This window comes from Escherichia sp. WS1265, assembly GCF_046487585.1.
GTDB lineage: Bacteria > Pseudomonadota > Gammaproteobacteria > Enterobacterales > Enterobacteriaceae > Escherichia > Escherichia coli.
The window spans coordinates 56,756-114,426 of the sequence record NZ_JBJQJE010000003.1; the positions used below are offsets into that span (position 1 = coordinate 56,756).

At 47.4% G+C, this 57,671-nt stretch carries 42 protein-coding genes, 1 tRNA gene and 3 pseudogenes (2 of these 46 running past the window's edge); 15 read left to right on the top strand and 31 right to left on the bottom strand.

From position 1 onward, the window contains the following. The 6 genes from phnF to ACJHX3_RS04225 all read right to left on the bottom strand — a co-directional run. A protein-coding gene (phnF, locus tag ACJHX3_RS04200) for a phosphonate metabolism transcriptional regulator PhnF (protein ID WP_001295387.1) crosses the window boundary here: on the bottom strand, positions 1-206 show its 5' portion. The gene continues 520 nt to the left of window position 1, outside the view; 206 of the gene's 726 nt are visible here — the first part of the coding sequence; it begins with the start codon at positions 204-206; the stop codon falls past the left edge of the window. A gap of 20 nt (positions 207-226) precedes the next feature. Further along, entirely contained in the window at positions 227-1,006 is a 780-nt protein-coding gene (gene phnE / locus ACJHX3_RS04205) for a phosphonate ABC transporter, permease protein PhnE (RefSeq protein WP_094321805.1), read from the bottom strand. Positions 1,007-1,111: 105 nt separating this feature from the next. Continuing rightward, on the bottom strand, positions 1,112-2,128 hold the full coding sequence (gene phnD / locus ACJHX3_RS04210) for a phosphonate ABC transporter substrate-binding protein (RefSeq protein WP_000992000.1): 1,017 nt from the start codon (positions 2,126-2,128) through the stop codon (positions 1,112-1,114). Between the two features lie 24 nt (positions 2,129-2,152). Continuing rightward, positions 2,153-2,941 carry a phosphonate ABC transporter ATP-binding protein gene (phnC, locus tag ACJHX3_RS04215; RefSeq protein WP_001193398.1) on the bottom strand — a complete coding sequence of 263 codons (789 nt, stop codon included), beginning with the start codon at positions 2,939-2,941 and terminating at the stop codon, positions 2,153-2,155. A 132-nt stretch (positions 2,942-3,073) separates the two neighbouring features. Continuing rightward, the gene (yjdN, locus tag ACJHX3_RS04220) at positions 3,074-3,517 is read right to left on the bottom strand and encodes a VOC family metalloprotein YjdN (protein ID WP_001131339.1); all 444 of its coding nucleotides are present in this window, start codon (positions 3,515-3,517) and stop codon (positions 3,074-3,076) included. Between the two features lie 159 nt (positions 3,518-3,676). Then, on the bottom strand, positions 3,677-4,012 hold the full coding sequence (locus ACJHX3_RS04225; RefSeq protein WP_001300891.1) for a zinc ribbon domain-containing protein YjdM: 336 nt from the start codon (positions 4,010-4,012) through the stop codon (positions 3,677-3,679). 401 nt (positions 4,013-4,413) lie between these two features. Between ACJHX3_RS04225 and crfC the strand changes: the two genes are divergently transcribed. From crfC to pmrR, 4 genes are all read left to right on the top strand, one after another. Then, positions 4,414-6,642 carry a clamp-binding protein CrfC gene (gene crfC, locus ACJHX3_RS04230; RefSeq protein ID WP_000288559.1) on the top strand — a complete coding sequence of 743 codons (2,229 nt, stop codon included), beginning with the start codon at positions 4,414-4,416 and terminating at the stop codon, positions 6,640-6,642. Beyond that, entirely contained in the window at positions 6,639-7,517 is an 879-nt protein-coding gene (locus ACJHX3_RS04235) for a YjcZ-like family protein (protein WP_024042036.1), read from the top strand. Before crfC ends, ACJHX3_RS04235 begins: the two co-directional genes overlap by 4 nt. Positions 7,518-7,780: 263 nt before the next feature. Continuing rightward, on the top strand, positions 7,781-9,283 hold the full coding sequence (gene proP, locus ACJHX3_RS04240) for a glycine betaine/L-proline transporter ProP (RefSeq protein WP_001305708.1): 1,503 nt from the start codon (positions 7,781-7,783) through the stop codon (positions 9,281-9,283). Positions 9,284-9,394: 111 nt separating this feature from the next. Next, positions 9,395-9,484, top strand: a complete 90-nt coding sequence (gene pmrR, locus ACJHX3_RS04245) for an LpxT activity modulator PmrR (RefSeq protein WP_000797657.1) — start codon at positions 9,395-9,397, stop codon at positions 9,482-9,484. On the opposite strand, the gene pmrB is transcribed toward pmrR, so the two are convergent. The 7 genes from pmrB to melR all read right to left on the bottom strand — a co-directional run bounded on the left by pmrB (position 9,460) and on the right by melR (position 18,907). Next, complete coding sequence (gene pmrB / locus ACJHX3_RS04250; protein WP_162535779.1) at positions 9,460-10,560, bottom strand: two-component system sensor histidine kinase PmrB; 1,101 nt, start codon at positions 10,558-10,560, stop codon at positions 9,460-9,462. The genes pmrR and pmrB overlap by 25 nt on opposite strands. Beyond that, positions 10,561-11,229: a two-component system response regulator BasR gene (gene basR / locus ACJHX3_RS04255; protein WP_000697915.1), complete on the bottom strand. Its 669-nt coding sequence runs from the start codon at positions 11,227-11,229 to the stop codon at positions 10,561-10,563. Next, positions 11,226-12,869: a phosphoethanolamine transferase EptA gene (eptA, locus tag ACJHX3_RS04260; RefSeq protein ID WP_001560281.1), complete on the bottom strand. Its 1,644-nt coding sequence runs from the start codon at positions 12,867-12,869 to the stop codon at positions 11,226-11,228. Before eptA ends, basR begins: the two co-directional genes overlap by 4 nt. A 103-nt stretch (positions 12,870-12,972) precedes the next feature. Continuing rightward, positions 12,973-14,310, bottom strand: a complete 1,338-nt coding sequence (gene adiC / locus ACJHX3_RS04265; protein WP_000093154.1) for an arginine/agmatine antiporter — start codon at positions 14,308-14,310, stop codon at positions 12,973-12,975. 136 nt (positions 14,311-14,446) lie between these two features. Continuing rightward, positions 14,447-15,208 carry a DNA-binding transcriptional activator AdiY gene (adiY, locus tag ACJHX3_RS04270; protein WP_001217059.1) on the bottom strand — a complete coding sequence of 254 codons (762 nt, stop codon included), beginning with the start codon at positions 15,206-15,208 and terminating at the stop codon, positions 14,447-14,449. A gap of 324 nt (positions 15,209-15,532) precedes the next feature. Continuing rightward, positions 15,533-17,800 (bottom strand): arginine decarboxylase, encoded by a 2,268-nt coding sequence (adiA, locus tag ACJHX3_RS04275; RefSeq protein ID WP_001308282.1) that lies wholly within the window; start codon positions 17,798-17,800, stop codon positions 15,533-15,535. A gap of 198 nt (positions 17,801-17,998) precedes the next feature. Beyond that, a complete protein-coding gene (gene melR, locus ACJHX3_RS04280) occupies positions 17,999-18,907 on the bottom strand; it encodes a transcriptional regulator MelR (protein WP_001090771.1) in 909 nt (302 codons plus the stop codon). A 282-nt stretch (positions 18,908-19,189) separates the two neighbouring features. Here melR and melA point away from each other — a divergent pair, with 282 nt between their 5' ends. Further along, entirely contained in the window at positions 19,190-20,545 is a 1,356-nt protein-coding gene (gene melA, locus ACJHX3_RS04285) for an alpha-galactosidase (RefSeq protein ID WP_024216240.1), read from the top strand. A gap of 102 nt (positions 20,546-20,647) precedes the next feature. After that, positions 20,648-22,069, top strand: coding sequence for a melibiose:sodium transporter MelB (gene melB / locus ACJHX3_RS04290; RefSeq protein WP_033560716.1), 1,422 nt, complete (start codon positions 20,648-20,650; stop codon positions 22,067-22,069). 138 nt (positions 22,070-22,207) lie between these two features. Here the strand turns inward: melB and ACJHX3_RS04295 are convergent, their stop codons facing one another. The 5 genes from ACJHX3_RS04295 to ACJHX3_RS04315 form a co-directional block, all read right to left on the bottom strand. Further along, positions 22,208-22,837: a DUF2238 domain-containing protein gene (locus tag ACJHX3_RS04295; protein ID WP_000198740.1), complete on the bottom strand. Its 630-nt coding sequence runs from the start codon at positions 22,835-22,837 to the stop codon at positions 22,208-22,210. Positions 22,838-22,959: 122 nt separating this feature from the next. Then, positions 22,960-24,606 (bottom strand): class I fumarate hydratase, encoded by a 1,647-nt coding sequence (gene fumB, locus ACJHX3_RS04300; RefSeq protein WP_000066681.1) that lies wholly within the window; start codon positions 24,604-24,606, stop codon positions 22,960-22,962. A gap of 77 nt (positions 24,607-24,683) precedes the next feature. Next, entirely contained in the window at positions 24,684-26,024 is a 1,341-nt protein-coding gene (gene dcuB, locus ACJHX3_RS04305) for an anaerobic C4-dicarboxylate transporter DcuB (protein WP_000899522.1), read from the bottom strand. Positions 26,025-26,594: 570 nt separating this feature from the next. Continuing rightward, the gene (dcuR, locus tag ACJHX3_RS04310; RefSeq protein WP_000611288.1) at positions 26,595-27,314 is read right to left on the bottom strand and encodes a two-component system response regulator DcuR; all 720 of its coding nucleotides are present in this window, start codon (positions 27,312-27,314) and stop codon (positions 26,595-26,597) included. Further along, complete coding sequence (locus ACJHX3_RS04315) at positions 27,311-28,942, bottom strand: sensor histidine kinase (RefSeq protein ID WP_001216471.1); 1,632 nt, start codon at positions 28,940-28,942, stop codon at positions 27,311-27,313. The genes dcuR and ACJHX3_RS04315 overlap by 4 nt, the downstream gene beginning before the upstream one ends. 180 nt (positions 28,943-29,122) lie before the next feature. On the opposite strand from ACJHX3_RS04315, the gene yjdI reads away from it, so the two are divergent. Beyond that, positions 29,123-29,353, top strand: coding sequence for a 4Fe-4S mono-cluster protein YjdI (yjdI, locus tag ACJHX3_RS04320; RefSeq protein ID WP_000373291.1), 231 nt, complete (start codon positions 29,123-29,125; stop codon positions 29,351-29,353). Positions 29,354-29,364: 11 nt separating this feature from the next. Continuing rightward, positions 29,365-29,637 carry a GNAT family N-acetyltransferase gene (locus ACJHX3_RS04325; protein ID WP_000405647.1) on the top strand — a complete coding sequence of 91 codons (273 nt, stop codon included), beginning with the start codon at positions 29,365-29,367 and terminating at the stop codon, positions 29,635-29,637. 109 nt (positions 29,638-29,746) lie between these two features. On the opposite strand, the gene ACJHX3_RS04330 is transcribed toward ACJHX3_RS04325, so the two are convergent. The 3 genes from ACJHX3_RS04330 to ACJHX3_RS04340 are packed head-to-tail and all read right to left on the bottom strand — an operon-like array spanning position 29,747 to position 33,638. Beyond that, the gene (locus tag ACJHX3_RS04330; protein WP_001376257.1) at positions 29,747-32,284 is read right to left on the bottom strand and encodes a fimbria/pilus outer membrane usher protein; all 2,538 of its coding nucleotides are present in this window, start codon (positions 32,282-32,284) and stop codon (positions 29,747-29,749) included. 32 nt (positions 32,285-32,316) lie between these two features. Beyond that, entirely contained in the window at positions 32,317-33,018 is a 702-nt protein-coding gene (locus ACJHX3_RS04335; protein WP_000875622.1) for a molecular chaperone, read from the bottom strand. A 50-nt stretch (positions 33,019-33,068) separates the two neighbouring features. Continuing rightward, on the bottom strand, positions 33,069-33,638 hold the full coding sequence (locus tag ACJHX3_RS04340; protein ID WP_000749169.1) for an oxidoreductase: 570 nt from the start codon (positions 33,636-33,638) through the stop codon (positions 33,069-33,071). A gap of 478 nt (positions 33,639-34,116) precedes the next feature. On the opposite strand from ACJHX3_RS04340, the gene ACJHX3_RS04345 reads away from it, so the two are divergent. Next, positions 34,117-37,959: a S6 family peptidase gene (locus ACJHX3_RS04345; RefSeq protein WP_024046191.1), complete on the top strand. Its 3,843-nt coding sequence runs from the start codon at positions 34,117-34,119 to the stop codon at positions 37,957-37,959. Between the two features lie 906 nt (positions 37,960-38,865). Continuing rightward, positions 38,866-39,695, top strand: a pseudogene (locus ACJHX3_RS04350) (helix-turn-helix transcriptional regulator). 142 nt (positions 39,696-39,837) lie between these two features. Here the strand turns inward: ACJHX3_RS04350 and ACJHX3_RS04355 are convergent. Beyond that, positions 39,838-39,990, bottom strand: a complete 153-nt coding sequence (locus ACJHX3_RS04355; protein WP_024046189.1) for a hypothetical protein — start codon at positions 39,988-39,990, stop codon at positions 39,838-39,840. 860 nt (positions 39,991-40,850) lie between these two features. Between ACJHX3_RS04355 and ACJHX3_RS04360 the strand changes: the two genes are divergently transcribed. From ACJHX3_RS04360 to ghoT, 5 genes and pseudogenes are all read left to right on the top strand, one after another. Beyond that, positions 40,851-44,780, top strand: a complete 3,930-nt coding sequence (locus tag ACJHX3_RS04360) for an autotransporter outer membrane beta-barrel domain-containing protein (RefSeq protein WP_024046188.1) — start codon at positions 40,851-40,853, stop codon at positions 44,778-44,780. Between the two features lie 102 nt (positions 44,781-44,882). Continuing rightward, positions 44,883-44,981 (top strand): annotated as a pseudogene (locus ACJHX3_RS04365) (hypothetical protein); the annotation flags it as partial. 11 nt (positions 44,982-44,992) lie between these two features. Continuing rightward, a complete protein-coding gene (locus ACJHX3_RS04370) occupies positions 44,993-45,265 on the top strand; it encodes a GNAT family N-acetyltransferase (RefSeq protein WP_000405647.1) in 273 nt (90 codons plus the stop codon). Between the two features lie 228 nt (positions 45,266-45,493). Further along, positions 45,494-45,790, top strand: a complete 297-nt coding sequence (gene ghoS, locus ACJHX3_RS04375; protein ID WP_001560287.1) for a type V toxin-antitoxin system endoribonuclease antitoxin GhoS — start codon at positions 45,494-45,496, stop codon at positions 45,788-45,790. Between the two features lie 27 nt (positions 45,791-45,817). Continuing rightward, positions 45,818-45,991: a type V toxin-antitoxin system toxin GhoT gene (ghoT, locus tag ACJHX3_RS04380; RefSeq protein ID WP_001173343.1), complete on the top strand. Its 174-nt coding sequence runs from the start codon at positions 45,818-45,820 to the stop codon at positions 45,989-45,991. Between the two features lie 118 nt (positions 45,992-46,109). Here ghoT and lysS read toward each other — a convergent pair whose 3' ends face one another. The 9 genes and pseudogenes from lysS to dsbD form a co-directional block, all read right to left on the bottom strand. Next, entirely contained in the window at positions 46,110-47,627 is a 1,518-nt protein-coding gene (lysS, locus tag ACJHX3_RS04385) for a lysine--tRNA ligase (protein ID WP_000003806.1), read from the bottom strand. 236 nt (positions 47,628-47,863) lie between these two features. Continuing rightward, positions 47,864-49,321, bottom strand: coding sequence for a dipeptide/tripeptide permease DtpC (dtpC, locus tag ACJHX3_RS04390; protein WP_024045128.1), 1,458 nt, complete (start codon positions 49,319-49,321; stop codon positions 47,864-47,866). A 58-nt stretch (positions 49,322-49,379) separates the two neighbouring features. After that, positions 49,380-51,527 (bottom strand): lysine decarboxylase CadA, encoded by a 2,148-nt coding sequence (gene cadA / locus ACJHX3_RS04395; RefSeq protein WP_001295383.1) that lies wholly within the window; start codon positions 51,525-51,527, stop codon positions 49,380-49,382. 79 nt (positions 51,528-51,606) lie between these two features. Continuing rightward, positions 51,607-52,941, bottom strand: a complete 1,335-nt coding sequence (cadB, locus tag ACJHX3_RS04400; protein WP_000092909.1) for a cadaverine/lysine antiporter — start codon at positions 52,939-52,941, stop codon at positions 51,607-51,609. Positions 52,942-53,306: 365 nt separating this feature from the next. Further along, positions 53,307-54,845 carry a lysine decarboxylation/transport transcriptional activator CadC gene (cadC, locus tag ACJHX3_RS04405; protein WP_001187195.1) on the bottom strand — a complete coding sequence of 513 codons (1,539 nt, stop codon included), beginning with the start codon at positions 54,843-54,845 and terminating at the stop codon, positions 53,307-53,309. A gap of 259 nt (positions 54,846-55,104) precedes the next feature. Further along, a pseudogene (locus tag ACJHX3_RS04410) lies at positions 55,105-55,264 on the bottom strand (integrase); the annotation flags it as partial. Between the two features lie 197 nt (positions 55,265-55,461). Beyond that, positions 55,462-55,537: transfer RNA gene (locus tag ACJHX3_RS04415), tRNA-Phe, on the bottom strand. Between the two features lie 106 nt (positions 55,538-55,643). Then, positions 55,644-56,219 carry a transcriptional regulator gene (locus tag ACJHX3_RS04420; RefSeq protein ID WP_001188520.1) on the bottom strand — a complete coding sequence of 192 codons (576 nt, stop codon included), beginning with the start codon at positions 56,217-56,219 and terminating at the stop codon, positions 55,644-55,646. Positions 56,220-56,255: 36 nt separating this feature from the next. Further along, positions 56,256-57,671, bottom strand: the 3' portion of a protein-coding gene (dsbD, locus tag ACJHX3_RS04425) for a protein-disulfide reductase DsbD (RefSeq protein WP_094308592.1). It continues 282 nt past the right edge of the window; only the last 1,416 of its 1,698 coding nucleotides appear in the window; its start codon lies off the right edge, out of view; its stop codon occupies positions 56,256-56,258.

The following is a 57,671-nucleotide window of genomic DNA, read 5'->3' on the forward strand; positions in this document are numbered from 1 at the left end:
TGACGGCGCTGTACCCAGCCTTTTTCCACCAGTTGGTCGATGGCGCGGCGCAGGGTGTGGCGGTTCACCTCAAAGCGCGCCGCCAGTTGCTGCTCGGCGGGAAGATAGTCGCCGCAGCGGTAGTGTTGACGAAGCTCCTGCTCAAGTTTTGCGGCTATCTCCTGATAGCGTGTTGGGTAGCTGGTCGGATGTGTAGACAAGTGCATAGATATCAATGCCTCGCTTATCAGATAAAGTGCTTACGCAACCATTGAGAGAGGAAATCCAGCAGGCTGACCGTGACGATAATCAGCACCATCAGGGCGCAGGTTTGCTGGAACTGGAAACCGCGAATCGCTTCCCACAGGGTGACGCCGATCCCGCCAGCGCCGACCATGCCAACAACGGTGGCCGAACGGACGTTGGATTCGAAGCGATAGAGGGAGTAGGAGATCAGCAGCGGCATCACCTGCGGCAGCACGCCGTAGAGGATCTCTTCGAGCTTGTTGGCACCAGTGGCGCGAATACCTTCCACCGGACCGGGTTCAATTGCTTCTACCGCTTCGGAAAGCAGTTTGGAGAGCACGCCGGTGGTGTGGATAAACAGCGCCAGTACGCCAGCGAACGGACCGAGACCGACGGCGACCACGAACAGCATGGCGAAGACCATCTCGTTAATGGCGCGGCAGGCGTCCATCAGGCGGCGAACGGGCTGGTAAACCCACCACGGCACCAGGTTTTCGGCGCTCATCAGGCCGAAGGGGATGGAGAGAACCACCGCCAGCGCGGTGCCCCAGACGGCGATTTGCAGCGTGACGGCCATTTCGGTGAGGTAATCCTGCCACTGGCTGAAATCGGGCGGGAAGAAGTCGGCAGCGAACGTCGCCATGTTGCCGCCGTCTTTAATCAGCGTGAGCGGGGCCATTTCCGCGCCCTGCCACGAGACGACCAGCACGGCGAGTACAATGGCCCAGCTCAGAAGCGAGAACCAGCTGCGCTTGGGTGGGGCGATGGTGATGGTTTGCATGTTTGGCTCCGGTCTGTAGGCCGGATAAGGTGCTTGCACCGCATCCGGCATCAACGTCTGCACATTGTCGGATGCGACGCCGTGGCGTCTTATCCGACTTACGATTTACTGCACCGCTTTACTCACCGAACTCATCGCGCTTAACGCGTTGTTCAGGCGGTCCAGGTCATCCAGCTGCGCCTGAATCGCGGTGGTTTTCGCCAGCTTGTCCTGCTCATTCAGCCCTTTATTGCTTTTCACGCCCTGCATCTCTTTAAACAGTGCTAGCTGGCGAATCGGCACCAGTTGCAGGTCGCTGGAGGCGCGGAACGGGGCCCAGCCCAGGCGTTCCAGCACCGCTTTCTCTTCCGGGGTTTTGCCGTAATTCATAAAGAAGTCGTAGATCTTGTCTTTGGTGGTTTCGGACAGATTTTTGCGCCAGACGATCGGATCGCCTGGGATCAGCGGCGATTTCCAGATCACTTTCAGCTCTTTGAGCTTCTCCGGTGCGGAGGTTTTCAGCTTGTCGAGGTTCTCGGTGTTGTTGGTCGCCACATCCACCTGCTTGTTGGCGACGGCCAGCGCGTTGGTTTCATGCCCGGCATTGACGGTGCGCTTGAAGTCGCTGGCGGAGATATTGTTTTTGGCGAAGACGTAGTAACCGGGGACGAGGAAGCCAGAGGTGGAGTTAGGATCGCCATTACCGAAGGTGAGATCTTTCCGCTTCGCCAGCAGATCGTTCAGGTTGTTGATCGGGCTGTCTTTGTTGACGATCAACACGCTCCAGTAACCTGGCGATCCATCCGCCGCGACCGTCTGGGCGAAGACCTGACCGTTGGCGCGATCCACCGCTTCCATCGCCGACAGATTGCCGTACCAGGCGATATCCACTTTATTGAAGCGCATCCCCTGGATAATGCCCGCGTAGTCCGGGGCAAAGAAGGCGTTGACCTTTACGCCCAGCTTCTTCTCCATATCCTGCAAGAACGGCGTCCATTGCGGTTTCAGGTTTTGCTGTGATTCCGTTGAAATAATGCCGAAATTCAGCGCCTTTTCCTGCTCTTCGGCGTGCGCCGGGCTTAACAGGGTGCTGAGGCTGAACATGCTGGTGAAGGCCAGCGAGGCAATTATCTTAGCGTTCATTCGTTTTCCTCAATGATGGGGATGTCAGGCAGCTTTCGCGTTTTCTTCGACGCGGTTGATGCTGCGGTAGAGATGGTCAAAACGTTCGTTATCAAACTGTTGGCTGCTGCCGTCGTAGAAGACGTGCCCCTGGCGCAGGGCGACGATGCGTTCGCAGTAGCGCAGGGCGTAATCCACCTGATGCAGCGTGACGACCACGGTAATGCCGTCGTTCTGGTTAATGTCGCGCAGGGTGTCCATCACGATGCGCGCCGATTCCGGGTCCAGCGAGGCGATGGGTTCATCGGCCAGAATCACCTTCGCCTGCTGCATCAGCGCACGGGCAATTGCCACACGCTGCTGCTGTCCGCCGGAGAGGGTGGAAACGCGCTGATGGGCAAAGTGCACCATGCCAACACGGGTCAGCGCCTGTAACGCGCGCTGTTTCTGCTCGCGGGTGAACCAACTAAAACAGGTGCGCCAGAATGGCGTGCTGCCGAGCGCGCCAATCAGCACGTTCTCCAGTACGCTCAGGCGATTCACCAGGTTGAATTGTTGGAAGATGTAGCCGGTGTTGGCGCGGCTTTTGCGGATATCGCGGGCCAGGCGGCCTTCGCGCTGGACTGTGCGGCCCAGCAGCTCGATATGGCTACCGGCAGATTTATCGCCGGTAATCAAACCGCTTAAATGACGTAAAAGGGTGGATTTGCCGGAACCGGACGGCCCAAGCAGAGCCACCATTTCACCGTGATGAATGTTCAGATCAACCGCATGCAGCGCCTGATGCTGATTGAAGGTTTTGGCGAGCTTCTCGACACGGATAATCGTTTGCATGATGCAGCCTCCCTAAAAAAGTGGCTCCATCGTGGCGGATTATCGTGACGATTTTGTTAACTAAAAGTGACTAACAGATGAAGAGTTAACGGGAATTCGATGACAGTGCGGGAGGGCGGGCCTCCCGGCGGGTTATTGCGTTGGTTGTTGTTTGACGACATTAATCATCCACGGTACGCCAAATTTATCGGTGACTTTGCCAAAGCCATGCGCCCAGAAAGTTTCCTGCCAGGCCATTTCGATTTTTCCGTTAGCTGCAAGGTTATCAAACCAGCGTTTTCCTTCTTCGACCTGTTGCGAATCGAGCACCAGCGTAAAGCCGGAGTAGCTGGCTTTTCCTGACGGCATGGCATCGCTCATCATGATGTCGCTTCCGGCAATGCGCACATTGGCATGAGCGATGGCGGTATCGGGAAATTGCATTCCGGAAGGGCAGTTCTCGGCGCTGTCCTGCGCTGATTTCGGCATTTCGCCGAAGCTGATTTTATAGAGCAGTTCCGCGCCCAACGTACGTTGATAATAGGCAATCGCGTCGGAACAGTTACCGGCAAAAGAGAGGTAGGGACTTAACGGCATGATGGTGACCTCAGTTAAGAGAAGCCAGTTAAGTGTAGTTCGAAATTTATACAGATGAGAGGGAAGCCTGATAAGACGCGGTCAGCGTCGCATCAGGCTGTCGGCATCGTTGCCGGATGCGGCGCGAGCGCCTTATCCGGCTTACCGATCACAATACAATCAGTTCTTTTTCACAAACTCAGATTTCAGTTTCATCGGACCAAAACCGTCGATTTTGCAATCGATGTTATGGTCGCCTTCAACCAGGCGGATGTTTTTCACTTTGGTGCCAATTTTCAGCATCGAAGAGCTACCTTTCACCTTCAGATCTTTAATGATGGTAACGCTGTCGCCGTCAGCCAGCAGATTGCCGTTAGCATCTTTAACGATCAGCTCGTCGCTTTCCTGTGCAGGTTCTGCGTCGTTCCATTCGTAGGCACATTCCGGGCAGATGTACATGCCGTTATCTTCGTAGGTGTATTCGGAGTTGCATTTTGGGCAGTGTGGTAATGACATGTGGATTTCCTCAAAAGTCAGCAGGGCAAAAGCGCCAAAAAACGGCAGATTGCCGAAAAAGGCCGCAATTATACACAAAATCCCTGAGTTTGTCGGGGGTACTGCTGATTTTAGACGACGATCGTTTTCATTTGAAAGGAAACGCAAAAAGAAAATAATCTTTTTGCCTCCATTTATTATTTAAGATAAGGTTAATGCTCTACTTGTTCTTTTTTTAATTCAAATGATATTTTTATCTTTCTGACGTTTTAAACGTATCGGAAGACGTTATTTATTCTAATAAAAAACAACGCTCTAAATATAAAATTATTTCTTGCAGTAATTATAAAAGCCGAAAACAGAACTCAAAAACAATCTGGCTAAATAAAAGTAACAAAATTTGCTTTAAGGAAGAATTTTCTATGTACACACAGACCCTGTATGAGTTAAGTCAGGAGGCTGAACGCCTGTTACAGCTTTCTCGCCAACAGTTGCAGTTACTGGAAAAAATGCCTCTCTCTGTCCCCGGAGACGATGCGCCACAACTGGCTTTACCCTGGAGTCAGCCTAATATCGCCGAACGTCACGCGATGCTGAATAATGAGTTGCGTAAAATTTCCCGACTGGAAATGGTGCTGGCGATTGTCGGTACCATGAAAGCAGGGAAATCAACCACCATTAATGCCATTGTTGGTACGGAGGTTTTGCCTAATCGTAATCGCCCAATGACTGCGCTGCCGACGCTTATTCGCCATACGCCCGGGCAAAAGGAACCGGTACTGCATTTTTCACATGTCGCGCCAATCGATTGTTTAATTCAAAAATTACAACAGCGCCTGTGTGATTGCGATATTAAGCATCTGACCGATGTGCTGGAAATAGATAAAGATATGCGTGCGCTTATGCAGCGGATCGAAAATGGCGTCGCTTTCGAAAAATATTATCTGGGTGCCCAGCCTATTTTTCATTGTCTGAAAAGTTTGAATGATTTGGTGCGACTGGCGAAGGCGCTGGACGTCGATTTTCCTTTTTCTGCTTACGCCGCCATTGAGTATATTCCCGTGATTGAAGTGGAGTTTGTCCATCTGGCGGGGCTGGAGAGTTATCCCGGTCAATTGACGTTACTGGATACCCCCGGGCCAAATGAAGCCGGGCAACCGCATCTGCAAAAAATGCTTAACCAGCAGCTGGCACGCGCCTCGGCGGTACTGGCGGTGCTGGATTATACGCAACTGAAATCGATCTCCGATGAAGAGGTCCGTGAGGCGATTTTGGCGGTGGGGCAATCGGTGCCGCTGTATGTGCTGGTCAATAAGTTCGATCAACAGGATCGTAACAGTGACGACGCCGACCAGGTGCGGGCACTGATTTCCGGGACGCTGATGAAAGGCTGTATTACGCCACAGCAGATATTTCCGGTGTCGTCGATGTGGGGCTACCTGGCGAATCGGGCGCGCCATGAGTTAGCCAACAACGGTAAGTTACCACCGCCAGAGCAACAACGCTGGGTGGAAGATTTTGCCCATGCCGCGCTCGGCAGGCGCTGGCGTCATGCCGATCTGGCTGACCTCGAACATATTCGTCATGCTGCCGATCAGTTGTGGGAAGATTCGCTGTTCGCCCAGCCAATTCAGGCGTTGCTTCATGCCGCTTACGCTAACGCCTCGTTGTATGCTCTGCGATCTGCCGCGCATAAACTGTTGAATTACGCGCAGCAGGCGCGGGAATACCTGGATTTTCGTGCGCACGGGTTAAACGTCGCTTGTGAACAATTGCGGCAAAATATCCATCAGATCGAAGAAAGTTTGCAGCTATTGCAACTCAATCAGGCGCAGGTGAGCGGCGAGATTAAACATGAAATCGAGCTGGCCCTGACCTCCGCCAACCACTTTCTGCGTCAACAGCAAGATGCGCTGAATGCGCAGTTAGCCGCCTTGTTTCAGGATGATTCGGAGCCGTTAAGCGAGATTCGTACCCGCTGTGAGACACTGTTACAGACGGCGCAGAACACCATTAGTCGCGACTTTACGCTGCGTTTTGCCGAGCTGGAATCCACCCTTTGCCGGGTGTTAACCGATGTTATTCGCCCCATTGAGCAACAAATCAAAATGGAATTGAGCGAGTCAGGGTTTCGTCCTGGGTTTCATTTTCCTGTTTTTCACGGCGCAGTTCCCCACTTCAACACTCGCCAGCTGTTCAGTGAAGTCATTTCGCGCCAGGAAGCAACGGACGAGCAGAGCACGCGTTTAGGCGTTGTGCGTGAGACTTTTTCGCGCTGGTTGAATCAGCCCGACTGGGGACGGGGAAATGAGAAATCCCCGACAGAGACGGTTGATTACAGTGTGTTGCAACGAGCATTAAGCGCAGAAGTCGATCTTTATTGCCAACAAATGGCTAAAGTTCTGGCAGAGCAGGTCGATGAATCTGTTACGGCAGGCATGAATACTTTTTTCGCTGAGTTCGCTTCATGTTTGACGGAATTACAGACGCGTTTACGCGAAAGCCTGGCTCTGCGTCAACAAAATGAATCGGTGGTCAGGCTGATGCAGCAGCAATTGCAGCAGGCTGTGATGACTCACAGCTGGATTTACACCGACGCTCAGCTGTTACGCGATGATATTCAAACACTTTTCACGGCAGAACGATATTGACCAAGACGTTACTGGACGGCCCCGGTCGCGTGCTGGAGTCGGTTCATCCGCGCTTTTTAGTGGATCTGGCGCAGGGCGATGATGCCCGCCATCCACAAGCCCATCAGCAGCAGTTTCGTGAACGACTGATGCAGGAACTTCTTGCGCGTGTGCAGCTTCAGGCATGGACGAACGGCGGGATGTTAAATGCGCCGCTTAGCCTGCGTCTGACATTGGTGGAAAAACTGGCGTCGATGCTGGATCCCGGTCATCTGGCGCTGACGCAGATCGCGCAGCATCTGGCGCTGCTGCAAAAAATGGATCACCGCCAGCACTCTGCTTTCCCGGAGCTCCCCCAGCAAATTGCCGCCTTGTATGAGTGGTTTTCAGCCCGTTGTCGCTGGAAGGAAAAGGCGTTAACGCAACGAGGCCTACTGGTGCAGGCGGGTGATCAGAGCGAGCAAATTTTTACCCGCTGGCGTGCTGGGGCGTATAACGCCTGGTCGTTGCCTGGGCGCTGCTTTATCGTTCTGGAGGAGTTGCGCTGGGGTGCATTTGGCGATGCCTGCCGTCTGGGAAGCCCGCAAGCGGTGGCGTTGTTGCTGGGTGATTTGCGCGAGAAAGCGACACAACATCTGGCAGAGAGTATCAATGCGGCACCGACCACGCGTCACTATTACCATCAGTGGTTTGCCTCTTCGACCATTCCGACGGGCGGGGAGCATGCTGATTTTTTAAGTTGGCTGGGAAAGTGGACCACGGCAGATAAACAACCCGTTTGCTGGTCAGTGACCCAACGCTGGCAAACTGTCGCGCTGGGGATGCCACGACTCTGTTCAGCGCAGCGTCTGGCGGGGGCAATGGTCGAGGAAATCTTCTCTGTAAATTTGGTGTAAATAATCAGTTACATCAATGAGTCATAAACGAAATCCATGTGTGAAGTTGATCACAAATTTAAACACTGGTAGGGTAAAAAGGTCATTAACTGCCCAATTCAGGCGTCAACTGGTTTGATTGTACATTCCTTAACCGGAGGGTGTAAGCAAACCCGCTACGCTTGTTACAGAGATTGCATCCTGCAATTCCCGCTCCCCTTTTGCGGCCGTCGCGCTGATTTTTCTGGCGTTTGCGGAAATGGGCCAACTCTGCGAGGAAAGCTATGCTGAAAAGGAAAAAAGTAAAACCGATTACCCTTCGTGATGTCACCATTATTGATGACGGTAAACTGCGTAAAGCCATTACCGCAGCATCACTGGGTAATGCAATGGAATGGTTCGATTTTGGTGTTTATGGTTTTGTTGCTTACGCATTAGGTAAAGTTTTTTTCCCGGGGGCTGACCCCAGCGTGCAGATGGTTGCTGCACTTGCCACTTTCTCCGTTCCCTTTCTGATTCGACCGCTTGGCGGACTCTTCTTTGGTATGTTGGGCGATAAATATGGTCGCCAGAAGATCCTCGCTATCACTATTGTGATTATGTCGATCAGTACGTTCTGTATTGGCTTAATACCGTCCTACGACACGATTGGTATTTGGGCACCGATTCTGCTGTTGATCTGTAAGATGGCACAAGGTTTCTCGGTTGGTGGTGAATATACCGGGGCGTCGATATTTGTTGCGGAATACTCACCTGACCGTAAACGTGGCTTTATGGGCAGCTGGCTGGACTTCGGTTCTATTGCCGGGTTTGTGCTGGGTGCGGGCGTGGTGGTGTTAATTTCGACCATTGTCGGCGAAGCGAACTTCCTCGACTGGGGCTGGCGTATTCCGTTCTTTATTGCTCTGCCGTTAGGGATTATCGGGCTTTACCTGCGCCATGCGCTGGAAGAGACTCCGGCGTTCCAGCAGCATGTTGATAAACTGGAACAGGGCGACCGCGAAGGTTTGCAGGATGGCCCGAAAGTCTCGTTTAAAGAGATTGCCACCAAACACTGGCGCAGCCTGTTGACGTGTATTGGTCTGGTAATTGCCACCAACGTGACTTACTACATGTTGCTGACCTATATGCCGAGTTATTTGTCGCATAACCTGCATTACTCCGAAGACCACGGGGTGCTGATTATTATCGCCATTATGATCGGTATGCTGTTTGTCCAGCCGGTGATGGGCTTGCTGAGTGACCGTTTTGGCCGTCGTCCGTTTGTGCTACTTGGTAGTGTTGCACTGTTTGTGTTGGCGATCCCGGCGTTTATTCTGATTAACAGTAACGTCATCGGCCTGATTTTTGCCGGGTTACTGATGCTGGCGGTGATCCTTAACTGCTTTACGGGCGTTATGGCTTCTACCTTGCCAGCGATGTTCCCGACGCATATCCGATACAGCGCGCTGGCGGCGGCATTTAATATTTCGGTGCTGGTTGCCGGTCTGACGCCAACACTGGCGGCCTGGCTGGTCGAAAGCTCGCAGAATCTGATGATGCCTGCCTATTACCTGATGGTAGTGGCGGTGGTTGGTTTAATCACCGGCGTAACCATGAAAGAGACGGCAAATCGTCCGTTGAAAGGTGCGACACCGGCGGCGTCAGATATACAGGAGGCGAAGGAAATTCTCGTCGAGCATTACGATAATATCGAGCAGAAAATCGATGATATTGACCACGAGATTGCCGATTTGCAGGCGAAACGTACCCGCCTGGTGCAGCAACATCCGCGAATTGATGAATAAGCTGAAACGGATGGCCTGATGTGACGCTGTCTTATCAGGCCAATTGAAGTCTTAAGGTTCACTTAATCTCTGACGCGCATACTCTCCTCCAGGTTAACGGAGGAGAGTGCAATGAAAAACCGTGTTTATGAAAGTTTAACTACCGTGTTCAGCGTGCTGGTGGTCAGCAGCTTTCTTTATATCTGGTTTGCCACGTACTGATCTTTCTTCAGCCGTACCCAGGCCCGCGTGCCGGAAGTCTCTTGCCGGTTTTGCAGGAAAAACTGCCCGTGATGCAACTGTGTAATGCGGCTGACAATACTTAACCCCAGACCAATCCCGCCATAACGGCTGTCCATACGTACAAACGCTTTACTCAACTCCCCGCATTTACTCTCATCAATACCCGGTCCTTCATCTTCAACGGCCATGACCGCTCCGCCATCTTCTTGCAGCTTAATCATAATGTTGCTGCCTTGCGGGCTGTAACGATGGGCGTTTTCTACCAGGTTTCGCAATAACATCCGCAGCAGGGTTGCATCACCCTGAACGGTGATGTCGGCGGCGCTCTCTGGCAATAGCAGGGTTTGCTGTCGCTGGTCGAGCATGGTACTGAGTTCGTCATACGAGGGGAGAATGACATCTTCCAGCAGTTTTACATGTTGATAATTCCCGGAAGAAAATGACTGTCCGGCACGCGCCAGTTGCAGCAGCTGGGAGACGCTCTCCATCATCTGATCAAGCCGTGCCACTAACGGTGCTACATCAATGTGATGCGTTTTCGCCAGCAGTTCCAGATGCAAACGCACCCCCGCCAGTGGCGTTCGCAGTTCGTGCGCGACGTCAGCGGTAAACAACCTTTCGTTATCCAGCGTGCTGGTCAGGCGACTGACCAGATCGTTCAACGCCGAAACCACCGCTTCGATTTCGAGGGTGGCGCTGTGAATGGCAATAGGCGTTAAGTTGTCGGCGGTGCGCGCTTCCAGCTCTTTTTGCAGCTCCGCCAGCGGGCGGGTGATGCGGCGTACCGCCTGATAGCAGATAAATAGCGTCAGGCTGACCATAAAGACGCCGGGGACGATCAGGCTGGCGACCGCCTCGCGGATCTCACGCATGATGTGGCGATCGTTGTTGCGATTGTCGCGTAGCGCCTGCTCAAACAGCTGAATCTGCTCGGTACTTTCATGCCATAGCCAGAAGACGCTGATCAGCTCAAACACCAACAAAATGGTCCCAATGGTCAATATCAGCCGTTGGCGCAGCGATATTGGTCGGCGCAGAAAACGCATCAGATTCAATTAGTTTTCCTCATTCGCGACCAGCATATAGCCAAAGCCGCGCACGGTGCGGATACGGGCTTTGCCCACTTTGTCGCGCAGATTGTGGATATGCACTTCCAGGGTGTTGGTCGAGGGTTCATTGTCCCAGTTATAGATGTCGTTGTAGAGAATTTCCCGATGCACCGGACTGCCTGCTTTGAGCATTAACCGTGACAGCAGAGCATATTCTTTGGGCGTCAGAATCAACTCTTCACCGCCCATCCATACCTGACGGCGACCCATATTCAGCGTCAGATTGCCAACAATCAGCTCACTTTCGCCCTGATTATTATGGCGTCGTAGCAGGGCGCGGATACGGGCGTGTAACTCTTCCAGCGCAAAAGGCTTCACCAGATAGTCATCGGCACCGACATCCAGCCCGGCGATTTTGTCGGTCAGCGTATCGCGAGCGGTGAGGATCAGTACCGGCAGGGTGTATTTTTTCTGCCGGATACGGGCGAGAAAATGCAGTCCATCTTCGTCGGGTAACCCTAAATCCAGTACCACCAGGCTGTAATGACCGGCCTCAAGGCTTTGTTCCGCCATCCGCGCGGTTGTCACGCCATCGCACGCGTAGCCTTCGGTTTGTGCCGCCAGAATCAATCCCTGCAATAACAGCGTATCGTCTTCAACAATCAGAATTTTCATTCACTCACTCTCCTGCAAGTTTGCAGAATATCATCCGCAGCCTGGTAATACTTCGTCTCAACGCCAGTTAATCCCAATAGCGTGGAGAATAAATTATCTTGTGAATAGTGTTGCGTTTGCGCCTGTTTTTGCAGGCAGTTCTGGTCAACCTGATACCGTTTTTGATAATCCTCCGACAGCCACAGCAGCATTGGCACCTGTTTTTGGCTATCCGGGGCGATGGCATAAGGCAGACCGTGCAGATAGATGCCATTTTCACCTAACGACTCACCGTGGTCAGAAAGATAAACCAGGCTGGTGGTAAATTTATCCTGATGTTCTTTCAGCAGATTAATCGCTTTATCAACAATATAGTCGACGTAAACCAGCGTGTTGTCGTAAGTGTTCACCAGTTGCTCTTTGGTACAGGTCTGGATCTCGTTAGTGTCGCAGGTTGGGGTAAATTTCCTGAACTGCGGCGGATAGCGGTTGTAATAGGTCGGACCGTGGCTGCCGATGGTGTGTAAGACAATCACGCCATCACCCTGCAGGTTATTGATGTACTCTTCCAGCCCGTGGAACAGCACTTCGTCATAGCATTCGCCGTTGATGCACTGACCAGGCAGATTCAGCGCGGTGACGTTCTGGTGAGGCACGCGGTCGCAGGCACCTTTACAGCCGCCATCGTTGTCATTCCACAGCACGTTGATGCCCGCTCGCTGAATGATATCCAGCACGCCTTCCTGGTGCTGTGCCAGCTCTTCTTTGTAGTGCTCTCGCGGCATATCCGAGAACATGCACGGTACTGAAACTGCCGTTGCCGTGCCGCAAGATGCGGTATTAGGGAAATAGACCACGTTATCTTTCGCCAACCGCGGGTTAGTTTCACGCGGGTAGCCGTTGAGGGAGAAGTTCTCCGCCCGCGAGGTTTCACCGACAATCAGGATGGTCAAATTTTTACGTGTCTCGTTCTGCATTAATGGGTTGCGGTGCGCGTCTTCTCCAATTCGCACCAGCGGCAGATTTGCCAGTCGCTGATGGGAGTACCATGACCAGCTGGCAACAATGCTGTTAGAGGGGCTTAAGGACTTCACCAGCTCTTTGTTGTTGCGAAACAACGAGGCGTAGTCTTTATAAAACAGTGCGGCGACCAGCAAAATCAGCAGTACAGAAACCAGAATATTGGCTCCACGGAAAAGAACACTGCGCAGGCGCGAGGCGGCAGGTTTGATTTTAATCCAGCAGGCAATCAGCGCAGCAAGCACGCCGCTGAATCCCAACGTTAATAACATTTGTGGCGTCATCAACGCATAACTTTCTGCCGGAGTGGTATCAATAATATTGGCAATCATCGAGCGGTCGATGACGATGCCGTAAGTCATTATGAAATATTGTGCAGCCGCGCCGACCAGAATAAACAGGCAGGCCAGCGGTCGATTAAGCCATAAGAAAGAGCTTAGTGTCAGGACAATATTAATCACGCTGAAAGCGACGACCGGCATCGACAAGAAAACCAGTACGTTATGCAGCGAGTCCAGCGGCAGCGCCTGTAACACCTGTTTAAAAAAGGCAATATTCAGGCAGATAGAGATATAAAAAGCGGCCAACAATAGCCAGGCGAGTAAATTCAAAGAGGGTCTTTTTAGTAGGCGCTTCAACATCACGGTGTTTCCATCGAACAAAGTGCGCATATGCTCGCAAAGCAAAATTAAGCCAACCTTAAGTTCTTAAGGTTGGCTTTTATGTTTGCTGGATTAAGGGGAATTAATCTTTGCTTATTGGTGCATCTAAGGGATACGGGTTTTTATGCAGCCGGTTGTAATTCAGCGCATACATGGCGGTGATGACCATCAGGGTGACAAATGACCACATAACCTCTTTCGCCCCGGACCCCACCACGGCCCAGATGCAGTAGAGGAAGGCAATGGTAGTAACTGCCAGATATGCCGGGCGTGCTTTACCAAAGTGACCGTGGCCGAGCAGCAGTAACGCCGCACAGGTGTAAAGATATGGCACCAGTGTAAAGATGACCGAGACGGAAGAAACCAGACCGAACTCTTTGGTCGCGTTTGGTGAAATGCTGCTGAGCTGGAAGATGGTCATCAAAATACCGACGATAATCAGCCCCGCCACTGGTGTACCCGCTTTATTAACACGGGCAAAAATTGGTGGGAACAGTCCGTCATCGGCAGCGGCTTTCGCCGTTTGACCCGCCAGCAATGTCCAGCCGCCCAGTGAACCTAAGCAACCCGCAGCTGCGCAGAAGGAAACAATGGCCCCGGCGGTGTCACCCAACGCCATCCGTGCGGCATCACCGAATGGCGAGGCAGAAACGCGCAGTGCGGCATTAGGGATCATCCCCATAATCGCGGTGGTGGAGAGCACATAGCAAACGGCGGCAATCAATACCCCACCAATGGTGGCTATAGGGACGTTGCGTTTCGGGTTTTTCACCACACCTGCGGCAACGGAGGCACTTTCCACACCGATGAACGACCACAGCGTAACGTTAAGGGTACTTTGAATCGCGCCGAAGGTGCCCAGGCCGCTGACGTTCCATGCCGCCATATAGGTTTCACCACGGAACCAGAACCAGCCAAATACGGCAATCCCGACGATGGGGATCAGCGCCAGCACGGTGGCAACGGCCTGCACGCGGGTGATCATTTTCGGACCGACAATATTCAGCAGGACGAAGATCCACAGCACCACGACGCAGGTGATGGTTAATACCAATGGATCTTTCAGAATCGGGAAGAAGTAACTTAAATAACCTACGCCAATGACCACCATGGCGATATTGCCGATCCAGCAGGCCAGCCAATAGAGGACGTTGGTTTGATAACCGAGAAACGGGCCAAAGCAGCGGCGGGCGTAAGCGTAAGAACCACCAGGACTTGGGTCGAGGAACGACATTTTGGCGTATACCATCGAGAGCCCCAGCGCACCGATAATCGTCACCAACCATCCATAAATGGCAATCCCGCCAGTGGAGGCCAGGTTTGCAGGTAACAGAAAAACACCTGACCCCATAATATTCCCCGACACCATCAGGGTGACGGGGATTAAGCCCACTTTGTGAGCATCAGCATCCGAAGACATAATTAAACTCCTGCGAAGGCGAGCTTCGTGACAATAAATTACGTCATATCATACGCCTGCATTCGATAGTTGAATTATTATCGACCGGGTTATCGCTGATGCCGTTATTAATATAGCTCTTCGTTAAGGTTAAAAATCAGGCGACAGTGCGTTCTCTGTGCTGACTAACATAATGCAGCGGCGTCATACCGTAGAAGTCTTTAAAGACAGAAATAAAGTACGACGTACTGTTGTAGCCGCAGGACTGTGAAACCTGAGAGATATTTTTACCGTCCATCATTAATTCATTTACGGCATAACGCATGCGGCAGGTGGTGATTATTTGGCTATAACTGGTGTTTTCGCTTTTCAGCTTTTTCTTTAACAGACTTGGGCTAAGACATAAACAACTGGCTACCATACTAAGATTCCAGTCTTTGTGAATATCGCTTTCAATAATTTGATAAACGCTGTCACTTACACAATTACGTAACATATACATCATTAATGAAAGGAATTTTTTACTGTCGAGAAAACGGGATAGCACAGTGAATAATAATGCACGTGTTCGTTCCTTTTCTGACTCAGTTTCAGCGGGCATCATGCTATGTTGCGCGGCAACGCGAAAGACGTCTGGCGTCAGGCATGGCAGTGTGAGGATGGGCGTAGCGCTACGTTGCCATACTGGTATTTGCGAGAGATCTTTATTCAGAAACCGGAGGTAATCTTTGATGATGTCGTGACTAATATGAGCAACCAAAGTGTTGTTAAGAGAGGAGACGTCGATAATATTATTTTCACAATTTAATAACGCCATATGGTTAGCTTTAAGGCTAATAGGTTCTTTCCCATTCACCCTTATCCAGACATCTTTTTCAGTCAATAAAACAATACAAGGTTGGTCGCTGCAAATCCTCATACATGTACTCCTGAGTGCGAATAAAAGACCAGTTCTCGCTAAAGCAAAGCGATACCGGGAAATGGTTATATAATTGTATGATGAATATAAACATGCATAAAAATAACGAGTTTTACTAATATTACAAATTTTTATAGTAATTTCTCATGTACATATTTTTTTACAGGGTAAATAACAGGCAAAAAAAAGCGCGGGGTGGGGCCGCGCAAAAAGTATGACATTTTTGTTTGCAGCAATTTTTATGAAAACGTTGCCATACTCAAAAGTCCTAAGGCCAGGCGGCGTAATGTTATTTAAACAATTACGCCTTCATCGGAATAGTGGTTACGCTTTCACACACATAACGTGGTAAATACCGTCAATAATTTCAGTCCCTTCAGTTTCGTGTTCAAATCCAGGGAAATGATGGTCCCAGGATTGCAGCGAGCGTAAATAACTTACTTGCGGACTGTTTTTATCGCCGAAGTTTTCACCAGACAGCAGCATCGGGATTCCTGGCGGATACGGGATAACTGAGTTTGCCGCGATGCGTCCTGGCAGGTTTTCAATGGATACCAGTTCGACATTGTTGTCGACAATCGCGTTGTACGCTTCACGCGGGGTGATTTCCGCCACCGGCAGGCCGGAATAGGCTTCGTTCAACCGTGCGCCAGGGTTGTTTTCTTTCAGCCAGGCAAACATGGTGTCACCCAGATCGTGAATCCCCATGTTCGCGTAAGTGTCAGGATATTGTTCAACAAGTTCCGGCATCACCTGCGCCAGCGGTGTGTTGGCGTCATAGTGGCGTTTGAAGGAGCAAAGGGTGTTAACCAGAGTCCCCCATTTCCCACGGGTTACGCCCATAGAGAACAGGAACATAATTTGGAAGTCAGTGGTGCGGGTAGGCACAATGCCGTGGCGACCAAGCCAGGCAGTGACCAGCGCCGCCGGAACACCGGTTTCTTCCAGTTCACCATCTTCACCCATTCCCGGAGCAAGGATGCTGACTTTAATCGGGTCGAGCATACTCCAGTTATCCGGAATATCTTTGAAGCCGTGCCAGCTTTCGCCAGGATGCATGACCCAGCAGTCCTGAACGGTGGTCAGCAGTTTGGTTGGTGCGTCAGCAAAGTCATAGGTTTTGCCGGTTTGTGGGTCGGTGACGACTTCTTTGTTCCACGGTTTGAAGAACCAGCTACCGTCAGCGGTGAACTCTTTATACAGCCGCGCCATCGCCTGACGGAAATCAACCGCTTCGTCGATCACTTCCTGGGTCAGTGACAGGCCGCTGTTGCCGTCCATCATCGACACCGCCACGTCGTTGGATGCGCAGATGGCATACAGCGGGGAGGTGGTGGCATGCATCATGTAGGCCTGGTTGAAGCGGGAGAAGTTAATCGCCCCACGACCTTCACGTACATGAATATAAGAGGCCTGTGACAGTGCATTCAGCAGTTTGTGGGTGGAGTGGGTGGCGAAAACGGTAGGACCGTTGTGATCGCCAGGTTCGCCGCGCATGGCATAGTGATCGGCATAGATCGGGTTGAAACGTGCATAGCCGTACCAGGCTTCGTCAAAGTGCAGACGATCGGAGGTTTTTTCCAGCAGATCCTGCGCTTCTTTAGCGTTATAACACACGCCGTCATAGGTGCAGTTGGTCACCACGCAGTAAGACGGTTTTTGCCCGGCTTTGTCTTTAGTCAGCGGGCTTTCACTGATTTTCTTCTGCAAGGTTTCAGGTTGCATTTCCTGCGGATAGATTGGCCCGATAATGCCGTAGCGGTTGCGGCTTGGCACCATGTAGACCGGTTTCGCGCCTGTCAGCATCAAGCCTTGTTCGATGGATTTATGGCAGTTACGGTCAACGACCACGACATCGTTATCGGTCATGCAAGCCTGCATGATGGTGCGGTTAGAGCCGGAAGTACCGACGACTACCGACCAGGAGCGATCGGCACCAAATACGCGTGCAGCATATTTTTCGCTTTCGCCAAATGCGCCAGTATGGTCAAGCAAAGAACCGAGGGAAGTGCGTTCGATGCCCATGTCGGTGCGGAACAGATTTTCACCATAGTAGTCATGGTAGAAACGTCCGGCGGGTGTTTTGGTAAAACCAACGCCGCCCTGGTGGCCTGGCGCTGCCCAGGAATATTCATGGATGTCGCTATATTTCATCAGCGCGCTGAACAGTGGCGGCAACAGTTGCTGGCGGTAGCGGGTCATCGCGGCAACGGCGCGTCCGGCGATAAAGTCGGCGGTATCTTCCAGAATCCAGGCGAATTCATCGACAAGCTCCAGCAGATCCCGGTCCATTGCGGCGAGGGCTTTTTCCCGATCGCCCAACAGGAAGACCGGCACGTTTTGTTGGCGCTCATGAAGCTTACCGATCAATTGTCTGACGTTTTGATGTTCGTCCGGATGTTCCATTTGATAGCTGAACATCAGGCAGTCAATGGCTTCGTTTGAAGAGAGAATGGCAAAACCATCATCAAAGGAGGTGGATTTAATCACGGTAACATTTTGCTGGCTTAAAGCATCTGCCAGACGCTCAACGGCGTTACCGACCCAGGTGTCTTGATGGAGAAACTCGCTTTCAACAATTAATACTTTCATCATTGCTTACCCGGTTATGAAGGAATCTTCGTTGCGGGCAAGTATCTTCCGGCCTTTTCGGGCTGTAAAGCGCGTGAAAAACAAACATTTTTGGAATATTTGTTTTTATAAACAATATGTTATGTGATTATTTTAAATTATTTTCACTGCTTATTATCGACGGCTAAACTATTTTTTTGGCTGATACTGATATCGTCTTTAGCCGGGAAACGTCTGGCGGCGCTGTTGGCTAAGTTTGCGGTATTGTTGCGGCGACATGCCGACATATTTGCCGAACGTGCTGTAAAAACGACTACTTGAACGAAAGCCTGCCGTCAGGGCAATATCGAGAATACTTTTATCGGTATCGCTCAGTAACGCGCGAACGTGGTTGATGCGCATCGCGGTAATGTACTGTTTCATCGTCAATTGCATGACCCGCTGGAATATCCCCATTGCATAGTTGGCGTTAAGTTTGACGTGCTCAGCCACATCGTTGATGGTCAGCGCCTGATCATAGTTTTCGGCAATAAAGCCCAGCATCTGGCTGACATAAAATTGCGCATGGCGCGAGACGCTGTTTTTGTGTGTGCGCGAGGTTTTATTGACCAGAATCGGTTCCCAGCCAGAGAGGCTAAATCGCTTGAGCATCAGGCCAATTTCATCAATGGCGAGCTGGCGAATTTGCTCGTTCGGACTGTTCAATTCCTGCTGCCAGCGGCGCACTTCAAACGGGCTAAGTTGCTGTGTCGCCAGTGATTTGATCACCATACCGTGAGTGACGTGGTTAATCAGGTCTTTATCCAGCGGCCAGGAGAGAAACAGATGCATCGGCAGATTAAAAATCGCCATGCTCTGACAGGTTCCGGTATCTGTTAGTTGGTGCGGTGTACAGGCCCAGAACAGCGTGATATGTCCCTGATTGATACTCACTTTTTCATTGTTGATCAGGTATTCCACATCGCCATCGAAAGGCACATTCACTTCGACCTGACCATGCCAGTGGCTGGTGGGCATGATATGCGGTGCGCGAAACTCAATCTCCATCCGCTGGTATTCCGAATACAGCGACAGTGGGCTGCGGGTCTGTTTTTCGTCGCTGCTGCACATAAACGTATCTGTATTCATGGATGGCTCTCTTTCCTGGAATATCAGAATTATGGCAGGAGTGAGGGAGGATGACTGCGAGTGGGAGCACGGTTTTCACCCTCTTCCCACAGCGGCGAGGGGAGCGTCCGAGCATCATGAGGCCGAAAACTCTGCTTTTCAGGTAATTTATTCCCATAAACTCAGATTTACTGCTGCTTCACGCAGGATCTGAGTTTATGGGAATGCTCAACCTGGAAGCCGGAGGTTTTCTGCAGATTCGCCTGCCATGATGAAGTTATTCAAGCAAGCCAGGAGATCTGCATGATGTCTGCACCCAAAATTACATTTATCGGCGCTGGTTCGACGATTTTCGTTAAAAATATTCTTGGTGATGTGTTCCATCGCGAGGCGCTGAAAACGGCGCATATTGCCCTGATGGACATTGATCCCACTCGCCTGGAAGAGTCGCATATTGTGGTGCGCAAGCTGATGGATTCAGCAGGGGCCAGCGGCAAAATCACCTGCCACACCCAACAGAAAGAAGCCTTACAGGATGCCGATTTTGTCGTGGTGGCATTTCAGATTGGCGGTTATGAACCTTGCACGGTGACTGATTTCGAGGTCTGTAAGCGCCACGGTCTGGAACAAACCATTGCCGATACGCTGGGGCCGGGCGGTATTATGCGCGCGCTACGTACCATTCCGCACCTGTGGCAAATTTGCGAGGACATGACGGAAGTCTGCCCCGATGCCACTATGCTCAACTACGTTAACCCAATGGCGATGAATACCTGGGCGATGTATGCCCGCTATCCGCATATCAAACAGGTCGGGCTGTGCCATTCGGTGCAGGGAACGGCGGAAGAGCTGGCGCGTGACCTCAATATCGACCCGGCTACGTTGCGTTACCGTTGCGCAGGTATCAACCATATGGCGTTTTACCTGGAGCTGGAGCGCAAAATCGCCGACGGCAGTTACGTGAATCTCTACCCGGAACTGCTGGCGGCTTATGACGCAGGGCAGGCACCGAAGCCGAATATTCACGGCAATACTCGCTGCCAGAATATTGTGCGCTACGAAATGTTCAAAAAGCTGGGCTACTTCGTCACAGAATCGTCAGAACATTTTGCTGAGTACACACCGTGGTTTATTAAGCCAGGTCGTGAGGATTTGATTGAGCGTTATAAAGTACCGCTGGATGAGTACCCGAAACGCTGCGTCGAGCAGCTGGCGAACTGGCATAAAGAGCTGGAGGAGTATAAGAACGCCTCCCGGATTGATATTAAACCGTCACGGGAATATGCCAGCACAATCATGAACGCTATCTGGACTGGCGAGCCGAGTGTGATTTACGGCAACGTCCGTAACGATGGATTGATTGATAACCTGCCACAAGGATGTTGTGTGGAAGTGGCCTGTCTGGTTGATGCTAATGGCATTCAGCCGACCAAAGTCGGTACGCTACCTTCGCATCTGGCCGCTCTGATGCAAACCAACATCAACGTACAGACGCTGCTGACTGAAGCCATTCTTACGGAAAATCGCGACCGTGTTTACCACGCCGCGATGATGGACCCGCATACTGCCGCCGTGCTGGGCATTGACGAAATATATGCTCTTGTTGACGACCTGATTGCCGCCCACGGCGACTGGCTACCAGGCTGGTTGCACCGTTAAAACGCGACTAAACGCTACTGCGCCGGGGGATTTATTCCGGCGCACACCTCTGACGATACCAATAACAGAAGGCGGGCGTTGGTAACAGCGACCCGATACCCTATGAGCATTTCAATGACTACAAAACTCAGTTATGGATTTGGAGCGTTCGGGAAGGATTTTGCGATCGGCATTGTGTATATGTACCTCATGTATTACTACACCGATGTCGTCGGGCTGTCTGTGGGTTTGGTCGGTACTTTGTTTCTGGTGGCGAGGATCTGGGATGCTATTAACGATCCGATTATGGGATGGATTGTAAATGCTACGCGATCGCGATGGGGTAAGTTCAAACCCTGGATCCTGATCGGTACGTTGGCAAACTCTGTAATCTTATTTCTCCTCTTTAGTGCGCATCTGTTTGAAGGTACTACTCAGATTGTCTTTGTTTGCGTGACCTACATCCTCTGGGGCATGACTTACACCATTATGGATATTCCCTTCTGGTCGCTGGTTCCAACCATAACGCTCGATAAACGTGAGCGCGAACAACTGGTTCCTTATCCGCGTTTTTTTGCCAGTCTGGCGGGCTTTGTTACGGCAGGTGTGACGCTACCATTTGTTAATTATGTCGGCGGTGGCGATCGGGGATTTGGCTTTCAGATGTTCACTCTGGTACTGATCGCCTTTTTTATTGTTTCAACCATCATCACTCTGCGCAATGTGCATGAAGTCTTTTCGTCAGACAATCAACCGTCTGCTGAAGGAAGCCATCTGACACTTGAAGCCATCGTTGCGCTTATTTATAAAAACGATCAGCTTTCATGCCTCTTGGGTATGGCTCTTGCTTATAATGTAGCCAGCAATATTATTACCGGCTTTGCTATCTATTATTTCTCATATGTTATCGGTGATGCGGATTTGTTCCCCTATTATCTGTCGTATGCGGGAGCTGCTAATCTGGTGACGTTAGTATTCTTCCCACGCTTAGTTAAATCATTATCCCGACGCATTTTATGGGCCGGAGCATCTATTCTTCCGGTGTTAAGCTGTGGTGTTCTCCTGTTAATGGCATTAATGAGCTATCACAACGTCGTCCTCATTGTGATTGCGGGTATCTTGCTGAATGTGGGAACGGCGCTTTTCTGGGTATTACAGGTCATCATGGTGGCAGATACCGTTGATTACGGTGAATATAAACTGCACGTACGCTGTGAAAGCATCGCTTACTCCGTGCAGACTATGGTGGTGAAGGGCGGTTCAGCCTTTGCGGCTTTTTTCATTGCGGTTGTGTTAGGGATGATTGGCTATGTACCGAATGTTGAACAGTCTACGCAAGCCCTATTAGGTATGCAGTTTATTATGATTGCTCTACCGACTCTGTTTTTCATGGTAACGCTGATTCTCTACTTCCGTTTCTATCGCCTCAATGGTGACACGCTGCGCAGGATCCAGATCCATCTGCTGGATAAATATCGCAAAGTACCGCCCGAGCCTGTTCATGCTGATATTCCGGTCGGTGCAGTGAGTGATGTGAAAGCCTGACGTGGACAATAGCTAACGAAAATGGCCTGATGCGATATGTTTATCAGGCCACGTCTTAATGTAATGCTTTGGATTTGCAAATTTTGTAGACCGGATAAGGAATTCACGCCGCATCCGGCATCAACAAAGCGCACGTTGTTATCCGGTTATCAAGCCAAAGCGCCGTAGCTGGCGGCAATGAAAGCGAGCGAGGAATATCACCGTCGTTAATGCGCCAAGCAGCGCGCAGAACATATCGGATTGCGTGTCCCACTGGTCGCCCTGGGTGCCGAGAAAATCATCCGCTCCCTGGCCCATTGCCAGCGCCGCCCACCACTCGATTAATTCATACATCGCGCTTATCGCCAGCGCCACGCAGCAGACCAGAAACGCCACCATTTTACGTCCGCGAACGTACATCCCGCGCACAAGGATCTCTCGTGCCACCAGTGCAGGCACCAGCCCCTGGAAAAAATGCCCCAGCTTGTCATACGGATTACGGCTCAACCCCAGCCATTCCTGCACCTCAAAACCAACGGGGACTTTCGCGTAGGTGTATTGCCCGCCGACCATCAGGATGATGGCGTGAAAGAAAATGAGCGTATAGAGCAGCGGCGTTAACGGATAACGTTTAGCGGTGGCAAGCAGTAGCGGCACGACAATAATCACCGGTGTCACTTCCATCAGCCAGGTGAGTTTGTCATGGGCCGAAATGCCGGTATAAATCAGGATTAATGTTAGCGCCAGTGCGCCGGTGTTAAGAATTAACGGCTTGAGTGTGCGGGTCATGGTGAGTTCGCAAGTCAGGGAAAATACTGACTATTCACCAGCAAGCGTGAAATTACAATCGCAAAAGAGGTGGCCCAGGGGGATCACCTGGCAGCATGCTGCCAGGCGCTGGGCCGAAGAGGTTACTTAGTGCAGTTCGCGCACTGTTTGTTGACGATTTGCTGGAAGAAGTCGTTGCCTTTGTCATCGACCAGGATAAACGCCGGGAAATCTTCTACTTCGATTTTCCAGATAGCTTCCATACCCAGCTCCGGATAAGCGACGCATTCCAGATGCTTGATGCTCTGCTGCGCCAGTACCGCCGCCGGACCGCCGATACTACCGAGGTAGAAGCCGCCGTGTTTATGACACGCGTCGGTAACCTGCTGACTGCGGTTACCTTTCGCCAGCATGATCATGCTGCCGCCGTGGGATTGCAGCAGATCCACGTAGGAGTCCATACGACCTGCGGTGGTTGGGCCAAGTGAACCTGATGGATAACCGGCAGGCGTTTTCGCCGGACCCGCGTAGTAGATCGGGTGATCTTTGATGTACTGCGGCAGTTCTTTACCGGCGTCAATCAGCTCTTTCAGCTTGGCGTGTGCAATATCTCGACCCACAATAATGGTGCCGGTGAGCGACAAACGAGTGGAAACCGGATATTGCGAAAGCTGGGCGAGGATCTCTTTCATCGGGCGGTTAAGGTCGACCTTCACCGCTTCGCCTTCACCGGCCTGACGCAGTTCTTGTGGAATGTACTGTCCTGGATTGTGTTCCAGTTTTTCGATCCAGATACCTTCGCGGTTGATTTTCGCTTTAATGTTACGGTCAGCGGAGCAGGAGACGCCCATGCCTACCGGGCAGGATGCGCCGTGACGTGGCAGACGGATAACGCGAATGTCGTGTGCGAAGTATTTACCGCCAAACTGCGCGCCAAGACCGAGTTTCTGGGCCTCTTCCAGCAGTTCCTGTTCCAGCTGGACATCGCGGAACGCCTGACCATGTTCATTCCCTTCCGTCGGCAGTTCATCATAATAGTGAGCGCTTGCTAACTTGACGGTTTTCAGGTTGGTTTCCGCAGACGTACCGCCAATCACAAACGCGATATGGTACGGCGGGCAGGCTGCCGTACCGAGGGTACGCATTTTCTCAACGAGGAAGTTTTTCAGTTTGCCGGGAGTCAGCAGGGCTTTGGTTTCCTGGTAGAGATACGTTTTGTTGGCAGAGCCGCCGCCTTTCGCAACGCAAAGGAATTTGTACTCATCGCCATCTACCGCGTACAGGTCGATTTGCGCAGGCAGGTTAGTGCCGGTGTTGACCTCTTTGTACATGTCCAGCGCCGCATTCTGTGAATAGCGCAGGTTATCTTCGATATAGGTGTTATAGACGCCTTTCGACAGCGCTTCTTCATCACCGCCGCCGGTCCACACGCGCTGGCCTTTTTTACCGACGATGATCGCGGTGCCGGTATCCTGGCAGGTCGGCAGCACGCCTTTGGCGGCGATTTCGGAGTTTCTTAAGAATTGCAGCGCCACGTACTTGTCGTTTTCGCTGGCTTCTGGATCGTGAAGAATAGCCGCAACCTGTTTCTGGTGTGCCGGGCGGAGCATGAAAGAAGCGTCGTGAAAGGCTTGCTGCGCCAGCAGGGTCAGGGCTTCTGGTTCCACTTTCAGGATGGTTTCACCGTCGAAGTCGGCAACGCTAACGTAATCGGAAGTGAGTAGATAGTATTCGGTATTGTCTTTCCCCATCGGGAAAGGTGCCTGGTAGATAAAGGGTTTGTTTGACATAGCTTCCAGCCTGTAACTCTGTATTTGTTATTCGAAAATGGCGTGCCGCGTAGTCACGGGCGGCACGCAAAGTGCATTTATAAGAACCCGTACATCGCGGCGAAGATCCAGCCGAAGACGCACGATACGCTCACACCAATCAACCCCGGCAGAATAAAGCTGTGGTTGATGACGAAGCGACCGATGTGGGTGGTGCCGGAACGGTCAAACTGAATCGCTGCCAGATCGCTCGGATAAGTCGGCAGGATGTAATAACCGTAGCAAGCCGGTGCTGAAGCCACGATGTATGCCGGATCAACGCCGATCGCCAGCGCGACCGGAACAATCGCCGCCAGCGCCGCAGCCTGAGAGTTTACAAACTTGGAAACCAGCAGCAGAACAATGGCATAGGCCCACGGATACTCTTTCACCATTTCACCCAGTACGCCCTGAATTTCAGACATATGCGCACCGAACATGGTTTCTGCCATCCATGCGATACCGTACACCGCCACGATGGCGATCATACCGGAACGGAAGACTTCGTTTTTTGAGATAGACGCGGGATTGGTTTTGGTCAGGATAATAATCAGCGCCCCGGTCAGCAGCATAAACATCTGAATAACCAGTACCATCGACAGCGGTTTGCCACCGAAGGATGGACGCAGGTCCGAATCAGCACCAAGAAGGGCGACTACAGCGATTGCCCCGAGGAAGATCCACATTGCCAGCCAGTTGCTTTTCGGCAGTTTTTTATCCAGCAGCGTCGCGGTATCACCGTAAACATACTCACGGTTTTCCGGTACGGAGATGAATTTCTGGAACTCTTCGTCTTTATCCAGATCTTTACCGCGGAACCAGCTGAAGATACCGATCGCCAGGATACCGATTAACGTCGATGGAATGGTGATTGCCAGCAGGTCGAGGAACTCAAGATGGCGACCATCAAAGGTGACATTACCCAGCATCGCAACCAGAGATACGACCGCAACCGACACCGGACTGGCGATAATCCCCATCTGTGCACCGATAGAACTTGCCGCCATTGGACGTTCCGGACGGATGTTGTTCTTAATAGCAACGTCGTAGATGATCGGCAGAATGGTGTAAACCACATGACCCGTACCGCAAAGAATGGTCAGCGTACAGGTCACAAACGGCGCGACAATTGAGACATATTTCGGGTTACGGCGCAGCAGCTTCTCGGCAATTTGCAGCATGACATCAAGACCGCCCGAAGCTTGCAAGGTCGCCGATGCCGCCACCACCGCAATGATAACCAGCATGACATCAACCGGTGGTTTACCTGGCTGAAGGTGGAAGACGAAGACCAGAATGACCAGACCGATACCGCCTAATAAACCCAGCGCGATACCACCCTTTCTGGCACCATAAAACAGACATATCAGTATTATGATAAGTTGGATAGTAAATAACATGTGTGAACCCTCGCGATAATCCTATTTAAATTTTTGCTGAATAGATCACAGTCACGTTCTGTTTTGTATGAACTGTTTTCAGAGCCTGACTAAATATCCGTTTGGTCGTTACCGGCTTGAGCAAATACCTCACAGTGAATATTGGCTGATTAAAGCAGCGGCAAATTTATGCACTGTGATAAGCGGCTTTTTCAGAGAGAAAAACTCTCTGTCGATGGGTTTATAGTTTGTACTGCGCAGATGTTAATGTTTTGTTTGCTTCTATCTTATTGATATTTATTGGTCTATTTTTTGTTCTCAGGGCAGATGTCATTAGGTTTATAGATTAATCTGATCTACCCATTTGTGGGTAAAAATACACATAATGCGGGTGACATAATAGTTAATTAACTTTTGTTAGCGTTTTGAAATTAAAAACACCGTTCATCTGAAGAGATATTAATTTTTAACGATGATGGAGGGATAATTATATTTGATCTGGCACAAGTTTTACTGATGAACAATGTAACTTGTGCCAGGAATATTTTGCATTACAGTAATAATTATTACTTACAGATAACCAGCGATCCGTTATTGGCAATATTGTTTCAGCAGTGAGTAGTGTTCTGCCTGAATACGGTAACGGTAAACCGGACGCCCCGTAACGCCATAATGGATACTGGTGAACAAGATGTGGCAGTTGACCAGCCAGATGAGGTATTTACGGCAGGAAACACGCGAGATGTTAACCTCGTTGGCCAGCTCGTCGGTTGAAAACTCATAGTCCTGATGCGCGTCAATCCACTGGCACAGCGTGCGTAACGTCTGCGGCGTTAAGCCTTTTGGCAAGCGACGAGGATCCTGTTCGTTGGAGCTGCTGCCGTGGATTAGCTGATCAAGCTCGGCCTGGTCATAATACTGATGTTTTTCCAGCGCCATTTTCTTTTGCCGCCAGCCGGTGAGCGCCTCTTCAAAGCGGGAAGCCTGGAAGGGTTTGATCAGGTAATCCACGACACCGTAATGCAGCGAATCTTTAATGGTTGCCGCATCGGCTGCGGAGGAGATGACAATCACATCACTTTTGCAACGTGCGTTATGCAGGACAGGCAGTAAATCGAGCCCGTTCTCTTTTTGCATATAGATATCGAGCAATATCAGGTCGATAGGCGTATCGCTATTGAAGATAATCTCTTTGGCTTTCTCCAGCGTCGAGGCTGTTCCACAGCATTGAAAGCCTGGGATTTGTGCTACGTATCGGCGATTCAGCTCCGCGACCATTGCGTCGTCATCGATAATTAATACATTGATCATCTGTTCGACCTCTCCCCGTCCCAGGGTATCTGGACAAAAAATTGTGTGAAAATCCCGGGTTCCGATTCCACGGCGATGCTGCCGCCGAGATTTTCTACCTGTTGTTTGACAAGTGCTAAACCGACGCCTCGCTCGCTTCCTTTTGTCGAGACACCTTTGTCAAAAATGTGATCGATTTTGTCGGGTGCGATCCCCGGTCCATCATCGTTAACTTCACAGTGCAGCCAGCCGTGACGGTAGTGCAATGTTACGCTAATTTCGCCTCCGGGTTCCGGCCCTAATGCTTCCAACGCGTTTTCTATCAGATTTCCCAATGTGGTAATCAGCGTCGCGACCTGGTCCTCACTGCCGCTGTCTGGCAGTTGGCTTTCACTGTTTAAAATCAGCGTATGGCCTAAATCGGTCGCGCGGTTAATCTTGCTGATTAAAAAACCAGCGATAACCGGAGATTTGATCTTACCCAGCAGAGAGCCAATCTCTTCCTGATAGTTATTGGCTGTTTTGAGAATGTAATCTTCCAACTGCTTATAACTCTTCAGATGCAATAATCCGAGAATCACGTGCAATTTATTCATAAATTCGTGGGATCGTTCACGAAGTGCGTCAGCATAGTTGACCAGACCGTCGAGTCGCTGCATCAGTTTACGTACTTCAGTTTTGTCTCTGAAGGTTGAAATGGCACCGATGATAACGCCATTACTGCGCACCGGAACGGTGTTGATCAGTAATAGCCGGTCTTTAATCGTAATCTCTTCGTCGCGGCGCGGGGTACCGTCGCGTAACACTTCCGAGACATCTACCACCTGTGACCACGCGTGGCTTAGCGTCGACAGTTTCTCATCGTCCTGCGACTTACGGTAATTCAGCAATTCTTGTGCGGCATCGTTGATCAGCGTGACTTCGCCGCGATCGTCCACGGCAACGACGCCTTCTTTGATAGACTGCAACATGGCCTGGCGCTGCTCAAACAGCGTGGAGATTTCGTAGGGTTCCAGGCCAAAAAGAATTTTTTTCAGTACTTTAACCAGAATGCAGGTGCCAATCAGTCCGACCAGCATGCCAAATAATACCGACCAGATAATGCTCCAGCGACTGTCATTGATCTGTTGGGTCACGCGACTTAACTCAAGGCCGATCGCCACCACGCCAATTTGTTTATGATTTTCATCGTAGATGGGGGTAAATACGCGTAAAGCCTGCGCCAGAAAACCACGATTGATAGCGACATTTTCTTCGCCATTCAGCGCTTTAAGGATGTCATCGCCTTTAAATGGCTGACCAATACGCTGGGCTTCAGGATGCGAATAGCGAAGACTTTGCATATCGGTAACGACAATAAATAGCAGATCGTTGCGTTTGCGCACAGCTTCCGCGATGGCCTGGATGCCGCTCTCCTGCGGTTTTTTCTGCAAGCCCTGACGGATTTCCGGCGAGTCGGCGAGGGTACGCGCCACCGCCAGTGCCTTGTTGGCTAGCCCGTCTCGCGTCATATCACTGATTTGCGAGAAGTAAATCAGATGCACCACCAATAGCACCGAGAACAGTACCGCGCTGACCATTAAGATCACTGTGGTACTCAATTTCATCGGACGTTTGCGTAACATGCGGTAGGGCAATGAATGTCTCATCAGCTTCCTTGTGTGACAAATTTCTTAAGCATTATCTCTGATGAGGCGGGTAATTCAAAGGGAGTAAGAATGATTGGCTATATAGGGGAAGAGATTCTGGCAACGGAAACTGCCAGTGCTGTATGAAGATTCCGGGGCTATGCTTATAGCGATAATCATACTGATGAGAGAGGAAAGGTCATGGATCGGGCGCTACTGGACGGGGGTTATCGCTGTTATACCGGCGAAAAGATCGATGTCTATTTCAACACTGCGATATGTCAGCATTCTGGCAATTGCGTACGTGGCAACGGCAAGTTATTTAATCTCAAACGAAAGCCGTGGATCATGCCGGATGAAGTCGACGTTGCCACTGTGGTTAAAGTGATTGATACGTGCCCGAGCGGCGCGCTGAAATACCGTCATAAATAAGCGAGGGTAAAATGGAAATACGCGAAGGCCACAATAAATTTTACATTAATGACGAACAGGGCAAGCAAATCGCTGAAATTGTCTTTGTGCCGACCGGAGAGAATTTAGCGATTATCGAACATACCGATGTCGATGAAAGCCTGAAAGGGCAGGGGATTGGTAAACAGCTGGTTGCGAAAGTCGTGGAAAAAATGCGTCGGGAAAAACGAAAAATTATCCCACTATGCCCATTTGCGAAACACGAATTTGATAAAACGCGGGAGTATGATGATATTCGCAGTTGAAAAGAAGATTTGTATCTGTCGTAAGCAATACAAATCTGTAACGATGTTGTTAATATGTAGTATGAAAATAACCCCGCACATGCGGGGTTATTAATCTAAGAACTACAGACTATTGGCACTGTAAAGTTAATTCATTGAATTTTGCTGTTTTATTTTGCAATTTGTAATTTACTTTACACTTTTGAGAAGGCTCCTCCCCCCATTGTACGATAAGTGTATCCTCTTCAGGTAACCCTGACATATACACCTGTCCTTGATCAGCAACAATACTACTGTTAATGCTGTTTTCAGAATCTAATGTCACCACACTACCAAATGGTACGGGCTCACCATTCTTCTGTATCAAGGTAATGATTGCCTTATTACCGACATTGACTTTAAACGGGGCGGAAACTAAAGCTCCTCGAGCAGGGATTACAGTAACATCTGTATTTAGCAGCTCGACATTATCCTTCACACTATTTACATCAAGCGAAATTTGATTTCGGTTATAGGGATTTAAATATGGGACAACGGCATATCCACGCGAGTCCGTATAAATACCTGAACCGTTCAATACTCTTACGCTGGCGGCATCACGAGCCTGAACCAGAGCACTGGCACTGTCCAGGCTTAATGGCTGGGATAAGGTTAATCCATGTGGATGCAACGTAACACCACCGCTAATTCCGTATGTCCATTGGCGGGACTCTTTTTGCCAGGCATAACCGCCGTTCATTTGTGCATAAGGTCCACGATAGTTAAGGTTAATGTTACCTGACTCTCCTCTGTTTTGATTCTGCCAGCCTTGCGCCACGGCATAGTTAAACTCACCATCCTGTGAGGAGCCGTTTAATCCAACCTGCTGTTGCACCTGACCATTATTCGTAATGGTATTCGTGGTTAAGAACAGGTTATTTCCATTCAGCAATGAGTTGAGCGGTACAGACACAGATAAAAACAGCGATTTATCAGCCTCGTGGTAATACGGGCTTTTATTATACCCGAGCGATAGCATTGCCGAGATATAGCGGAATGGCAGCGAGTAACTCGCAGATAAGTTATATCCATCAGCGGTATCCCAGTACTGATCTTTACTTGCTGAGAGGTAGAGTTGTCCCCAATCCTGAAGATCTTGACTTATCGTTGTTGATATACGCGAACGTTGATGATAACTGTTTATATTTTTCTCATCAACGAATCCACTCTGAATTTGTTGTAACTCATCAAAATCGTAGTAACCGCGTGTGGCATAACGATAGCCGGTAATATTCAATGTCGTATTCGTCTCACCAAAACCACGCGAATACATAAAACGGTAAGACTGTCCTTGCTGTTTTCCGAAAGACTTATAATTCTGCGAAAATTGTGAGCGAGCATGAGTGACATCCAGGGAGAACGCTCCAAAAAAATCTGAGTATTTACCCAGGCCAAGCAGAACTGCTGCATAGTTGTCTGCTTTGATACCACCACCATAAAATGTATATTCATCAGGTAATCCGATTGCTGCTGAAGATTGAACAAATTGAGGCTCAGACACACTATTATTCAAAGTAGAACTTGAGCGATATTTCCCAAATGCCAGGTTATAGCGTAAGCGCCCCTGACGTTGCAGAATCGGTAAAACGGCCGTCGCCTGAGTAAAATGGCGAATAGTACCATCTGCCTCACGGATTTCCACCTCCAGGTCACCGGTGAATATTTGGTTAAAATCACGTAATTCAAACGGTCCAGGAGGGACGTTCTTTTGATAAATGACAACACCGTTTTGCTTGACGGATACCTGTGCTTGAGAATAAGCAATGCCACGGACAACAGGGCTATATTGGCTGAGTTCTGGGGCAATCATGCCATCATCAGATGAAAACTGTGCTCCTTCAAAAGGAAAACTGTCAAATATCGCACCATCCGTTGAGGTTTGCCCTACAGTAAATTGCCCTCCCTGCAGGAAAGAATAATCATGCTGTAGATAAACACTAACGGGTTGCCAGTGGCTCTCTTTATTATATGAGTTTGTTGACCAGTTACCGTTATGGCGAAGGCGCCATCCACCAAGGTTCAGAGAACTGTCCAGAGATAAAAACTGACTACGGCTACCGTAGCCATTATTATTTTGCTTAATTCCGTTAAATAGATAGTTAACCATTAGCGCTGGCACACCTTCATCCCAGAGATGGGGCGGAGTACTTAACCAATCCTGAGGTTTGAGGTAGCTTTGTGGTATATTCAATATTAGCTTTTGGTTGTTCGTGTCAAAATTTTCGGAGGCCCCCTCAATAAGCTGAAGAATATTTTGTTGGGTTGTAGTATTATTTGATGTGGAGAGCTTACCGGTATCAACGCCCCAGCGATCCAGCTGTTGAGGTGTCAGTCTGGCGTTCAGCTTATTGTCCTGCGCGAAAAAATCTATCTTAATCTGACGGTCAACTAATTCCCCATTCATAACTACATCAACATTATATTCCCCTGGAGCTGCACCGCTTGCGCTTGCAAAATAATTGAGATCGATATTTTTGGCATTATCACCATCAGATAATTGCAAAAAATCGGGGTTAAATGAGAACCTATGACTATTGTCAGGTGAGGGAGATACGGCAGCGCAACTGAATACCGGACATATGATGGTGATCCTTAACAATAATAAGGATTTTTCTAATGAACCTTTCAAACTGTCCCCCGATAAAGATGACTAAATGAATATTAAAGCTTAATGTTTTGAGTCGGAGTTTTCCCGCCATAATCATTGATCGTAGAATAGCTAATTGTTTTAGCGTTTTTTTCCGGAATGATTAATGTTGAAAATGGCGAAACCATAAAATCCTTGATAGATGTAATGCTTTTTTCATTAATTTTCACATCATTCATGGTAATGTAATATGGTGTTGGGTTTTTAACATGAACTTGATTTTCTGATTTCGAAAATATCAAAGCTTTATAAGCATCATCGACTTTCTTAGGTACATTCAAATTATGTGGTCGATAGATAAGTTTAATACGATTGTTTATTGCAAACTGTAATCCCGAATCTCTTTTTTCTTGTGTGTCATTATTATAATTAGAGGGTATAGCTAAAACATTAATTCTAAATACAGACTCTCTATCTTCTGGTAGATGAACATTAATTTTATTTATGCGTAATTGAAAACTTTCTGTTGGGTCAATTCGATATAAAGGAGGTGTGATTATAAAGTTTTTAACTTTTTCGTCATTATTATAAGCTGAAACCCATGATCTTAAAAGCCATGTTTTTTCTTCAGAATTATTATTTATTTTCAAGGATGCGTTAGCTTCTTTTGAATCAAAGACTACGCGAGTTGCCGCCAGATTTATCCCATTTGATTGGCTAAATGAAAAGTTTGAAAATAATAATGAAATTAAAATTATTAGTTTTTTGTACTTCATAGTAGTCTCTCCAACGGCATGGCTATAAGTATAGCCATGCCGAATGTTATTTATGCATAAGTAGCAGTAAACACGTAGTTAACGTTATAAGTGCCATAACTAATAGCATTAGCATTAGTTCCAACCTTATAAGTACTTACGGTTACAGGAATAGAATAGCTCTCATTGTTCACAGCAATATTTTGAAAATTTGTATCATCTTTATTTACTTTTATATATCTTTCAGCCCCATCTTTTGCTAAGCCAACTACTAAACCATATTGTCCTTGCTCGCTGCCATTTACAACTGGGAATGTAATATAGCCATTGCCACTTACTGTGTTTGCAGTGGTTACTTTAATAGTAACGGACTGATCATTACATCCTGAAAAGGTAATATTTCCTGCATTTTGAGAACCAATAACGCTGTTCTGAGCTTTCGCTGAAAAATCTGCTTTTGAAAAAGTAGGCAGTGTGACAGAGGTTGGGAAAGATACAGTACATGCTGATTCAGCAGTTGCGCCGGTGACAGCTAAAGTACCGGTGCCAATTTGAGTACCTGGTGCAGGTGTCGCTGCAATAGCGGAAACAGAACCAGTCGCTATTAATGAAATGGCGATAGCTAATAAGCTTTTTTTCATTATCATTACCTCAATTTAAAATCAGATAAGAAATTTACAGATGAATGAATTATAAATAGCAAACAGCAAATTTATTCCTCATTTTGCATAAGGCACATAGGAGAAACACTTATGTTTGCTATAGACGCAGTTTAATTGATTTTTTGTTTTGAGCAATACTGGTCTAATTGAGTTGAATTTTAACTAACTTTTCTTGCGGCACCTAAAATAAAAAGAAAAGGTAAAAAAATGATTGTCAAAGTGTTTTCTTTAATAATTATTTTTTATTTGTCGCGTTTTGTTAGTGATAATGCTATCGATTTTTTATGTTTAATTATCACCTTACATTCATTGCCTGTCTTTTTAAAGTACAATTCTCTGCTAAGAATACGATGTTTTAAATTTATGGTAATATAAGATATAAAAATAACTCAGGTATAGCGAATGCAAATTAATTTGGTTAAATATTTTGTTTTAATCTGTTTCCGTGAGTCTGAAAATGAATAAGGTTTACTCATTAAAGAAAAATACTAAGGAACAAGTTGTTGCCGTAGCTGAGATCTTTAGTAGATCTAAGAAGGGATGTGAGGGGAAAGTAATACCTTGTATTTCTAACAATATCGTATGGTTAATAGGAACTATAGTTTCATTTCCAATATACGCCTCCGTTGTTGGGACCTCACTTCCCTACCAAACGTATCGTGATTTCGCAGAAAATAAAGGGGTTTTCCAGGCTGGCGCAGAAAATGTTCCTCTATACGATAAAAATGGCAATCCCGTCACGACGCTGAATAAAGCACCCATGATTGACTTCAGCTCTAATGACTCGACTGGGGTTGCAACATTGGTTTCGCCACAATATGTCGTCAGCGTTAAGCACAATGGTGGTTATCAATATGTGAAATTTGGCTATGCAGATGATTCCTCCTATGCCCTTGTTGACAGAAATAACCACTGGAGAGATTTCCACACTCCCCGTCTCAACAAAATTGTCACCGAGGTTACACCGCTGGATATAACCAATGCGGGTACAGCTAAGGGAACCTATCAAAATGCTGACCGTTTCCCTGTGTTCTATCGAGTAGGTACGGGAACTCAATATGTAAAAGATACTAACGGAAAAATTACCTATTTAATGGGGGCCTACTCGTATAAAACAGGTGGAATAGTAAATACGCCGGCTATATCTGACTGGAGTTTTGTCACGAATACCACTAACACTCCACTCTCAACCTACGGTACTCCCGGTGACAGCGGCTCTCCTCTTTTTGCCTGGGATGCAGACCAAAATAAATGGGTTTTGTTAGCAGTTCTCAATTCATATGCAGGAGTCAATGGCAATACTAACTGGTACACAATAATTCCTGCCGGTGATGTAAAAAATACGATGAAACAAGATGCCGATGCACCGGTAAATACAAAACAAGGTGAAGGGGATATTCATTGGTCATATGACGAAAAAACGGGGCTTGGTTCATTAACCCAGGGAAGCACATCATGGGCAATGCATGGTAATTTGGGAGCAACATGGCCTGCTTCGCTTAATAGTGGTAAAGATCTAACTTTTCAGGGCGGCGGTACTGTAGTGTTAGAAAATACCGTTAATCAGGGGGCTGGCACACTTACTTTTAATGATGATTATATTGTCAAGCCCGTTGATACTCAGACATGGAAAGGCGGCGGAATTATTGTTAATGGTGAGCATCTTGTCGACTGGCAGATTAATGGGGTTACTGGTGATAGTTTGCATAAACTGGGTACGGGCACGTTAAAAATTAACGGTACCGGTGTAAACCCAGGAAGCTTAAGTGTGGGAGACGGAACCGTTATATTGGCACAGCGTGCTGATGATAACGGACTGAGCCAGGCGTTCAGTTCTGTCAGTATTGTAAGTGGGCGTCCTACTCTGGTGCTAAACGACGACAAACAAATTAATCCGGATAATATCAAATGGGGCTATCATGGCGGCAAGCTCGACATTAATGGAAACAGTTTGACTTTTCATAAACTTAACGGGGCTGATGATGGAGCTATACTGACTAACAGTGGCTCCATGGCTAATGTTAATCTGGATTTCAACAGCCCAGATACAACAGCCACGATTGCTAATATTTGGCACGGTCATTTCACCGGTAATCTAAATATCAATAATGAGGTTACAGCAGGAACACAGAATGATTTCGTTATTGATGGTGGAGTGAATACTCAGGGGAGTATAACCCAGCAAAATGGTCGGCTATTTATGCAAGGACATCCGGTTGTTCACGCCGTCAGCAGCCAGGACGTAGCAAATAAGTTAAAGGCGCTGGGTGACAATTCAGTACTGACCCAGCCAGTGTCATTTACTCAGAACGATTGGGAAAATCGACAGTTCAGTATGGCGGAGCTTAACTTACAAAATGCTGAATTTAACCTTGCGAGAAACGCCAGCCTTAATACCAGAATTAATGCAGATCATTCTACCGTGACATTAGGTAGTGAGGATCTTTACATTGATCTCAATGACGGGAATGGCGTGGCAACCAAACCAACATTAGGTAAGTCTAAGGCAACCGCTGAAGATGATCAGAGTCGTTTCAATGGACATGTACAGTTGAAACAAGGATCGACACTAACTATTAATGAACATTTTGTCGGTGGTATTGATAGTACAGATAGTGCGACGACGATAACCTCTACAGATACCACACTTAATCAGCTCAGCCGTTTCACCCAATCTTCTTTGTCATTAGGTGAAGGGGCAAAATTGACCGCTACAGCCGGATTACTTTCTGACGGGACGGTAAGCAGTAATGCCGGGGCGAGCCTTTCCTTGCTATCAGACCAGCCTGGAACGATGTATTCCGCCCAAAGCTGGGAGCTTAGCGGGCAAGACATGAGCTTAAATGTTGGCGCGGGTGGGATCATCACTGGAGATATCAATGCCAATGATGCGGCCAGCATTATCTTTGGCACGACTGATATTAACCAATCCACAAATTACTATGGAAATATCAACGCGCCGTTGGCAAGTGTAACAATGAAGGACACTGCCTGGCAGGCAAACAAGCAGTCGGTGGTTAAGTCGCTCACTTTGAATGGTTCAACACTGAGCTTTAATCGTTTCGGGCAGGGGGGGCTGACGTCAGATACGCTGGAGGCCACTAACAGCTCATTCATTATCAATGCCGATGGTAAAGCAGCAGATACAGTGACGGTAAATCAGGCATTGACAGGGGGGAATAACACACTGGTTGTTATTCCTACGACAAATTCAGTAAAACAGGGCGGTGACCCTGTGTCATTGATTACTGCCCCGAAAAATACACAAAGCAATATATTTACACTTAACCCGGTTTCAATAAATGCAGGGTTCCATAGTTTCACACCGCAACTTGATGTGTTGGAGACCGACGTTAATAAGCAATGGCGTCTGGAGGGATTTTACATACAGCCTGATAAAGCCGCTTTGCGGACAGGCAAGAGTTTTATGGATCTCGGTTATAAAAACTTTATTACAGAAATTAATAATCTGAATGATCGTATGGGGGACTTACGCCATACCCATGGTGAAACTGGGGCATGGGCTAGACTTAACAGTGGTTCGGGCTCAGCTACTGATGGATTTACCGGAAGTTATACGCACTTGCAAATTGGGGCAGACAGGAAACATATAATTGAAGGCGGAGAGTTATTTACTGGAGTAACGGCGACATTTACAAGCAGTAATAACCGGGGAACTGGTTGGTCAGGAAGAACCAAATCAACGGGTATTGGTGTGTACGCTTCAGCTATGTTTGACTCTGGACTCTATGTAGATACTATCGGGAAATATGTGCGTCATGACAATCATTACTCATCAAGTGCGTTAGGAATGCCAGAACAAGATTATGGCTCGCACTCCTGGTATTTGGGCGCTGAGGCCGGTTGGCGTTTTTCCTTACCTGACGAAACATATATACAGCCGCAAACAGAGTTGATCTACGGTACTGTATCTGAGAATCAGTTTGCCTGGCAATTCAATGGGGGGGAGATCTATATGCAACGTAAGCAGATGCAACCATTGATTGGTCGCACAGGAATTGAATTTGGCAAAACATTCCGCGGCAAAGACTGGGAAATGACAGCACTGACTGGGATTAATTATCAGTACGATTTATTTAAGCCTACTGTGACAGCGTTCAAGGATCTGGCAGGTGATACATATATTAATAATGGTAAAGATAGCAGAGTGGTATTCAATGTCGGGGTAAATACTAAAATTAAAGAAAACACTAGGATAAGTCTGAATGTGGAGCGTTCTGAGTTCGGTTCATACAATATTGATAAGTTAATAAATGCTAATATTCGTTATACATTCTGAGCAGGAGAGTAGATAAAAAAGAAAACCTGGACATATTGTTCAGGTTTTCTTATTGATTTATTGTTATAGCTAGTCAAATATGCTTATCTATTGGATATTCTGGAGTGTAAAATTTTATCTTATGCTGCTATTTTTTAGAGTGGCTTTATTCTTTACTTTAGCTTATAGTTGGATTCAGTTCAGGTTTCTAATATTTTATATGTGCTATGACCGTTGCTCTAATAATGGTTACAAAAGATTTTTATTTAAAAAATGGTCTCTTATATTTTTCAAGTCAGGATGAAGAGTATAAATGTTTTGAGTTCAGTGGTCGTGCCTCTGTATATGAGGCCGTTCAGCAATATAATCATGTTTATATAATTTGCGATAATAGTAATTATTTTTTATACAGTCTTCTTTTTTCAGGGGGACCTGTTAAATGCATATGTGCTGATAATATAACTATCCACTATGGGAATCGGTTATCAATTGATTATACGCATCCACCAGAACAAATTCTTCGAACTCTTAATAATACTGAACGAGAGATTCTTTACCTCTATTTCATTAAGCGGAGAAAAATAAAAGAAATTTCAAAGATTACATGTTTAAGTGTAAGTAAGATTTATTATAGAATAAGAATGATAAAAATTAAATTTGGTGCTGAAACGACACGGAAGCTTCCAATTCTTTTTAGATGTTATCTATAACATCAACTGATTTTATTTTCATTTTTTTCATGACGTAACTATTATCAGAGTCAATTAATTTTATCATCATAGTGACTAACTATTTATAGTCTATGAAATTAGTTGATATGTCGATGCGAAACTTTTTACCGGGAAGTATTCATCTTTGCGTTATTTCCGAGTTTACAGAGTGGATATCCCATGAAACTATATTGTTACAAAGCATGGGGGTGACTGTATGAATAGTCAAAATGCTTTAAGTAATATGAGGCTTGCTGTTAGAGGAGAGATATCCTGTCACTCTACATTGGTTCTTAAAAAGATTAGATTCTACAATTGAGCTATTATTTATCTTCGCAATGCCCAACTACTGGTTAAAACAATAGATGGGGGGTTATTAATATTCCTCCTGAATCAATATGTTATATTGAAAAAAATACAGTCATTGATGTTACACTTAACGTGTTAGGTAAAGGCATGCCTTATGATATTTTCCACATAGACAACAATATATTAAGCTGTATCTGCAAAGTCATGGAACCATTGTTACTGAATCCACATAAAGTTGGTTCTATGCGAAGTAGAATTTTTAATTGCACGGCGGATAAGACAGATACAGAAATATTTAAAATAATAACAGAGGCGAATGTCCCACATCATAGACTAATTTATAATATTACTTATTTGTTATCTAAAGTTGATGATATTGAATCTTTGGTTTGCTCATTATCTGTTTCAACAGACTCTACTTTCACAGAAAAATTAAAGTCAATAATAGAATCTGATCTGTCAAAATCATGGCGATTAGTTGATCTGGCAAATGTTTTACATATGTCTGAAGTCTCAATTCGGAAAAAACTTGAAAAAGAAAATAATAATTTTAATAATTTGATTCTGGATATTAGAATGCAACATGCAGCAAGATTGATAACGACGACTGAAAAACATATTAATAGTATATCTGATGAGGTTGGATATGTTAGCGCATCATATTTTATCCGTAACTTTAAAAGTTATTTTGGTATAACGCCAAAACAGTTTTCATTGAAAGTGAAAAGGAAATCATAATATATATTACATATATAATATAGGCAGAAGCAGTTCTTACTGATTTTTAATCGTTTTCCGGTGAGGTGAATATGATATGCATTTTTAATAGGACTCGTCCAGGACGAGTTCCTTTTCTATATATTCAGAATAATGTTATTTTTTAACCAAAAATGATGCTGTTGCGCAGGGAATAGCCAGGAGATATTCCATAGTCCTGAACGTTCATTCCCCAGAACGAGAAGTTGAACATGCCTCCATAGCGAATAGTGTTCCGGACTCGAATCGTTGAACGATATCCTGCAATTTGGAGCATGAGGTGTTTCTATCCTATGCAACAGAATCATCATTAATCCAGATGTAGGCCTGAAAAACAGGCTTGGCAAAGTCGATACCAATAACCCTGATCGTGTTCATGTGATGTTACTCTCGGATTAATGCAGTCAGTAAAAGTATGGCACTGACTGCATTAAGAAGGGACGTCCATCATATCCCGACGCAAACGCTCCCACCGACATCGCCATTGAGTACTGCACCGTATCGGTGAACTTGTAACTATTTCGTATAATCATTCTATACACATTTATTGGCTTGATGAGTCAAATACTTCTTCATTTCGGAGAGAAGTGTGTCAGGTGATACGTTAACTCGCCATTATCTACATATTTAGAGAATTACTCAAATAATAACGAATTATTTACCCATGTGCTCAATTAATCTTCGAATATAAAAACATCTACATGTTAAAAGCATTATTGTTTTCCAAAAAAATAAAAGAATACGATACAATAATGTTAACGCGCGGAATAAATGAAGAATTCCGCCGTACAATGATATAAAATATAAAACAATAAATGCAAAAACACTTAAACGACATATGATTTTGTTTATCTATTGATTTTATTTTTGTAGCTTTATCCTTCATTATGCAATGTGGGTATGGAGTCGTTATTATATTCCAAATACTCTTGGACGGCGCAATGCAATTTAATTATTGCAATGTAAATATGCTTATTACACTACTATGAAATCTGTATTGTAAATGTATTTTTTACAGGCGCGGGCTTAATTTTATTTTTCAACTGCAATTAATAAAGGAAACTGGAAGTTTATTTGTTAATAAAGACATAGTTCTATTGGTTTGTATTATGTTATAAACGTTATGGAGTCTTACCCGTGAACAGAATATATTCACTTAAGTATTGTCACCTTACTCAAGGGCTTATAGCTGTATCAGAATTAGCATCTCGAGTATCCTCTAAAACCGGTCGAAAACTTCTCGCTACATTTATAGTTTCCGCCTTGTCTTATGGTGCTGCTGAACATGCCTATGCAGCGCAGATGGATACCCGAAATTTCTGGATCCGTGATTATCTTGATTTGGCACAGAATAAAGGTGTATTTCAGCCTGGAGCATACGGGGTAAAAACGCCATTAAAAAATGGTGGTGAATTTAGTTTTCCTGAAGTAACGATCCCTGATTTTTCTCCAGTATCCGCTAAAGGTGCAACAACTGCTATTGGTGATGCCTACAGTGTTACCGCAAGCCATAATGGCACTATTCACCATGCCGTTAAAACTCAGACATGGGGACAGTCAGACTATCATTATGTTGATCGGGTGACCAAAGGTGACTTTGCGGTCCAGCGTCTGGATAAGTTTGTTGTTGAAACAGCTGGTGCAACAGAGCATGCTGATTTCAACTTATCAGCAGCAGAAGCACTAGAGCGTTATGGTATTGATTTCAATGGAAAGAAACAGATCATCGGTTTTCGGGTTGGAGCCGGAGCAACCGGTGTTACATCTTATGGGGTGGGACAGGCATACAATCCATTATTACGTAGTGCCTCCATGTTTCAGTTAAACTGGAACAATATGTTAGCCACGAATAATACAGGCGGATTTTATAATGAAGTGACAGGAGGAGACAGCGGTTCCGGATTTTATCTTTATGACAATCAGAGAAAAAAATGGGTCATTCTTGGAACAACATATGGTAAAGCATTCTCCAGTAAGGATACCTGGGCCTTTTTTGCTCGATATGATCAGAACACTGTCGACACCCTGAAAAATACTTTTACTCAGGAAGTGAATCTCAATGGTGAGAAAATGACAGTTAATAATAAAAATATTACTGTTAACGGTAATACAACCGCTATTGAACTGACCAAGAATAATAAAAATAAAGATTTAAAATTTCATGGTGGCGGGAACATTGAACTCACCGATAACCTGAATTCAGGATCTGGAGGATTGATTTTTGATGAGGGACAATATTATTCAATCACCGGGAAAGATAAAACATATAAAGGTGCGGGTATTGATATCGGAAAAGATACGGTTGTCGACTGGTCGGTAAAAGGGGAGGCAAACGATAACCTGCACAAAACAGGACCCGGTACACTGAACGTTAATGTGGCCCAGGGGAATAACCTGAAAATGGGTGACGGTACTGTTGTTCTTAATGCAGCAAAGGCCTTTAATGCTATCTATGTTGCCAGTGGTCGCGGAACGGTCAAACTAGGGCAGGCCGATGCGCTGGATAAAAATAGTGATTACAGAGGTATTTATTTTACCAGTCGTGGGGGGACTCTGGATTTAAACGGGTTCAGCCAGTCGTTTAAGAAGATTGCGGCAACTGATGTTGGTACCATTATCACCAATACTTCTGATAAAACAGCGACCCTTTCTCTACAAAACCTCTCCCGTTATGTCTATCACGGCAATATCACGGGAAATACGAATATCGAACACTCTGGGACACAGAAAAGTGCTGACAGTAGCCTGATTATTGATGGAAACATTGATACGCACAATGATATCTCCATACAGAATTCCCAGCTTCGGTTACAGGGTCATGCCACAACACATGCAATATTCCGCGAGGGGCCTCGGCACTGCTATGTCCCCGGAGTTCTTTGTGACAAAGATTATGTTGCTGATTTTGCCAAACTGGAAAGTGAGGCAAATAAGAAAAATAACAGTGCCTATAAAACAAATAACCAGGTGGCTTCTTTTGATCAACCTGACTGGGAAACCCGGCATTTCCGATTTAAGACTCTGAATCTGGAAAACTCAGAATTCACAACTGCACGTAACTCAGTTGCTGAGGGTGATATTGTCGCATCGAATTCAACGCTGAAACTGGGGGGCGACGTTCCGGTGTTCATTGATATGTATGATGGCATCAATATCACCGGTAATGGTTTTGGCTTCCGCCAGGACGTTCGTGAAGGACGCTCAGCAGATGATGGCAGTAGCAGCTATACGGGCAAAATTACACTGCAAAAAGGCTCCACGCTGGACATCAACAACCGGTTCATTGGCGGTATTGAAGCCCATGACAGTAAGGTAAACGTCACCTCACCGGATGCCCTGCTGCAGAACAGTGGTGTTTTCGTGAATTCCACCCTTTCTGTCCGTGACGGCGGTCATCTGACGGCACAAAAAGGGCTCTACAGTGACGGCCGGGTTCAGATTGGAAAGAACGGTACGCTTTCCCTGAGCGGCACGCCGGAAAATGGCGCTGATAAAACCTGGATGCCCGTACTGACATATATGACAGAAGGCTATGATTTAACCGGTGATAACGCCATGCTGAACATCAGCCAGCAGGCGCATGTTTCCGGGGATGTTCATGCAACCAGTTCATCCAGCATTCGTATTGGCTCCGAAAACCCTGGCTCAGTTTCCTCTTCTGTCTCCCCTGTTCTGGCTGCCGGGTTGTTCAGCGGATATAACGCGGCGTACTACGGTGCCATCACCGGCGGTAAGGGGAACGTCAGTATGAATAATGGCCTGTGGCAGCTGACCGGAGATTCCGACATCAACAGTCTGACGACCCGTAACAGCCGGGTACAGTCTGAAGAAAACGGAGCCTTCCGTACCCTGACGGTTAAGACACTTGATGCCTCGGGCAGTGATTTTGTCCTGCGCACTGACCTGAAGGGCGCTGATAAAATCAGTATTACGGAGAAAGCCAGCGGTTCAGACAACACCCTGAATGTCAGCTTTATGAAGAACCCGTCTCCGGGACAGTCCCTGAATATTCCATTGGTCAGTGCACCGGCCGGAACATCAGGGGATATCTTTAAGGCGGGCACCCGGGTGACAGGCTTCAGTCGTGTGACGCCGACGCTGCGTGTTGACACCACTGGCGGCAGTACGAAGTGGATTCTGGATGGTTTCAGGACGGAAGGCGATAAAGCGGCTGCAGCGAAGGCGAACAGTTTCATGAATGCCGGCTACAAAAACTTTATGACGGAAGTTAACAACCTGAACAAACGTATGGGTGAGCTGCGTGACACGAACGGTGATGCCGGTGCCTGGGCCCGTATCATGAACGGTGCCGGTTCAGCCGATGGCGGATACAGTGATAACTACACCCACGTTCAGGTCGGTTTTGACAAAAAACATGCGCTGGACGGTGTTGACCTGTTCACCGGTGTCACGATGACCTATACCGACAGCAGTGCAGACAGTGATGCGTTCAGCGGGAAGACAAAATCCGTGGGGGGAGGTCTGTATGCTTCAGCACTGTTTAACTCCGGTGCCTATATCGATTTGATTGGTAAATATATTCACCATGACAATGACTACACAGGCAACTTTGCCGGTCTGGGTACGAAGCACTACGGAACCCACTCCTGGTATGCTGGAGCGGAAACGGGTTACCGTTATCACCTGACGGAAGACACATTTATTGAGCCTCAGGCCGAACTGGTTTACGGCGCAGTGTCCGGGAAAACATTCAACTGGAAAGACGGTGAGATGGATCTAAGTATGAAGAACAAGGATTTCAGCCCGTTGATTGGCAGAACAGGGATTGAGCTGGGCAAAACCTTCAGGGGTAAGGACTGGAGTGTGACAGCCCGTGCCGGAACCAGCTGGCAGTTTGACCTGCTGAATAATGGCGAGACAGTTCTTCGTGATGCATCCGGAGAGAAACGGATCAAAGGGGAGAAAGACAGCAGGATGTTGTTCAATGTTGGCATGAACGCACAGATAAAGGACAACATGCGCTTTGGTCTGGAGTTTGAGAAATCCGCCTTTGGTAAATACAACGTGGATAACGCAATAAACGCGAATTTCCGGTATATGTTCTGACAAGGAGAGGCCCCTGAAGAGGGGCCTGTGTGATGTTACTCCCGGGTTAATGCAGCTAGTAAAGGTATGGCTCTGACTACCCTGGAAAGTTGTGCCCATCGCATCACTACAAATTCTGGCAATAGTGTACGTGGTAACGGCAAGTTATTTAACCTCAAACGTACGTGCCCGAGCGGCGCGCTGAAATACCGTCATAAATAAGCGAGGGTAAAATGGAAATACGCGAAGGCCACAATAAATTTTACATTAATGACGAACAGGGCAAGCAAATCGCTGAAATTGTCTTTGTGCCGACCGGAGAGAATTTAGCGATTATCGAACATACCGATGTCGATGAAAGCCTGAAAGGGCAAGGGATCGGTAAACAGCTGGTTGCGAAAGTCGTGGAAAAAATGCGTCGGGAAAAACGAAAAATTATCCCACTATGCCCATTTGCGAAACACGAATTTGATAAAACACGGGAGTATGATGATATTCGCAGTTGATGGGAGAGTACAGAGTCACGATATTTTTCATGCTCTCCGCGGTGTGATGCAGGAGAGTATCTGAAGGGTAGGGGGATGCACAAAGAATGGGCAGAGAGCGCGTTTTTTTGTCCCAAATCATCCCCTTTACTGAGCAAAAAAAAAAGAATATCTCCTATATGAGAATCATCGATCGGGGTTAATAAGTTTTGCGTCCCCAGAGCGTTTAAAATTGATAGGAGTCATATTATGGAAGGTAAAAACAAGTTCAATACTTATGTTGTTTCTTTTGATTATCCATCATCTTATTCCTCAGTGTTCTTAAGGTTAAGATCATTGATGCATGATATGAATTTCTCCTCTATCGTGGCTGATGAATATGGGATACCACGACAATTGAATGAAAATTCCTTCGCAATAACGACATCATTAGCCGCAAGTGAAATCGAAGATTTAATCAGGCTTAAATGCTTAGACTTACCGGATATTGACTTTGACCTCAACATTATGACCGTTGATGACTATTTCCGTCAGTTTTACAAGTAGCCAGGAAGGATAAGAAGAACATAAAAAATGGCACTATTCTCTAAAATATTAATTTTTTATGTGATTGGTGTGAACATATCCTTTGTCATTATCTGGTTTATCTCACATGAGAAAACACATATTCGTTTACTTAGTGCATTCCTGGTAGGAATAACCTGGCCAATGAGTTTACCAGTGGCATTACTTTTTTCTCTCTTTTAGGAGCTGTAGTTGAGTGGACCCGCTGGTTATCGTGAAACGAAGCGTCTCTCCTCAAAACTGGATTTGCGGAACGACGAACGAAGCAGTCGCCTGACTGCTTCGTTCATTAAAGTGAAAATTATTTCTGTGGGCGCATCGCCGGGAAGAGAATAACGTCGCGAATAGTATGACTGTTTGTAAACAGCATAATCATTCGGTCGATACCAATACCCAGACCAGCGGTTGGTGGCAGACCATATTCCAGCGCAGTCACGTAATCTTCGTCATAGAACATGGCTTCGTCGTCACCTGCAGCTTTAGCGTTAACCTGTTCCTGGAAACGTTCAGCCTGGTCTTCTGCGTCGTTTAATTCGCTAAAACCATTACCGATTTCACGACCACCGATGAAGAATTCAAAACGGTCGGTGATTTCCGGGTTAACATCATTACGGCGTGCCAGCGGTGACACTTCTGCCGGATATTCCGTAATAAAGGTTGGCTGAATCAGATGTGCTTCTGCCACTTCATCAAAGATCTCCGTCACAATACGTCCCAGCCCCCAGCTTTTCTCTACCGTAATACCGATAGATTCAGCTAATGCTTTAGCAGCATCAAAATTATCCAGGTCGGCCATATCGGTTTCTGGACGATATTTTTTGATTGCTTCGCGCATGGTGAGTTTTTCAAACGGTTTGCCGAAATCAAACACATGCTCGCCATAAGTGACTTTAGTGGTACCAAGAACCTCTTGTGCCAGGGTGCGGAACAGGGACTCCGTCAGTTCAATCAAATCGTGGTAATCCGCATACGCCATGTAGAGTTCCATCATTGTGAACTCAGGATTATGGCGAACAGAAATACCTTCATTACGGAAGTTACGGTTGATTTCGAATACCCGTTCAAAACCGCCTACAACCAGACGTTTCAGATACAGCTCTGGCGCGATACGCAGGTACATATCTAAATCCAGAGCGTTATGATGGGTAATAAACGGGCGAGCAGATGCCCCACCTGGAATTACCTGCATCATCGGGGTTTCTACTTCCATAAAGCCGCGCGCGACCATGAACTGACGGATAGCGGCCAGAATTTTTGAACGGACAACAAACGTTTGACGGGATTTATCGTTAGCGATGAGGTCCAGATAACGTTGACGATAACGGACTTCCTGATCCTGCAGACCATGGAATTTATCTGGTAAAGGACGTAGTGCTTTAGTCAGCAGGCGCAGCTCAGTACAGTGAATGGAAAGCTCACCCGTTTGCGTCTTAAACAGCGTACCGCGGGCACCGATAATGTCACCCAGATCCCATTTTTTAAACTGATCGTTATAAACACCTTCTGGCAGGCTATCTCTTGCAACGTACAGTTGAATACGGCCACCGACATCCTGCAACGTTACAAAGGAGGCTTTCCCCATGATACGACGGGTCATCATTCGGCCAGCAACCGAGACTTCAATGTTTAAGGATTCCAGTTCCTGGTTATCCTTCGCATCAAACTCTTCGTGCAACTGGTCAGAGGTATGGTCGCGGCGAAAATCATTAGGAAACGCCACACCTTGCTGACGCAGTGCCGCCAGTTTTTCGCGGCGATTTCTCAGTTCATCGTTAAAATCAATAGCCTCATTGGCTCCCCGTGTTTCTCGTTCAGACATTTTGGTTCCTCTAAATCCAGCTTTCAATTTAGCGTAGATAAAGAGACAGATCGGTACACTGTATTATCTGCCTCGACTATTAATAACTCAGTTTATCTTATCGAAACTAACGCTTACCTCAAGTTGATATCACTAATAAATAACCATCAAAATGGTTTAAATGACTTATTAATCTCGATTTACTAGTGTGATAAACTGAAAGTTAATTTATTCATAACTAATTGTTTTTGCGACAGTTAATCGTTGCTCTCCTGTATCATATTCGTCGGCGTGCTAAACAGAAAACGGGCAGCAAAGGCCAATACGACGATGATCGCGACACAAGCCAACGTCCACTCTCCCATCTGAGAAAAGAATCGCTGGTAAGCGGCAATTGCCATACCGCTAATTTGCGACTCTGTCGTCTGCTGTGCCACGACGCCTGCCAGCCAGTTGGCGACTGCGCCTGTTGCCAGCATATAAATACCGGTTAATACGCCAGACATTTTCAGACGCGTGATTTGCGCAATCGCCACCGGGTCAATAAAGAGTTCGGCAAAGCCCATTAGCGCCAGCCCGGATATCATCACGCCCATTGACGCTGGACCGTCAGCCGCTGCATGTCGGGCATCAAATGCCAGCAACATAAAGCCACAAGCCATCAGCAATAAGCCAAAGGCAAACTTCAGCCAGACGCGCAATGTCGAGTTGCCGTGGCTTTCTGGCGACGCCAGCCAGGCCAGAACAACCCCAGCGAGCATCACCGCAATTGCGTTCACCGACTGGAATAGTGCTGTAGGTACTTCAATATTGAATGCCTGACGATTCACAAAGCGATCGATAAACAAGCTGATGGTACTGCCGCCCTGTTGTGCCAGTACCCAGAACAACGTCCCGACAAACATCAACAATACAATTTGCCAAAGAGCACGGCGGTGTTCGGGGAATTTGATCATCATGCGGGCAATGATTTGTGCTGCAATGAGGCAAACGATCGCCAGCAAATATCCGGACCAGTCGTTCTCCAGCAGCAGGGTAAAAAATACTGGGGCTAAACAGAGCATCACCACTAACCAGCTCCATACTGGTAAGGCAAATTTGACGCTAGTGAGCGCTTTCTTATCCATACTACGCGTGGACTGGAAATGACGATGACCGCTTAAGAAAATCAACAAACCGATAAACATGCCGCCACCCGCAAGGGCAAAGCCAACATGCCATCCATACCACTGAGCAGCCAGGCCGCAGGCGATGGGGGCGGCGATAGAACCGATATTGCCCGCAGCATACAGCAGCGAAAAACCGCCATCACGTCGATGATCGTTCTCGTCGTAGAGCTCGCCAAGCAAACAGCTGATGTTTGATTTGAATAAACCGTAGCCACAAATAATGATTGCCAGCGCCAGATACAGGCTAAAGGTTGAATTTGTATCAATGCCCAGCACTACATGGCCAAGGGTCATTAACAGCGCGCCGGCAATTACCGCAGTACGATTGCCGAGCAGGCGGTCGGCAAGCCAGCCGCCGAGAATAGGGGTAACGTAAACCAGAGAAGCATATGCGCTGAACAGGCTGATGGCATGGTTATCATCAAAACCAAGCTGATGGGTGAGATAGAGAATGAGTAAGGCACGCATGCCGTAAAAACTGAAGTACTCCCAGATTTGGATCGCCACGATATAGTATATCGCGCGCGGCTGTGAGGGTGTTTTCATGTGTTCTCCTTATGAGCAAAAAAGGGAAGTGGCAAGCCACTTCCCTTGTACGAGCTAATTATTTTTTGCTTTCTTCTTTCAATACCTTAACGGTATAGCGGCCATCAGCCTGACGGTATGCACCGTGAATATCGGTTTCAAAGCCCGGATAGTGAGCGCCGATTTCACACAGCATCTGCAGGAACTCCAGAACCGGACGGCTTTCTTCGGTGATCATTTCACCCGGCATTACCAGAGGAACTCCCGGCGGATACGGAAGGATCATATTGGCGTTAATACGACCTACCATTTCGTCGAGGTAAACTTCTTCGGTCATACCGTGCAGCTCTTTCTGGAACGCAGCATACGGAGTCATTACCATCGTCGGCAGCACTTCAAATGCGCGATACATCAGATCCGGCAGATTGTGGTGAACAATCAGTTTGTGGATATTCTGAGCCAGTTCCTGAATACGCATGTTTTCATAGAATTCAGGATCTTCACGATACAGAGACGGCAGCATGTTTTTCACACGCAGGTTCAGGTCGAACGCACGTTTGAAGTCAGTCAGAGCACGCAGCAGGCTCAGTGCTTTGGTCTTATCGATACCGATGCTGAACAGGAACAGCAGGTTATACGGACCGGTTTTCTCAACAACGATGCCATGTTCGTCGAGGTATTTCGCCACGATGCTGGCCGGAATACCAAAGTCGCTCATGGTGCCGTCTTTTTCCATCCCCGGAGTCAGCAGGGTGACTTTGATCGGGTCAAGATACATGTGCTCGTTATCGATGTTTTTGAAGCCGTGCCAGGTGCTGTCAGAACGCAGCGGCCAGCATTCAGTCGTATCGATATGATCCGGCTGCCATACATCAAAGAACCAGCCATCAGATTCCGTTCTCAGACGTTTGATCTCTTTACGGAATTTGATCGCACGTTCAATGGAACCGTTGATCAGACGCTTACCAGCATTACCTTTCATCATCGCCGCTGCGGTTTCAGTGGACGCCACGATACCGTAGTGCGGAGAAGTGGTGGTGTGCATCATGTAGGCTTCGTTAAAGGTTTCTTCGTTTACGTCACCTTTAACGTGGATCATGGAAGCCTGAGAGAACGCCGCCAGCAGTTTGTGGGTAGACTGGGTTTCGTAAATCACTTTCCCTTCTACACGGCCACCGCTCATACCGCATTTACCTTCGTAAATCGGTGAGAAGTTGGTGTAAGGCACCCACGCGGAGTCAAAGTGGATGGATTTCACATCCAGTGTTTTCTTGATGAAGTCGGTGTTGTACAGCAGACCATCATAGGTAGAGTTAGTAATTACAGCATGTACCGGCCAGGTTGCGTTTGGTGTTTCTTTCACGCGCTTAGCAATGGTAGCGTGCTGGAATTCACTCTGTGGGATACCACCAAGAATACCGTAAGCGTTACGGGTCGGGCGGAAATAGATTGGCGTAACATCGCTCATCATCATCAGGTGGGTCAGCGATTTGTGGCAGTTACGGTCAATCAGAATGGTGCTGCCTGCCGGAGCAGAGTACATACCAACAATTTTGTTCGCAGTGGAAGTACCGTTGGTCACCATGTAGCTGCGGTCTGCGTTAAAGACGCGAGCGATATACTGTTCTGCTTCTTTGTGTGGACCACTGTGATCCAGCAGAGAACCCAGTTCAGATACTGAAATGGAAATATCAGATTTCATGGTATTCGGACCAAAGAAATCATAGAACAGGCTACCTACCGGGCTTTTCTGGAATGCAGTACCGCCCATGTGACCAGGAGTACAGAAAGTATATTTACCTTCACGAACATATTTAAACAGTGCTTTAGTCAGCGGAGGCAGAATAGTGTTGATATATTCGTCAGTGGTCTGCTTGATCTTGTTAGCAATATCTTCAGCAGCACCCAGCGCATATTCAAAGAAGCTAATCTGTAAACGCAGGTCATTCAGGCTTACATCGAGAGTGGAATACGTATTAGCGAACGCGTACAACGGCAGGTTCTCGTTCATTTTGCTAATTTCTTCGCACAGCTCGAGATTATATTTATCCCAGTCAAAAATAACGCCGCACAGACGCGCATTGTTTTCGATCAGTTTTAATAAGTCGTCACGGTCGTTCGGGTAAACAATCTGGAAGTTCAGACGTTCAAGCGCGCGATGAAGTTCACGGATGGGTTCTTCTTTAAAATAAACCCCCATGTGATTCAATATTGCAATAACGTTCATAGTCATATCTCCAGGTAAAAAAGGCCCCTCCCAACACATGGGACAAAATGAAAGGAGGAGCCTCGGAAAATACTTTTAATTAATGTGCGTTAGACGCGGTGTGGTTATCCATTGAGTGGCTCTGGCGCTCGTGCATTTTGCGAGCGTAGAACATCAGGATAATCAGGCTGACGATGAAGGTACCTGCCAGCTCGAAGGAGCTTGCGCCCATCAGCGCGATGAAGCAGAACACGCAACCCAGTACAGAGCAGATCAGGCTGACAAAGTTGCGGATGTTAACGCCTTCAAAACGAATCAGGTCAACGCAAGAGTAGAAGTACGGCAGCATAGTCAGCAGTACTGCGATACCGGTCAGTTCACCGAACAGGTCAGATGCTTTACCACCGGCAGAGTTCATCAGAGTGATGAGGATCATCAGGGCAGTCATTTTCACTGCAGCCAGCAGCAGACCTTTTTTTGGAATACCGTTGCTGTCGACTTCACCATAAACTTTCGGGAAGTTACCGTCGTTAGCGGCACGTACACCTGCCTGGCCTACCAACATCATCCAGGAGCCCAGAGAAGTCAGGCACGCAAAGGCGGTGAATGCAGAAACCAGCGGCGCAGCCCAGTTACCGAGGATAGTTGAAGCACTGATTGCAAACGGAGCACCGGAAGCCGCCATTACAGAAGACGGATACATACCGGAAAGCACCTGAGTCGCAGCGATATAAACAATACCTGCTAAACCAGTACCCAGCATGGTTGCCAGCGGAACGGTACGTTTCGGGTTTTTAACCATACCAGTACTTACAGCTGCGGATTCAACACCCACGAAGGCCCACAGGCAGAGCAGAATACTTTTAATGATCGCATGACCATCAGTGGTATCCGCAGTATTCCAGTTAGCTGCATAAGTTGCCGCATCAAACCAATGCCAGCCAACAATAGCAGTCATCACCACAGGAATAAGAACCAGCACCAGACCAATAGTGGTTAAACGGCTTACCCAGGTACCGCCGAGCATATTTACAAAGGTAAATACCCAGACGATAGCAATACAGGCGATACCCGCCGGAACAGGATCATTTAATACTGGGAAGAAGGTGGAAAGATAAGATACAGCGGTAATACCAATCGCCAGGTTACCAATCCAGTTAGCATGGTAATAAAGAACACCTGTCTGAAAACCAAATGCAGGAGAAATTTCTCCGGCATAAGCAATTGGGCCACCTTGTTGCGGGTTTTTTGTTGCCAGTCGGGCATATACATACGCCAGCGACATTGCACCAATAATAGAGATAATCCAACCCCAGATAGCAATACCACCGATACTTGCTAGGTTCGCAGGTAATAATGCAATACCGCTCCCCATCATATTACCGGCAACAACACCGGTACAGGCAAATAGCCCGATCTTCTTGGCAGAACTCATGCTCTTCTCCTAATTTCATTTTTGAATTTGGAGTCCGGGTCATGATGTATAACTATTTCCTGACCAGACCAAACTGGCGCTAAGAATACTCACGAAAAAAGGATTAATCCTAAAGATTAGGTGAAATAACACAAAAGTTTCTGTAAGTGAGAACTTGAGGTTTTTTATTAACACATCAGGATCGCAAGTTGATATCATGAAAAGATAAACATTCAATGTTTACAATGGATTGCGGGACATTTTCTGGTTAAATTTATGTAATAAAAATTATGCGGCAAATAAATTGCCGCAACATATTATACCAACAGGAACATACAAAAACTCAACAACAAATATTGCCGAGCATAAATCAACCCGGGAGTTACTTATTCTGAAGCGAGAAATTTGTCGAGATAAGGTACAACATAAGGAACAGAAGTCTGGAATATACCATTTTCAATCCAGTAAAGGGTGTTTGCCCCTGGGCGTAAATTAAAGGCGGTGAGATATGCATCAGCTGCTTCCCGGTTCATCCCCTTCATTTCATAAACCTTGCCAAGCAACACATAATTTAGCCAGGACATTTCAAGATCAATGCCAGTATTTATCGCCTGGTAAGACTCATCTGTTTTACCTTTTACCAGAGCACTGACCGCTTTTATTTGATATATAATGGACAGGTTATTCAATTCCGGCAGTGTAACAATGTTATCTATTTCTGTATTCAGTGCTGCTAATTGTTTTTCATCTAAAGGATGTTGAGAATGGCGCACGATATCAACTAATGCTTTTTCTGCTCTCGCGTAGGTAAATTCTGGGGATGATTGAACAATCTCACCTAATAATTCACTGGCACGGTTCAATGATTTATCATCGCCATGCAGTAAATAATCATGTGCCTGATAAAAATTAGTTAATAACGCACCACGATGAGGCAAAATTTGCTGGAGCATCTCCTGCATTCGTTGTGGCCACGGTTGGTTTAACGCTTTTGATAAACTCTCCAGTAAATCATTTTGAATCGCCAGCTGATTACCGTTAGTGATGACATAACGTTTATCCAGCATGGTTGAACCATCTGCATTGTCTACCAATTTTACCGACATAAAGCATTGTTGAGCACGGTATTGGCGCTGATTAACAAACGCAATAGATAATGTTTTACCGGAACTGCTCGGTTCATCAATGTTGTAGTTGATTTTGTCATGCACCATAAAGGTGGAGAAGGTGTTAAGTGATGTCGCCACCAAATCACCCACGCCTATCGCGTAAGAGAGCTGATACGGGGAACTCCAGCTGTTACAACTTTTATTTACCATATTAATGTCAATATCGCGTGGATTGAGCAAAATACGCGATTTGCTCATAGGAAGACGTGTATCAAGACTTGAAAACGCTACCAGTGCTACACAGATACCTAACGACAACAGGAAAAAAAACCATACCCAAAAGGTAGTGAATCGTTTGCTTTTAACAGGGGATTGTTCAGGTGGTGTTGCGGTGTTTTGAATGTTAAGACTGTGGGAGGGAGAAGCTGTGTCAGGAACCGCCTCTGGTATAGGGGGAGGCGAAGATAGCATTATTTCCTCTCCCTCTTCTTCGCTGTACCAGATAACCGGCACCATTAATTTATAGCCGCGCTTTGGTACAGTAGCGATATAGACAGGACTATCTTCATCATTATCTTTTAATGACTTACGTAGTTCTGAGATACTCTGCGTCACAACGTGATTGGTGACAATACTTCTCTTCCAGACATTATCGATAAGTTCATCCCTGCTAAGTACTTCGCCACTGTGTTGAGCAAAGAAAACCAGAAGATCGATTAATCTCGGCTCAAGGGTAAGTTGACGCCCATTGCGGCTAATTTGGTTTATGGACGGAGTAACAAGCCATTCGCCAACGCGAACTACAGGTTGTTGCATAATAGAAACTCATTCGAAAAGGGAATGATGCAATGATAATTGCCACAACCTATTTTTACCATCTATAGATGGGTTTATTTACATATTATTGGTGAATGCAAGACGTTATTTTTACCAGCCATAAACTTCTTGATCACATAGTATTACGAAAGGATTTTACTGAGAACCAGAAGTAATATTCCTTACCATCAAAATTCATCATCTTTGCCAAAGAAAAATGTTCAGAAAATAATCCATGGAAAATTGCCCGGAGCGCTTACTATTTTAATGGATTGTTAGTCTTTGCATGAGCAAGCGGACTGATACATTTCTCTTTGTTCTCATTCAGAAAATCTTATCAGTCGGCGTTCTGCCCGATGTTGTGCTTTATGGATGCGTTACGCTCCTGATGACGTCATTTGACGTTCAACAGCATCACGGGGCCGCACGACATTTCACGTCAGTCAGTGCTATAGCTCAGGAACACATTTCCCCGAATTGGGATATGCCCGCAAATTGCTGGTGATGTGGGGAGAATCTGGTTGAGTTCGGTAGAAATGATTTTTAGGCAGAACGCTTAAATTGTGGCGTCCTGAAACGAAAAACGGACCTCCGTGGAGGTCCGTTTATATGAATTTGGTGCCCGGACTCGGAATCGAACCAAGGACACGGGGATTTTCAATCCCCTGCTCTACCGACTGAGCTATCCGGGCAACGGGGCGCATTAAACCGTAATCTGCACATCTCGTCAACCTAATTTCAGTAAAAGCGATTCAACTGCTTAATATTGCGGCAAATCGCTTCTTTTCTGTGTTTCTGTCAGGTCAAAGCACCACCCTGGCGGCAGCGGGCGAAGCGCAGGATATCTTCCGCCAGCCGATGTGCGGTGTCGACATCCGCCTGGCTGCGATTCACCAGCATTCGGCTTAAACAGCCTTCCAGCACCAGTTCCATCTGCTTTGCTACCATCGCCGGATCGTCAACTTCCAGTGTGGTTAACAGTTCGTGGGTGAAATCGTAGGCCGCGCTTTTTTGCTGATCGGCCAGTTGATGAATAGGGTGGCCAGGATCGGGATAAAACGTACAGGCAGCGATAAATAGACAGCCCGGATAGCGGTTGTTTTTAACGCACTCCGATAACGCCTGATAACGTGCCAGCAACTTTTGTTCGGCGGTTTGCGTTTCGTCCAGCATCAGCTGACGACGCCAGACATCTATCTGTTGGCTAAGATAACGCAGCGCATCGTAGAGGATTGCCTCTTTGTCTGGCCAGAAGCGGCGTAGCTCGTCCAGTGGATAATCCACACGTTCAGCAACCATCTCCAGCGTGGTGTTGGCAATCCCTTGTAATTCTAATAATTTCAGGGCTTCTCCCAGTACATCTTCACGTTGCACGCTATTTTCCTCCGTCTTTCCCACTGCAAGTGTCGTTCACGGTTGGCGATCGCGCAAATGTGCGCTGAAGGTTTCAGCATCCATAAAGCCCGTGACGCGTGCTTGTGGATGCTCTTGGCCTTGTCCGTCAAAAAAGAGAATTGTCGGTAGGCCAAGGACATTAAGATGCTTTAACAGCGCCACATCTTGGGCGTCGTTGGCAGTGACGTTAGCCTGAAGTAAGACCGTGTCTGCTAACGCTTTTTGCACCTGCGGGTCGCTGAAGGTGTATTTCTCAAACTCTTTACAGGCGACGCACCAGTCGGCATAGAGATCTAACATCACTGGTTTGCCTTTGGCTTCAACGAGCGCCTGATTTAACTCATCTATCGTTTTGATTTGTGTAAAGTTGAGATGCGTCTGAGTTTGCGCGGTATGCGTCGCACCAAATGCCCAATCCTGAAGTGGGCGCACGCTAACCAATGCCGCTGCCAGCAGGATTATTTGCACCACGCGCATCCAGCCGCGTTTGGCCTGTAGGCTGGTGATAAAGGCCCAGCCAAAGAATGCGACACCAAGCGCCGACCACAAGCGTAATCCCCATATATCACCAATCACTCGCTCCAGCAGGAAGACCGGCAGTGCGAGGATCACAAAACCAAACGCGGTTTTGACTTGTTCCATCCACGGGCCGCTTTTCGGCAGCAGGCGGTTACCAAAGACGGTTATTAGCATCAGCGGCAGGCCCATGCCCAACGCATAGAGATAAAGCGTGCCGCCGCCCAGCCACATGTTCCCGCTTTGGGCGATATACAGCAGAATCGCGCTAAGCGGTGCGGTGGTGCATGGTGAACAGATCAGTCCGGCAATCGCCCCCATAACAAACACACCGCCAGGTGAGCCGCCCTGTTGGCGATTGCTCATCAGCGTGAGACGTGTTTGCAGCGAAGAGGGGAGTTGCAGAGTAAACAAGCCAAACATTGACATCGCCAGCAAGGTAAAGACGATAGCGAGGCCAATGAGCACGTATGGGTGCTGTAGCGCCGCCTGGAACTGTAACCCTGCGGCGGCAACCACCAGACCCAGTGCCGTGTAAGTCAGCGCCATCCCCTGCACATAAATAAAGGTCAGCAACAATGCTCTGGCAGTGGAGAGCCGCTGTTTACCGCCCAGCACGATACCAGAAATCAGTGGGTACATTGGCAGCACGCATGGCGTAAAGGCGATACCAATACCGATCAACAACGCCCAGAGCGCGGAAAAGGGCAATTGCGCGGTGGGCTGCTCTTGCTGCGGAACAGACACAGGCTGTGACGCTGCGTTGTTGGCGACCACTTCGCTTAACGGAACGGTTTTGGTTTCTGGCGGATAACAGAAACCGGCATCAGCACAGCCCTGGTAGGTGATAGTTAACGTCGCTCCCGCACTCGCCTGGTTGATGGTGACGGGAAGCGTCAGCCGATCGCGGTAAAT

Coding starts and splice junctions, on each gene's coding strand:
- proP (WP_001305708.1), top strand. CDS start 7,781: ATGCTGAAAAGGAAAAAAGTAAAACCGATTACCCTTCGTGATGTCACC.
- ACJHX3_RS04345 (WP_024046191.1), top strand. CDS start 34,117: ATGAATAAGGTTTACTCATTAAAGAAAAATACTAAGGAACAAGTTGTT.
- melA (WP_024216240.1), top strand. CDS start 19,190: ATGATGTCTGCACCCAAAATTACATTTATCGGCGCTGGTTCGACGATT.
- ACJHX3_RS04315 (WP_001216471.1), bottom strand. CDS start 28,942: ATGAGACATTCATTGCCCTACCGCATGTTACGCAAACGTCCGATGAAA.
- eptA (WP_001560281.1), bottom strand. CDS start 12,869: ATGTTGAAGCGCCTACTAAAAAGACCCTCTTTGAATTTACTCGCCTGG.
- adiA (WP_001308282.1), bottom strand. CDS start 17,800: ATGAAAGTATTAATTGTTGAAAGCGAGTTTCTCCATCAAGACACCTGG.
- ACJHX3_RS04355 (WP_024046189.1), bottom strand. CDS start 39,990: ATGCTCCAAATTGCAGGATATCGTTCAACGATTCGAGTCCGGAACACT.
- yjdN (WP_001131339.1), bottom strand. CDS start 3,517: ATGCCGTTAAGTCCCTACCTCTCTTTTGCCGGTAACTGTTCCGACGCG.
- phnD (WP_000992000.1), bottom strand. CDS start 2,128: ATGAACGCTAAGATAATTGCCTCGCTGGCCTTCACCAGCATGTTCAGC.
- basR (WP_000697915.1), bottom strand. CDS start 11,229: ATGAAAATTCTGATTGTTGAAGACGATACGCTGTTATTGCAGGGATTG.
- adiC (WP_000093154.1), bottom strand. CDS start 14,310: ATGTCTTCGGATGCTGATGCTCACAAAGTGGGCTTAATCCCCGTCACC.
- ghoT (WP_001173343.1), top strand. CDS start 45,818: ATGGCACTATTCTCTAAAATATTAATTTTTTATGTGATTGGTGTGAAC.
- melR (WP_001090771.1), bottom strand. CDS start 18,907: ATGAATACAGATACGTTTATGTGCAGCAGCGACGAAAAACAGACCCGC.
- cadC (WP_001187195.1), bottom strand. CDS start 54,845: ATGCAACAACCTGTAGTTCGCGTTGGCGAATGGCTTGTTACTCCGTCC.
- ghoS (WP_001560287.1), top strand. CDS start 45,494: ATGGAAGGTAAAAACAAGTTCAATACTTATGTTGTTTCTTTTGATTAT.
- lysS (WP_000003806.1), bottom strand. CDS start 47,627: ATGTCTGAACGAGAAACACGGGGAGCCAATGAGGCTATTGATTTTAAC.
- melB (WP_033560716.1), top strand. CDS start 20,648: ATGAGCATTTCAATGACTACAAAACTCAGTTATGGATTTGGAGCGTTC.
- adiY (WP_001217059.1), bottom strand. CDS start 15,208: ATGAGGATTTGCAGCGACCAACCTTGTATTGTTTTATTGACTGAAAAA.
- dtpC (WP_024045128.1), bottom strand. CDS start 49,321: ATGAAAACACCCTCACAGCCGCGCGCGATATACTATATCGTGGCGATC.
- crfC (WP_000288559.1), top strand. CDS start 4,414: ATGTACACACAGACCCTGTATGAGTTAAGTCAGGAGGCTGAACGCCTG.
- cadA (WP_001295383.1), bottom strand. CDS start 51,527: ATGAACGTTATTGCAATATTGAATCACATGGGGGTTTATTTTAAAGAA.
- ACJHX3_RS04335 (WP_000875622.1), bottom strand. CDS start 33,018: ATGAAGTACAAAAAACTAATAATTTTAATTTCATTATTATTTTCAAAC.
- ACJHX3_RS04340 (WP_000749169.1), bottom strand. CDS start 33,638: ATGAAAAAAAGCTTATTAGCTATCGCCATTTCATTAATAGCGACTGGT.
- ACJHX3_RS04325 (WP_000405647.1), top strand. CDS start 29,365: ATGGAAATACGCGAAGGCCACAATAAATTTTACATTAATGACGAACAG.
- ACJHX3_RS04225 (WP_001300891.1), bottom strand. CDS start 4,012: ATGTCATTACCACACTGCCCAAAATGCAACTCCGAATACACCTACGAA.
- yjdI (WP_000373291.1), top strand. CDS start 29,123: ATGGATCGGGCGCTACTGGACGGGGGTTATCGCTGTTATACCGGCGAA.
- dcuB (WP_000899522.1), bottom strand. CDS start 26,024: ATGTTATTTACTATCCAACTTATCATAATACTGATATGTCTGTTTTAT.
- pmrR (WP_000797657.1), top strand. CDS start 9,395: ATGAAAAACCGTGTTTATGAAAGTTTAACTACCGTGTTCAGCGTGCTG.
- phnE (WP_094321805.1), bottom strand. CDS start 1,006: ATGCAAACCATCACCATCGCCCCACCCAAGCGCAGCTGGTTCTCGCTT.
- fumB (WP_000066681.1), bottom strand. CDS start 24,606: ATGTCAAACAAACCCTTTATCTACCAGGCACCTTTCCCGATGGGGAAA.
- dcuR (WP_000611288.1), bottom strand. CDS start 27,314: ATGATCAATGTATTAATTATCGATGACGACGCAATGGTCGCGGAGCTG.
- phnC (WP_001193398.1), bottom strand. CDS start 2,941: ATGCAAACGATTATCCGTGTCGAGAAGCTCGCCAAAACCTTCAATCAG.
- ACJHX3_RS04295 (WP_000198740.1), bottom strand. CDS start 22,837: ATGACCCGCACACTCAAGCCGTTAATTCTTAACACCGGCGCACTGGCG.
- ACJHX3_RS04370 (WP_000405647.1), top strand. CDS start 44,993: ATGGAAATACGCGAAGGCCACAATAAATTTTACATTAATGACGAACAG.
- cadB (WP_000092909.1), bottom strand. CDS start 52,941: ATGAGTTCTGCCAAGAAGATCGGGCTATTTGCCTGTACCGGTGTTGTT.